Source organism: Amycolatopsis solani, from assembly GCF_033441515.1.
GTDB classification, from domain to species: Bacteria; Actinomycetota; Actinomycetes; order Mycobacteriales; family Pseudonocardiaceae; genus Amycolatopsis; species Amycolatopsis solani.
Genome location: NZ_JAWQJT010000004.1, coordinates 112834 through 167536, shown reverse-complemented (window position 1 = coordinate 167536; position 54703 = coordinate 112834). Strand labels below are relative to the sequence as shown.

Below are 54703 nucleotides of genomic sequence, written 5' to 3'. Positions count from 1 at the left end.
ACAGCCCGCGTCGACGTCACTCGGCGGGCGCTGTGGCTGATGCGGCGGTTCCGGGTCACGAACCTCGCGTGGCTCTACCGGTGGCGGATCGCGGAAGGCGTGCGACGCTACCAGGAGCAGGAGAAGGCGGCGTCGGAACGATCGGCCCGGCTGACGGCCGCGGTGGGAGGACTGGGCGATGACGGCTGAGAAGTGGGTCCTGCTGATCGACCCGGCGTGGCGGCCGGAGCCGTCGGCCCCCGACCGCACCCACGTGGTCGGCGGCTGGCTCACCTCGGCGGACGGCTCGATCGGCGCGTTCGAGCCGAATCCCGCGTACGAGCCGTCGGGCCCGGACAGCCCGGCGGACCCCCTGGACGCGGTCTTGCGCCTGCTCGCGGCCGGTGACGCGGAGTTCGCCCAAGTGGCGTCGGTGTTCCGCCGGGCTCGCCCGGCGCTGGCCCTGGACGCGGCGGGCGCGCCCCTGACAGCGCCGTCACCGGACGGGGTGCCCTGCCTGCTGGCGGCGACGGCCCCCACCCACCGCGGCCGCGTCCGGACAGCGGGCTGGCGAGCGGTGGACGCGGCGGAGCTGGCGGAGCTGCTGGCCGAGCGGCCGGGCACGGACCTGCTGCTCAACCCGGGAGCCCCCGGCTGCACCCGGCTGCCCGCGCAGACCGTCCGGGATCTCACGCGCACCTGACCGCGGCACCTCGACGAGAAAGGCACTGCTTCGCACCTGGGCGGTAGGCGGTGTGGCGGCGGCGCAGGCCGCCGCCGGCGTCAAACAGCCGGATCGTGCTGCTGGGACTACGGTGATTCGGTGCGCGGTAGAACGGCGAAAATCGCGGTGTGGGGAGGACTTGCCGCGGTCGTGCTCGCCGCGGTTGTCGTCCCGTCCGTTCTGCCTGCTTCGTCCGACGACTACCGGGATTTCGCCCTGTCGGCGGCCGAAAAAGCGCTGTCGCAGGTCCGGACCGCCGAGCTGGTGGTGACGGCCGACGCCGAGGGAAACGTGCTCCCGCCGTACCGGTCGGCGGTGCTGTGGCAAGCCCGCGACACCCTGGCCACGGCGACCAGCGACTTCACCAGCGAAGAGGTGCCGGATGCCGCTGCCCTCGCTGTGCACGACGAGTGCCTGCCGGTGCTGAGCGCCGCGGCGGCCGAAGTAGCGGCCGTGAGCACGGCGGCTGATGCGGGGCCGGACGCCGAACGCGCGTTGGCAGCGAAGCTGCGCGGTACCGGTGACCTCCTGGCCGGCTTCCTGGAGCGCCACCGATGAAGAAGATCCTGGCCGTCACCTTGGGGATCCTCACGGCGATCGGTGGTTTCGTCGACATCGGGGACCTCGTCGCGAACTCCCAGACCGGCGCCCGGTTCGGCATGCGGCTCGCGTGGGTCGTGATCGTCGGCATCGTCGGGATCTGCGTGTACGCGGACATGGCCGGCCGGATCGCCGCGGTCAGCGGCCGTCCGGTGTTCGACCTGATCCGGGAACGCCTGGGCCCGCGGATCGCCTTGGTGAACCTCGTCGGGTCCTATCTGGTCACGATGCTGACGCTGGGCGCGGAGATCGGCGGGGTGGCGCTCGCGCTGCACCTGGCGACCAGCGTGCACTACCTGCTGTGGGTGCCGGTCGTGGCGGTCGTGCTCTGGGTGGTGTTGTGGCGCACCAAGTTCGAGACCCTCGAGCGGGTGTTCGGTCTGCTGGGCCTGGCGTTGGTCGTGTTCGTCGTCGCGCTGGTGACGCTGCCGGTGCCGTGGGCCGACCTGCTCGGTGAGGTCGGTGGGGGACCGCCACCGACGGAGAACTGGGCCACCTACGGGTATTTCGCGGTCGCCTTGTTCGCGGCCGCGATGACGCCGTACGAGGTGTTCTTCTTCTCCTCCGGTGGAGTGGAGGAGAACTGGACGCGCAAGGACCTCGGCACCGAGCGCGTCAACGTGTTCGTCGGGTTCCCACTCGGCGGCCTGCTGTCGCTGGCGATCATGGCGTGCGCCGCGGTCGTGTTCGAGCCGGCCTCGGTGAAGGTAGACGCGATCACTCAAACGACGCTGCCGGTCGGGCTGGCGCTGGGCAAGCTCGGCTTGGCGGTGGTCATCCTTGGCGTGTTCGCCGCGACGTTCGGGGCGGCGCTGGAGACCGGGCTGTCCGCCGGCTACACCGTCGCCCAGTACTTCGGCTGGGAGTGGGGCAAACGCGTCGCCCCGCGCCGCGCGGCCCGGTTCCACACCGTCGTGCTGGTCAGCGTCGTGCTGGGCGCCGCGCTCTTGCTGACCACCATCGACCCGGTGCAGCTGACCGAGTACACGCTGCTGCTGTCCGCGGTGGTCCTGCCCCTGACGTACCTGCCGATCCTCGTTGTGGCGAATGACCGCGACTACCTCGGCGACCAGGTCAACGGCCGGATCCGCAACGTCCTGGGCGTCACCTACCTGGGCGTCATCCTGGTCGCGGCGGTCGCCGCGATCCCGCTGATGATCATCACCGGAGCCGGCCAATGACCACGCTGAGGATCGACTTCCACCTCCTCGACCGGCAGATCGTCGATCTGGCGGGCCGGAAGGTCGGCAAGGTCGACGACGTCGAGCTGGCCGTGGGGGAGGACGGGCGGGTGCGGGTGGTCGCGCTGCTCGTCGGCCAGGTCGCCCTCGGACGGCGGATCGGCGGCCGGTTCGGCCGCTGGCTCGCCGCGGTCGCTGCGCGGCTGCGTGCGGAGAAAACGCCGGCACCGCTGCGGATCCCGTTCGAGCACGTCGGTGCTGTCGGGAGTCACCTGACCCTTTCGTTGCGTGCCGAGGTCTTGACCGAGCCGCCGCTGGAGAAGTGGCTGCGGGAACACGTGATCGGCCGGATTCCGGGAGCTCGTGATGCGCGCAAGTGAGGTGCTGGGTGCGACCGCCTACGACGCACGGGGGCGGCGGCTCGGGCGGATCGCCGACCTGATCACCGACGTGGACAGCGCCGGTACGCCGGTGATCCGGGCGGCGCTGATCGCTCCTGGCCGGCGTGTCCGCTTGCTCGGCTACGGGCGGGAGGAGATGAGCCGGCCGTGGCTGATCGACCGGATCGCCCGGTGGGTGCACGGGGACCTGCGAGAGGTCCCGTGGACCGACCTGAGCTTGGACGCCGGAGCGGCCGGTGGGGGCGCGTGAGTTCGACAGGTGCCCCGACCGCGGCGCACGACCAGCAGCGGCGGAAGCCCGGCGGCTCCGAACACCTTCGGGTCCCTGCCCCGGCCGGTGAATCGCGGCAGGATGCCGACGCCCGGCAGGTGATCATGAGAGGCCTGAAGCTGCTGGAGGCAGTCCGTTGAGCGAGGTGTTCGCCGCCGACGACGAAGTCGGGGGCGACCTGGCGCGGGTGGATTGGACGTCGACACCGCTGGGCGTACCGGCGGGCTGGCCGCAGAGCCTGCGGACCGCGGTGAGCATCCTGTTGTCGTCACGGTTCTCGATGTGGATGGCCTGGGGCCCGGAGCTGACGTTCTTCTGCAACGCCGCCTATCGCCGGGACACCCTGGGCCGGAAGTACCCGTGGGCGCTGGGCCGGCCGGCGAGCGAGGTGTGGGCGGAGATCTGGGACGACATCGGTCCCCGGATCCAGACGGTGCTCTCCACCGGCAAGGCGACCTGGGACGAGGCGTTGCTGCTGTTCCTGGAGCGCTCGGGCTACCCGGAGGAGACCTACCACACGTTCTCCTACAGTCCCTTGCGCGACGACACCGGCCAGGTGGTCGGCATGCTCTGCGTCGTCACCGAAGAGACCGAGCGGGTCATCGGCGAGCGCCGGATGGCGATGCTGCGGGACCTCGGCTCGGACCCGAGCGTCGTGCAGACCGAACAGCAGGTGCTCGCCTTCGCCGGCCGGCAACTCGGCCAGGACCTGCGTGACCTCCCGTTCACCCTGACCTACCTCTTCGATCGCGCGGGCGCCGTGCTCGTCGCGACGACCGGCGTCGAGGTCGAGCCCGCGGCCACCGCCTGGCCGGTGGATGCCGTGGCCGGGGGAGAGGCGGTGGTGGTCGAGCTGGACAGCGCGGTCTTGCCGGAGCTGCCGACGGGCTCGTGGCCGGAGCCGCCCGACCGCGCCCTGGTCGTGCCCCTGCGGCAGCAGGGCAGCACCCCGTACGGATTCCTGGTGGCGGCGTTGAACCGCTACCGCGAACTGGACGACGGCTACCGCGGCTTCATCGACCTGGTGGCCGGGCACATCGCCGCGGGCATCGCCAGCGCCCGCAGCTACCAGGCCCAGCAGCGCCGGGCGGAAGAACTGGCGGAGCTGGACCGGGCGAAGACGACGTTCTTCTCCAACATCAGCCACGAATTCCGGACGCCGTTGACGCTGATCCTGGGGCCGGTCCAGGAGCTGCGTGGCCGCTGGGCCGAGGCGGACGCGCGGGACCGCGAAGAGCTCGAGGTCGTGCACCGCAACAGCCTGCGGCTGAGCAAGCTGGTCAACACCCTGCTGGACTTCTCCCGGATCGAAGCCGGCCGCATGCGAGCCAGGTACGAACCGGTCGACCTGGCCGCGGTCACCGCCGAGCTGGCCAGCGTGTTCCGGTCGGCCGTCGAGAGAGCCGGGCTGACGTTCACCGTCGATTGCCCGCCTCTGCGTGAGCCGGTGCACCTGGACCGCGGCATGTGGGAGCAGGTGGTCTTCAACCTGCTCAGCAACGCCCTCAAGTTCACCTTCGACGGCGCCATCACCGTCACCGTCGGGCGTGACGACGAACGCGCGGTCGTCACCGTCACCGACACCGGCGTCGGCGTGCCCGCCGCGGAGATGCCGCGCCTGTTCGAGCGGTTCCACCGCATCGAGAACACCCGCGCCCGTTCCGGTGAGGGCAGCGGTATCGGGCTGGCGCTGGTCCGGGAGCTGGTCGAGTTGCACGGGGGCACCATCGCCGCCGAGAGCACCGAAGGCGCAGGCACCGCGTTCGTCGTCCGCCTCCCCTTCGGCGCCGCCCACTTGCCCGCCGAGGCGCTCGCGCCGGCCGCGACCCACGCCGCCCCCTCTCCCGTCGCCGAGCAGTACGTCCAGGAAGCCCTGCGCTGGCTCCCGGACGAAGCCCACGCGGACAACGCGCCGCGCCCGGCGGAAATCAGCGCCGCCGTTCCCGCGCGGGTCCTCGTCGCCGACGACAACGCCGACATGCGTGAGTACCTGACCCGCCTGTTGCGGGACGCCGATTACGTCGTCACCACCGCTGTCGACGGCAGGAAGGCGCTCGAGGCGGCCCGCACGGATCCGCCGGATCTGGTGATCAGCGACGTGATGATGCCGGGCCTGGACGGCCTCGCCCTGGTGGCCGAGCTGCGCGGGGACGCGCGCACGGCGGCGGTGCCCGTTCTGCTGCTGTCGGCTCGTGCCGGGCAGGAAGCCGCCATCGAAGGACTGCAGGCCGGGGCCGACGACTACCTGGTCAAGCCGTTCGCCGCCGCCGAACTGCTGGCCCGGGTGCGGGCGAACGTCGAACTCGCGCGCCTGCGCAATCACCACGCCCGCTGGCGCACCGCGTTGGTGGATTCGCTGCAAGAGGCGTTCTTCGTCTGCGACGAGCACGGCTCGGTCGTCGAGATCAACGCGACGTTCACCGACATCCTCGGGTTCGGTCCGGAGGGTCTGCCCTACGAGCCGCTCCACCCCTGGTGGCCGGACGCCGCCACCGACCCCGATGCCCACGAGCAGACCGCTGAGGCGTTCGCCGTGCTGCTGGGCGATCCGCAGGGCAGCTACACCGTTCCGGTCACCCATCGCGACGGGCACCGGGTGTGGGTCACGGCCAGCTTCAACCACGTCGACGACCCGGAAACCGGCCGCCAGGTCACGGTGGGCACCTTCCGCGACGTCACCGGCGAGCACTACACCGTGCAGCGCCAGGCCGCGCTGGCCACGCTCAGCCAGCAGCTCGCCCAAGCCGACACCGTGGCCGAGGCGGTGACGGCGTCGGTCGAGGAGTTGCGCCGCGTGTGGAAGGCGCGACGGGTCCTCGCCGTGACCTTCCCCGCGCTGGCTGAGCCACAGCTGGTGTGCGCCGGTGAGCCGCGGCAGTGGACACAGCTGCCGCCCGAGGTGCGGCAGACGATCGAAGCGTTGCGCACCGGTGACCCGCTCATCCCCGCCACCGGTGATCCCGGGGCCGTCGGCGTCGCGCTGCAGCATCCCGCCGGGGTGCTGGTCCTGTGGCTGGAGCTGGCCGAGCGGCGGCGGTTCACCTCGGAAGACGAGACGTTGCTGACGGTGCTCGCCGGACGGCTCGGCCAGGGCCTCTCGCGTGTTCACCAGCACGACCAGCAGCGGGAAACCGCACTGGCGCTGCAGCACGCCATCCTGGGCCCGCAGAACCTACCGGGTGCTTTCGCCGTGCGGTACCAGCCGGCCACCCGTCCCCTGCAGGTCGGCGGCGACTGGTACGACGTGGTCGACCTCGATGACGGACGCATCGCCCTGGTCGTCGGTGACTGCGTGGGGCACGGCCTGGCCGCCGCCACCGTCATGGGACAGCTGCGCAGCGCCTGCCGCGCCCTGCTGCTCGAGCACTCGACCCCGGCCGCGGCCTTGGCCGCGCTGGACCGGTTCGCCGCGAGGCTGCCCGGCGCCACGTGCACCACGGCCCTGTGCGCGGTGCTCACCCCGGAAACCGGCGAGCTGGCCTACTCCAGCGCTGGCCACCCGCCACCGGTCCTGGTCCACGCCGACCGCACCACCCAGCTGCTGGAGGACGGCCACTCCGTCCCGCTGGGCGTGCGCGCCGACGTGGCTCGGCCCGAGGCCCGGATCGTGATCCCGCCGCGCGGCACCCTGTTGCTCTACACCGATGGCCTGGTGGAACGTCGGCGCCGCCCGCTCGACGAGGGCATCTCCCGTGCCGCCGAGCTTCTGGAGAACAGCTCCACCACGACGCCCGACGAACTCGCCGACAAGCTCATGACCGGGCTGGCGCCCGCGGCGGGCTACGAGGACGACGTCGCCGTGCTCCTCTACCGCCAGCCCGGCCCGCTGGACATCGGCTTCCCGGCCGACGCCGGCCAGCTGGCCCCCACCCGCCGGGCCCTGCGCGGCTGGCTCGACCGGTGCGGCCTGGACGCGGAACAGATCCAGAACGTCCTGGTCGCCGTCGGCGAGGCGGTGGCGAACGCCATCGAACACGGCCATCGGGACACCCCCGGAGATCCCATCCGGCTGAGCGCGATCGCCCTGGCCGACCAGGTGCACGTGACCGTCACCGACTCCGGCACCTGGAAGGCCCCGCAGCCGAGCGAGAACTCCCGGCGCGGTCGTGGCATGACCTTGATGCGGGAACTGGTGAGCGAGGTCAGCGTTCACCCGACCACCGGCGGCACGGCCGTCCACTTGCACGCGAGGATCCCGGTATGACACCGCTCGCCCTGGAAACCTCCCGCCGCGACGACGGCAACCGCGTGCTGACCGCGACCGGCGAGATCGACCTCAGCAACATCGCCGACTTCAGCCGCGCACTCGACGATGCCACGGCCGACGGCCCCCTCGTCGTCGACCTGCGAGCGGTGGACTACCTCGACAGCAGTGGGATCAACGCCCTCTTCGCCCACGTCGACCAGGTGAGCCTCCTCATCAACCCGGTGCTCGAACCGGTGCTCACCGTCAGCGGCCTGATCCCGCTGGTCCACGTCGAATAGCCGGCCGATCGTGCTGGACCGGCCGTAGCGAGTGTCGGCGGGCGGACGTCGGAAATTTCGCGAACGGCGACGCAACGCTGCCCGCTATATATCGTCTTCTGATATATATAGACCCATGGCAGAGCGGAGCATGTCCGAACAGACCTTCCTGGTGCTGATCGCGCTGGCGGACGAGCCGCGGCACGGGTACGGAGTCGTCCAGCGGGTGCAGGAGCTGTCCGAGGGGCGGGTGCGACTGCGGGTCGGCACCCTCTACGGCGTGCTGGACCGGCTGGTCGCCGACGGCTGGGCCGAGCACGACCGGGAGGAGATCCACCAGGGCAGGCTGCGGCGCTACTACCGGCTGACCGGGGCGGGCAGCACGGCCCTGGCCGATCAGACCCGGCGGCTGGCCGCGAACGTCGACACCGCCAGCCGGGTGCTGCGGGCCCGTGGCCAGTGGCCCCAGGTGGGGGAGCTGCGGGCATGATCGACGCCGAGACCCAGTACCGCAAGCTGGTGCGGGTGCTCCCGGCCTGGTATCGCGCCGAACGCGGCGACGAGATGGTCGGCACCCTGCTCGACCTGCACGGCGAGCGGGCCCGCGCGGCACTCTGGTCCGAGCTGTGGGCCCTGCTGGCACTGGGTGTGCGGACGCGGCTCGCGGGCCGGGCGGCACCTGCCCGGACGGTCGCACTGGGTGACCTGGTGCGGGCGGGTGTGCTCCTCGGCCTGCTCTGGGGTGCGCTCAAGTCCGCGGCCTACGTCGGCAACGAGCTCCGGCTCGTGCTCGAGCACCCTGGCGACGAGCTGTCGCCGCTCATGCACTCCGCGCTGAGGTCCTACCTGATCAGGCACCTTGTCCTGCTGGCGGCCGGCCTGGTCCCGCTTGCTCTGCTGGTGGACGGGTGGCGTCGCGCGGCGCGGATCGCCGCCGGGGCGATTCTGGCCGCCGGGGCGCTCTGGGGCTTGACCAGGTACTCGCTCAGTCTCGGCCCGGATCTGGTCGTGAACTACGCCCCGCAGTGGCTTCCGCTGGTGCTGTTGCTGCTGGCCTTCCACGCCGACGCCCCGCTGCCGCCGGCGCGCCCGTGGTGGTGGGCGATCGGCGGAAGCCTGGTCGCCGCCGTGACAGCCGAGTACGCCTTCGCGCACGGCGTCGGCAGGCTTGCCGGGCTGTCCCCGCTCCTCTGGCTGTGCACGGTGGCCGGTGCCGGATACCTGCTGCTCCGGCGCCGCACCGAACAGCGCGCGGCGGCGTCGACACTGGCGCTGGCCGTGTGCCTCGCGCTGGTGGTGGCGCAGACCCTGGTGGAGAAGCGCGCGTTCCATTTCCCTTTCGACGTGCTTGTGATCGCCCAAGTCAGTCTGGCCGGGCTGGTGGTGGTGGCCCTGACCGTCATCGGAATCCGTGACTACCGCCGGACCGTCGTGAATCACTGAGACTTCTCGATACCTTCTGTTCCCGGACAAGGATTTCTTGTGGACACCATTCCTGTCGCGCCCTCGCGCGCCCTTTTGCCGTCGCTCGACGTACCACGGTCGCGGGCGAGAATTCGCTGGAACGGCCTGCTTGCGCAGGTCACCGCGCTGATCATCGCGGTACTGGGCTACCTGACTCGCTGGATCTGCGACGACGCGCTGATCTTCACCCGGATCGTCGCGCAGATCCTGTCCGGGAACGGCCCGGTCCATTCCGTGGGAGAACGCGCGGAAGCATCCACGAGCGCGCTCTGGCAATGGCTGCTCGCGCTCGCCGGATTCGTTTCGGGGAACACCGATACCTCGGCGATCTCCTGGGTGCTCGGCCTGGCGCTCACCGCGGGCGGATTCGCCGTCGCGGTGGCCGCGACCCGGCGCCTGCACGGCCGGCCCGGTACCTGGCTGCTGCCTGCCGGCGTCCTCGTCCTGCTCGCGCTGCACCCGGTCTGGCAGTACGCGACGTCGGGCCTGGAGACCGGGCTCAACACGTTCTGGATGGCGGCGTGCTGGTGGCTTCTGGTGCGGCTGCGGGAAAACACGTCGGGCAAGGCGATCGCCGGCGCGGCACTGGTCATCGGGCTCGGCCCGCTCGTCCGGCCGGAACAGGCGCTGGTCGCCGCGGTGTTCCTCGTCGCGCTGTGGCTGCTGGTGCGGCCGGGCCCACGGGTGACGCTCGCGGCGGCCGGGGCGGCGGCCGCGCTGCCGCTGGGTTACGAGATCTTCCGCATGGGCTACTACGGCATCCTCGTCCCGATGCCCGCGATCACGAAGAACGCCGACGCGTCGAGGTGGGCCCGCGGGTTCACCTACCTCGCCGACTTCGCGGACCCCTACCTGCTGTGGATCCCGCTGGTGCCGGTCACGGTCTTGCTCGCGTGGCTCCTGCGGCGGACGCGTGCGGACCGGACCGGCCTGCTGGTGACGCTGACCCCGGTGGTGGCGGGCCTGCTGCTCCTGGGGTACGTGCTGAAGGTCGGTGGCGACTACATGCACGCGCGCATGGTGCTGCCGTCGCTGTTCCTCGTGCTGCTGCCGGTCCTGGTGATCCCGCGTTCGCGGACCACGGGGGTGCTCACGCTGGTTGTCGTGGTGTGGGCGCCGCTGTGCGCCGGGCTGGCCCGCTACCGGGAGGCGCCCGACGCGGTGCGCTCGATCGACGACGAACGCGCCTACTACCGCGCGTGGACCGGCAGCGAGTACCCGACGACTTCCGCGGACTTCACGCCGAGACAGCGGAACCTCCAAGACGCGGTGGCCGACGCGGTGAACTCCGGCAGGCGGCTGCTCATCTACCAGGGACCGCACGACGAGATCATCACCGCCCCGTTGCGCGCGGACCTGCCGGGGAGGGCGGCGGTGCTCGGCGTGTACCTCGGCACGGTCGGCATGCTGGCACCCGTCGACGTCGGGATCGTCGACTTCTGGGGGCTGAGCAACCCGATCGGTGCCCGGCTCGCCTTCCCGGAGGGCAAACCCGGCCATGCGAAGCCGTTGAGCAACACCTGGCTCGTCGCCGACTACGCGGCCCCGGAGGCACCGGTCTCGCCCGCGGGCAACTTCGCCTTCCGCGACGAGGTCACGCCCGCACAGGTGGCCGCCGCCCGGCACGCACTCGGCTGCGGCGACCTCGCGGAAATCCGACGTTCGACCCGGGAACCGCTGACGTTCAAGCGTTTCTGGGACAACCTGACCGGCGCGTGGCACCGGACCCAGGTCACCATTCCCCCGGATCCCTTCGAAGCCGAGCGCAAATTCTGCGGACGACCCTGAGTCGAAGAAGGACCGCCCGGCAACCACCCTGAGGCAGCGTCACCGCCTGGTGAGGTGGGCGGTCAAGCCGTCCAGCATGCGGTCCAGTCCGTAGTGGAAACTGTCACCACGGGTCTCTTCGACGTCGCCGCGATCGGTGGTGGCGAGTGCGTGCAACCGCGGGTACGGCTTCGTCGCCTCCGTCAACGCCGGCTGCAGCCGGTCGACCCATTCCTGTTCCGGGCGGCCGCTGCGAGCCACTGTGGTGAGCCATGCGGCTTCCGTGGTCGCCGTGCCGATCACGTAGGCCATCACCGCGCTCAAGGCGTCGTCCGCCTCGGCCAGTGTGCACCCGGTTTCCTCGAACAGGGCCAGCATCCGCTCGTTCAGCCGCATCACGTTCGGCCCCAGGTGTGCCAGGCCGGCCTGGCCGAGCACCGATGCGATCCACGGGTGCCGCAGCAGGACCGCCCGTGCGCTTGCTGCGCACGTCGTCACCGCGTGCCGCCAGTCTCCCTGGTGGATGTCCGGGACTTCGATCTGGCCGTAGACCTCGTCGACGACCAGCTCCAGCAGCTCGTCCTTGTTGGCCACGTGGCGGTACAGCGACGTGGCGGCGGCGCCCAGTCGCGCGCCCAGCGTCCGCATGCTCAGCGCCTCGGGCCCCTGGGCGTCCAGGAGTGAGCATGTTCTTCGACCACGACCACTGGCAGCGCCGCTTCGACGAGCTGCGCAGTGCCCACCACGTCCCCGGCGCGACCCTCGCGGTGCTCGCCGGCGGTGAGGTGCACGAACTCGCGACCGGGGTGTTGCACCGGGGGACCGGCGTGGCGGCGACGACCGACTCGGTGTTCCAGGTCGGCTCCATCACCAAGATCCACACCGCGACGCTCGTCATGCAGCTGGCCGAAGAAGGCAAGCTCGATCTCGACGCCCCGGTCCGCGACGTCCTGCCGGACTTCACCGTCGCCGACCCGGCCGCGTCGAAGACGATCACCGCGCGTCAGCTGCTGTCCCACACCAGCGGGCTCACCTGTGACTTCACCCGCGACACCGGGCGCGGCGACGACTGCCTCGCCGCCTACGTCGAGGCCGCCGGCGATGTCCCGCTCGACTGCCCACCGGGGACGGCGATCTCCTACAGCAGCGTCGGCTACAACGTGCTCGGCCGGATCGTCGAGGTGCTCACCGGCCGGACCTGGGACGACGCGCTGCAGGAAAGGCTCTGCGCACCTCTCGGCCTGACCCGCACGGTGACACTGCCCGAGGACGTCCTGCGATTCCGCGCCGCGATGGGACACCTCGGCGAAGGGGGCGCCGACCCCGACCCGGCGCCGGTGTGGAACCCGCTGCCGCGCTCGGCCGGTCCGTACGGCGGTGTCCTGTGCGCCACCGCGGCCGATGTCCTGAGCCTGGCCCGCCTGCATCTCGACGGCGGCGTCGCTCCGGACGGAACCCGGTTGCTGCGCGGGGAAACCGCCGCCGCGATGCGGCACCGCGAGACCGACTGCCCCGACAAGTGGACGGTCGATTCCGACGGCTGGGGATTGGGCTGGACGCTTTACGACTGGGACGGTACGCCCGGTTTCGGTCACGACGGTGCGACCATCGGCCAGTACGGCTTCCTCCGCGTGGCACCGGAGGCCGGCGTCGCCGTCGTGCTGCTGACCAACGGCGGAGGCGCTCGCCGGCTGTACTCCGATCTGTTCCGCGAACTGCTGCGCGAACTCGCCGGCATCCGGATGCCGGCACCGTTCGGGCCGCCGGCGCAGCCGCGGCCGGTCGCGCTCGGCGACCGCGCCGGTGTCTACCGCCGGGAAGGTGTGGAGATCACCGTTTCCGAACGCGACGGCCTTCCCCATCTGCGGTACGCGTTCGTCGACGGCATGGCCGAGCTCGCGCCACCCATCGAGACCGACCTCGTCGCCGTATCGGACACGGTGTTCGCCGGCCGCGCGGACGGCGCGTTCAGCGACGACTGGATGCCGGTCGTGTTCGCCACCCTCGTCGACGGCACCGCCTGCGTCTACATCGGCATGCGCGCCGCACCGAAGATCGCCTGAGCGCGGCATGTGAAACCGCTCGTCTCATCGAAATCCACGGCGCCGGGGTAACTGTGCGTCCACTTCGGACAGTGGGTTCGTCACCGCCGGTTCGCGCAGGTGATGCAGATCCGGGTGGCCGGCAGGGCGAGCAGCCGGTCGTCCGCGATCGGACCGCCACAGCGTTCACAAACTTCGTAGACACCGGCTTCCACCCGTTCGGTGGCCTTCCCGAGTGCCGCGAGGTCGTCCTGCGCCTGCCGCAGCAGGGCCTGGACCTGTGCTCGCTCGAAGGCGATGGTCGCGCCTTCGGGGTCGTGTTCGTCGTCGCCGCTGTCGAACTGCGACGCCGCCACGATGTCGTCGCGTTGCCGCGCCAGGGCCGTGACCAGCCGCTCGGTCTCGGCGCGGGCCCCTTCGATCAACTCCGTCGCGACGCGTTTTTCCACGCTTCAGACGATACGCTCGGTGCGCAGGGGCCTCCGCCGTCGAGCAACCAAGTCGACGACGTCGAAGTAGTCGTTCTGGAAAGTCGCGAGCCCGTCCCAGTACTTCTTGCCGTTCGTGAAGCCGGGCTGGTCGAGCAGGACGTGGAACTGGTCGAAGCTGGACCACGTCCCGAAGTTGATCAGGCGTTGCCCGTCGTGGCTGCGGTGGAAGTTGACGGTGCGCAGTCCCGGCGTGACCAGTGAGGCCGGCGCGCTGGCCGCTACCCGGTCGAGCAGGGTGTCGGCCTGGTCGTCGAGCACGGTGAACAGGCCGAAGTGCACCACCGGTGTGCTCTGTGGAGAGACCACGGTCGGGACTTCGTTGCCGTCGCGCCACATCAGGTCGTACGTCCGCCAGTCCAAGGTGCGCGCTGGGACTTCGAGAGCGTTGTCGGTGGTCAGCACTCGCGGTGCTGGTCGCGTGGCGGTGCCGATGCCGGAATCGAACCGGCTGTAGACGGTGATGCGGTTGTGGTCGCGGCTGGCGAGCACGACCGCTCCGCGGAATCCCTCGTTCCGGTGCCACTGGCGCACCCGTTCCACGACGGTGGGCAGAACGCGGGACTGTTCGTCGGTCCGCCGCGGGATCCGGTTGGGCGGCTGGGCGGTCGCGGGTTCGGTCTTCACCGGTTCGCCCAGTTCCAGTCGTTCGACGACGGCGACGACGTTCGAGTCGGTGGTGGTCTGCAGGGTGAGGCCGGTGGTGTTCACGTGTCCTCCGAAGCGATGGCTATTACGGGACTGGTCAGTACCGTAACTATTACGGTACTACGCAGTCCCGTAAGATGGCCAGCGTGATGACTGAACATTCCGGCGCATCTTCAGCGGTGGGGCGTCCGCGTGACCCCGTCCTCGAGCAGGCGATCCTGGATGCCGCGGTCGACGTGGTCGTGGAGCGCGGCTTCGCGGCGGCGAAGCTGGACGAGATCGCGAGACGAGCCGGGACGGGGAAGGCGGCGATCTACCGGCGGTGGGCCGGCAAGACCGCGTTGGTCATCGCCGCCGCGCAGCACCTGCAGGCCGATCTGTCGATTCCGGACGAGGGGACACTGCGCGAAGACCTGCTCGGCTGCGTCCGGCACTACGTTTCGCCGAACGCGAAGGCCGTGCTGGTGCTGGCCAAGGTGATCGCCGAGATGCCGCGCGACGGCGAACTGCGTGACGCCGCGGGCGCGTCGATCGGCCGCCCGGCGGCGGACGCGCTGCGCGCGGTCATCGAGCGGTGGGTCGAGCGCGGCGCTGTCGATCCGGCTGTGCCGGTCGATCTCGTGGCGTCGCTCGTTCCCGCGGTGGCGTTCCACCGGGTGGCGTTGCGGCACGAGGGACTCGATGAGGCCACGGCCGTCGCGATGGTCGACAACGTGCTTCTGCCGGCGTTGGGTGTCCGTCGAGGAGAAAGCTCGGCACCGGCGTCGTAGGCGCGGCCACCGATCCCACCAAAAGGGCACCGCATGGGCCATCTGACCGACGGGTGCGAGCCCGCCCTTGGCTGCGTCGTCAGACACGCCGCAGCTGACGACGCAGCCATGCCACTCGGGCAGCGATGGCGTCCCGCGAGAGCACGGCGTGAGGAACCACGACGTCGAACCCGTGGAACCCGCCGGGCCAGACGTGCAGCTCGACGTGGCCGCCCGCCTGCCACATGCGGGTTGCGTAGGCGATGTCCTCGTCCCGGAACGTTTCGGCCGACCCGACGTCGACGAACGTGGACGGCAGACCGGAGAGGTCCGCGGCACGGGAAGGCGCAGCGTACGGAGACACGTCCGGTCCGCCGCGAACGCCGTCGCCGAGGAGTGCGTTCCAGCCGGTCTCGTTCGAGGAGCTGTCCCAGATGCCGAGGCCGCGCATCTGTTGCGCAGAAGGCGAGTCGTTGCGGTCGTCAAGCATCGGCGACAGGAGCAGCTGGGCGAGGACGGCCGGGCCGGTGCGGTCGCGTGCCAGCAAGGTGACACCGGCCGCGAGGCCGCCGCCGGCGCTCGCACCGCCGAGGACGATGCGCTCGGGGTCGATGTCGAGCTCGTGGGCGTGATCCGCCACCCACACCAGGCCCGCGTAGCAGTCCTCGACGGGACCCGGGTGGGGTGTCTCGGGTGCGAGCCGGTACTCGACCGAGACCACGGCCATGCCCATCGGTTCGGCCAGGTCCAGCATCTCGGCCAGGCCGAACCGGTTGTCTCCGACGATCATGCCGCCGCCGTGGATGTGGTAGATCGCCGGGGCCGGGGTCGCCGCGTGCTTCGGGAGACAGATCAGCAGCGAGATGTCCGGTTCCCCGGCCGGCCCGGGCACCGTCCGCTCCTCCACGCTGTAGGCGCCGCCGCGCGCGAGGATCTCGTCGGTCGGGGTCTCCACCCCGGGGACGGGCTGACGCATCTCGACGATGTTGTCCGGACGGTACGCGTCGGGTGGGCGCAGGCCGGCCAGCATCTCGACGACGGGAGCGAGCTGGGGGTCGAAGGGTGGTGGCGGTCCGGCCGCCTGGGCGGAGGACCGGTCCGTGACTTGCGTGGTCATGTGTTCTCCTTGCTGTGCTCAGACGGTCGGAACAGTCCCGCCGTCGATCACGTACTCGGCGCCCACGATCGCCGAGGCGCGGTCCGAGACCAGAAACCCGACCAGGTCCGCGATTTCGCCGGTGTTCGCGAACCGTCCCAGGGGTACTCCGCCGAGGGAGTCGTAGATGGTCTGCTTGGCTGCTTCACGGGTGAGTCCGTTGCCCTCGGCGATCCGGTCCACGAACCTTTCGTAGGCTTCGGTCTCGATCCCGCCGGGGCTGATCGCGTTGACCCGTACGCCGCGCGGCGCCAGCTCGTTGGCAAGTCCCTTGCTGTACGTGCGCAGAGCGGCCTTCGCGGCCGCGTACGCCAGGGACGCGTCGTACTGGGGCAGTTCACGCTGGATCGAGGTGAAGTGCAGTACGACGCCCGCCCCGGACTCGATCATCGCCGGGAGAAGAGCCCGATCGAGCCGCACCGCGCCCAGGAAGTTGAGGTTCAGCTCGGTGAGCCACTGGTCATCGGTGATGACCGCGAATCCACCGGCCGGCGTCGACGCGCCTCCGACGACGTGCACCAGGATGTCGAGCGCGCCGCCGGTCTCGGCGATGCGGGCGGCCACCGCGTCGGTGCCTTCGATCGTCGTCACGTCCGCTTCGATGAATCGATCGGGGTGCTCGTACCCGGCGGGCATCGTTCGCGCCGTCACGTACACGTCGGCACCCAGCTCCCGCAGCCTCTCGGCGACGGCCTTGCCCGAGCCTTTCGAACCGCCGGTGACCAGAGCCCGGCGACCGTCGAGACGATCACGATCTGAACTGGACATTTTTCTCCCTTGAAGAATGGCTCGGTCAGGCGGTGTGGTTGGCGATGACGAGTTCGGCGATGCGGTCGTCCCGCACCGTGAACCGGTAGTCGAGTTCGGCGACGCCACCCGGGAAGGTGCCCTCGAGCCGCACGGTGACCACCCAGTGGGTGTCGTCGACGCGGTGGGCGCCGATCTGTTCGGTCGTGTACTCGAACTCGGACCCGGCGTCTCGCAGGAACGCGTGGGTCTGCTCCCGGCCGCGGAAGGTTTCGTCCTGGTCGACGATGACCGCGTCCTCGGTGAGCAACGACGAGGCGGTGCCGGCGTCGCGGGCTACGTGGGCGGCGAGGAATTCGCGGACGGGGGCCGGGAGCAGATCGGTGTGCTGTGTCATGAGCTCATCGTGTGCTCTCGCGGCGTGGGAGGGTCAAGCCGTGGACTCTCTCCCGGGGGGAGAGTCCAGAATGGAGGGATGCTGAGCATCGGGGAGTTTTCGCGGCTGACCCACTTGAGCGTGCGGACCCTGCGCCGGTACCACGAGGCGGCCCTGCTGGAGCCCGCCGTGGTGGACCAGGCCACCGGTTACCGCTACTACGGCGTCGACCAGATCCCGGTCGCGCAGGTCATCCACCGGCTGCGCGAACTCGACGTCCCGTTGAGCGATGTGCAGCGCATCCTGCGGACCCCCGATCCCGGTGTCCGGGCGGCCCTGGTCGCGGACCACTTGCAACGCCTGGAGGACGTGCTCGACCGCACCCGGGCCGCGGTCGTGTCGCTGCGACGCTTGCTGCGGCCCGACCCCGCGCCGATCGAGGTCGAGCTGCGTGCGGAGCCCGCCCGGACGGTCGCGGCGGTGGAGGCCGTGGTCGGGCACGGCGACGTCGAGGCCTGGTTCGCCGGCGCGATGGCCGAGTTGGCGGCGGCCGTCGGCGCCGCCGTGACCGGACCGCCGGGAGGGTGCTACGACAACGCCCTTTTCGAACAGGAACGCGGTCACGCGCTCGTCTACCTGCCGACCGCTGCGCCACCTCGCACCGGACGCGTGCACCCCGTAGTTCTGCCGGCCGTGGAACTGGCCGTTACCACCCACGTCGGCGAGCACGACGGCATCGAGGTCACCTACGGCGAACTCGGGACCTGGGTGGTGGAGAACGCGATGTCGGTGGCCGGGCCGGTGCGGGAGGTCTACGTTGTCGGCCCTGGTGACGCGAGCGATCCCGCTGCGTGGCGGACCGAGATCGGCTGGCCGGTCTTCCGCGTGACCTGAAGCGCCGCAGCCGGAGCTCAGCTCTGAGCGACCTCGGCGGTGTGCGCGCGGGTGTAGCGCTCGCCGATCACCTGGTCGCTCAGCGGGTCCAGCGCGGCGAGCGCTTCGGCGTCCAGGGTGAGTTCCAGCGCGGCCGCGTTCTGCTCCAGCCGGGCCGGGCTGCGGGTGCCCGGAATGGCCGCCACCGCCACCCCGAGCCGCTCGGTCTGCGCGTACACCCAGGCCAGCGCCACCTGAGCCGGGGTCGCACCCAGCCGGTCGGCCACTTCGCGCACGGTCTGCGCGATCTTCTCGTTGGCCTCGCCCGCCTCGCCGGCGAAGCGGGGGTTGGTACGCCGGAAGTCCTTCTCGCCCAGCGTGGCGCGGTCCAGGGTGCCGGTCAGGAATCCCCGCCCCAGCGGTGAGTACGGCACCAGCCCGACGCCGAGCTCGGCCAGCACCGGGGTGACCGCCTCGACGTCTCGGGTCCAGAGCGAGTACTCGCTCTGCACCGCGGTGATCGGGTGCACCGCGTGCGCCCGGCGCAGCAGCTCGCTGTCGACCTCGGACAGGCCCAGGTGGCGGACCTTGCCGGCCTCGACGAGCTCGGCCATCGCCCCGACGGTCTCCTCGATCTCCACGTCCTGGGGCGGGCGGTGGGCGTAGTACAGGTCGATCACGTCCACGCCCAGCCGCAGCAGCGAGGCGTCGCAGGCGCGCAGCACGTAGTCCCGGGCACCGCGGATGCGGCGGGCCCGGTCGCCGCCGCTGCGGTCGATGCCGAACTTGGTGGCCAGCTGCACCTGGTCCCGGCGGCCGTGGATGGCCCGGCCCACCAGCACCTCGTTGTGCCCGCTGCCGTAGGCGTCGGCGGTGTCGAGGAACGTGATGCCCAGTTCGAGGGCCCGGTCGATGGTGGCCAGGCCGCCGTCCCAGTCGGCGGCGCCGTAGCTTTCGCTCATTCCCATGCACCCCAGGCCCATCGCGCTGACGGTGAGACCGGGTGAGCCGAGGGTGGTTCGGGTGATCATGCGCGGGCACTCCTCCTGCCCGGTGGACCGGGCGGTACTTCGGGGGCTGACGAACGCCTGCGACGCTAGGACCTGGAGCGCGCTCCAAGTCAAGCCGTCGGGCCGGCCTCACCGACGGGTCGGACGCGGCAGGGGGAGAAGGTGGCGGCGTCAGCTGACATCGTGAGATAACGACCGGATATGCGCTTACGAGGTGGGGTGGTCGGCCCATCGGCCTTTCTTGGGCCCGGCGAACCACTCCGCGCGGCGGGCCAGGTCCTCGACCGTCGTCCCGGCCGCCGGGACGACGAGACCGTCGGGCCCCACCACGTCGATCAACGCCTCCTCGGCCCGCGCTCCGTCGTCCCAGTTGAGGCAGGACGGGCTCCAGCCGCCGCGGACGCCCCGGTCGTCGAAGTCGAGGCGGAGCGTGGCGATGACGGTGCGTTTTTCGATGCAATCCCGGGACACCAAGAGCCAGGGAGTGCCGTCGTCATCGGCGTGCAGCCAGTAGTCCGGTTCCGGAGCCAGCGAAGTCGCGAAGGCGAGTTCCCCGTCGGCCCGCCTTCGCGCCGTCCGCCCCCACTTCGAACGCTTCTGCCAGCCGGTGGCGCCCACGCCGTCCCGGGCCGCGGCGCGGAGTCGCCGTCACGGGTGTGGTCGCTGTTTGATGTGTGCGGCAAGGAGGTCGACGACTTCGGCGATCCGTGCCGCACGGAGATCCGGGCGGCGGGTGGTCGCATCGATCCAGCGGAGGTAGGCCTTGCGGTAGAACTGCGCCAGCGTGTCGAAGAAGGCAGCGGGCGGACCGGCGGCGATGACGGCGCGGAACTGCTGCGGGTGCACGGCCGTGATCGTCGCATGGTCGTCGCAACGCTCGGTGAGCGGCAAGAGCGTGCGTCGTGCTGATCAACTCATGGGCGGAAGCCAATCGCCTGTCTCGCGGTGGCGACCAAGTCCGACGGCATCGAACTCGTCGAAGTGCTCGCCCTTGACCACGCCATGCCACCGAAGCGCCCGGGAGATGGGGCTGCCCTCGGCCGGTATCGGCTTTCCTGTGGCCAGGTGCAGGGGGCCGAGCACTACCTGACCGCCGTCCCATACCTGTGCGGACTGGGTTCCGCTCCCACCGAAGTAGTCGGCCTCGACGTAGGTGACGGGACCGCCTGTCGAACAAGCGGCCAAGGCGCGGCCGAACCCGGCCGGTGCCTTCCAGAACACATCGAGCTTGGCCGCTCCGGCGACGGTGACCGCATCGAACAAGGCGTCGGTGATCGGTAGCAAGCAGAGGTGCTGGGTGAGCGGAACGAGGCATGCGTCCTCCGCCGTGCCCGCCAACTTCCGGAGGACGGGCTCGGTGGCGATGGCTCCCTGCAGCTGATATCCCACGCCCTTATTCTCGTTCCCAGCTGATCACGCGGGCCGGCGGGCGTCGGGATCTGCGACGGGGATCCAGCATGCCGGTCGGTCACCCGGCGATGTGTGGTTTGGCGGGTGCGGGGAAGGTGGCCAGTCCCGCTTCGGCCAGGCGGGCGGCACGGCGGACCTCCCGGCTCACGGCCTTGATCGCGTCCGGCAGGGGGTGGCCGGGGCGCACGTGGGTCCGGAGGGCGCGGAACTGGACCCGCCACAGGCCGAGGAGCGTCGCCGCGGCGATCTGGGGTTCCGGGTCGTCGGGATGCAGACCGGTCCGGGTGGCGAGTGCTTCGGCGGCGATGTCGACGAACCGGTCGGCGATGTCGCTCTGATATGCCCGCAGTGACGGGGTGTTCCGGATCAGGTCGCCGAACTTCCGGTACTGCGCCAGTGCGCGATCGCTGTCGGCGGCGAGACCCGTGGCGAGGCCGTCCAATTCGTCGTCGAGGATGCTCAGCATCGCCTCGACCGGGGTCAGCGCCGGGTCCGGCAGGTGGGTGCGCAACGCGTCGGCGGTGGCCTCGAGCCGGTCCAGGAGCAGCGCCTCCTTGCTCGGGAAGTAGTTGAAGACGGTCTTTTCGGACACCCCGCACGCTTCGCCGACGTCGGCCACCCGGACGGCGTCGAAGCCGCGTTCGAGGAACATCCGCGCGGCGGTGTCGGACAGCTGCCGGCGCATCGCGCGCTTCTTGCGCTCGCGCAACCCTTCCACGGCCGGCCGGCCAGTTCCCGTTGTCGTCACGCGACCATGCTACTTCAGTCACCGGAAAAGTTCTGCTACAGTAATTTTATAGCCACTGAAGTAAAGGAGTCGGCTGTGTCTGAGATCCACATCGTCCGCGACTACCCGCACTCGCCCGTGAAGGTCTGGCGCGCCATGACCGACCCGGACCTGATCCCGTACTGGACGTCGACCGGGAAAGGCGCCCGCGCCGAGGGGTTCGAGCCGGTGGTCGGCACCAAGTTCCGGTTCGTCGCCAAGCCGATGCCCGGCTGGCGGGGCATCGTCGACTGCGAGGTGCTGGAGGTCCGCGAGCGGGAACTGCTGCACTACACCTGGATCGGCGCCGAGGGGGAGACACCCAGCCACGTCCGTTACCGGCTCGAACCCACCGGCGGAGGAACCCGTTTCACCTACCACCACACCGGGTTCACCGGCATCGGCGGATTCGCCATGGCCAAGCTGCTCGGCTCGGTCCGGACCAGGATGCTCACCGTCGGCGTGCCTGCTCTGCTGGCCGAGCTGGACGAGACCGGCGCACTGCTCCCGGACGCGGCCCTGCGGCTGACGCGACCCCGATGAACGTCCCCGCCCAGGTACTCGCGCTCGTCGCGGCGCTGATGCACCTGTGGATCTTCACGATGGAAAGCGTCCGCTTCAGGCGGCCGGAGGTGCACGCGATGTTCGAGGTGCGCGCGGCGGATCTCGACGTCGTCCGCCCCTGGGCGTTCCACCAGGGTTGCTACAACGCACTCCTGGCCCTGCAGGTGCTCGCGGGGCTGACCGCGGTGCACTCGGGCGCGACCGCGGCCGGCCAGGCTCTGGTGCTGGCCGCGGGTGTTTCCATGCTCGCGGCGAGCGTGGCGCTGTTCGCCTTCGACCCCCGCCGGGCGCGGATCAAGGGCTTGCTCGGCCAGGGCGCACCCGCCCTGGCCACGCTCATCGCCCTGATGGCCTGAGTCGCCTTCAGCGAAGCGTGCCGACGGCTTCCGGCACGTCCTGGTGGACCACGGAAGCGGTCTGACCGCGTACCCCGCGATTCGCGCTGGTGAGCCGGTCGCCCGTCAGTTCGTCGCCGGGTAGTCCAGGCCGTCGCCCAGCAGATCGAACACCTGCCCGTACAGCTCCGAGGCCCGGCGTGACGGATCCAGCGCGCGCCGGGCCTCCACGGCCGCGGGGGCGGCGCAGAGCGCGACGGCGGCGACGAGGCCAGGGCGCGGATCCGTCGACGGCTCGACTCCCATCCGTTGCCCGAGCAGTCCCCGCACTTCGGCCAGCCGGGCCGTGCTGTGGTCGGCCGCCGCGGCGCGCACCGTCGGGTTGCTCGCGACCAGCGACTGGAGCTGGTGGAACCGGAGGGCGTCGCAGTCCTCGTCCTTCTCGTACCGCCGCAGCGTGTCGACCACGGCGGTGCGCAGCGCGGTCAGCACCGACTCCTCGGCCGGGCGGGTGCGCAGCGCCTCGACGATCGCGTCGTGCTGCTCGGTGAGCACCGAGAGCGCGGCGTCCTCCTTCGAGCTGAAGTAGCGGTGGAAGGTCCGCGCCGACACGCCGACCACCTCCGCGATCTGCTCGACCGTCGTGTCGGCGAAGCCCTGTCGCGCGAACAGCTCGTACGCCGCGTCGATCAGCGACCTGCGGGTACGGACCTTCTTCCGCTCGCGCAGACCCGGGGTGCTCATGGCCGCGAGCTTACCCAACCCCCGCCAGATCGAGTCGTCGCCAGACAATTGTCTTATTGCGACAACTGTCAGAGTGCGACATTATCGGTCGCATGAGCCTCTCGATCCGCAACTCCGGCCCGTTCTGGCGGCTCCAGCGCCGGGCCGCCCGCCTCAACACCGCCCTGTTCCAGGCCACGAAAGGCCGGGTGGGGGCGACGTTCCGCGGCGCACCGGTGCTGCTGCTCGACCATGCGGGGCGACGCAGCGGCACCGTCCGCACAACTCCGTTGATCTACCTCGATGACCGGCCCGACCTGGTCGTCGTCGCCTCCAAGGGCGGCTCCGACACGCATCCGGCCTGGTACCTCAACCTGCTAGCCATGCCGGTCACCGAGGTCGAGCTGCCCGGCGGGGTCCGCCGCGAGGTCCGGCCACGGCCGGCCTCGTCCGCCGAGCGCGCCGCCCTGTGGCCCCGGCTCGTCGCCGTCTACCCGCCCTACGCGGACTACGCCGGTCGCACCGAGCGGGAGATCCCGGTCGTCATCCTCGAACCAGCCGCCTGCACGACCCAGCGGGCGATCGTGCAGCACGGCTACGGCGCGGCCGACACGGTGCTGTCGGTTTCTGCCGCGCATCCCGTCGAGCCGCCGTCGCCGACCCAGGTCCGCATCCGCGTGCACGCGGCCTCGGTCAACCCCATCGACTGGCAGATGATCGAGGGCCACCGGCGGCTGCTGGTGAAGCGCCGGTTCCCGTACGTTCCGCTCTTCGACCTCGCCGGCGTCGTGACGGCCGCCGGGACCGAGGTCACCAGACTCCAGGTGGGCGACCGGGTGCACGCCGACAACAAGATCCACGGTGGCGGGGCCGGCGAGTACGTGAACGTGGAGCAGGAGCTGGTCAGCACCATCCCGCCGGGCCTCGGCTTCGCCGAAGCCGCCGCGCTGCCGCTGGCCGCCCAGACCGCGCTGCTCGCCATCGACAAGGCCGGGATCGGCGGGGGCAGCCGGGTGGTCGTGATCGGTGCCTCGGGTGGCGTCGGCACCTACGCCGTCCAGATGGCCAAGGCCCTCGGTGCTCACATCACCGCGGTCAGCAGCGCCCGCAACGCCGGCTTCGTCCGCTCCCTCGGCGCCGACGACGTCGTCGACTACACCACCGGCCGCTTCGACGCCGCCCTGCCCGCCGGCTCCGTCGACGCCGTCCTGGACTTCGTCGGCGGTCGTGCCCAGTGGCTGGCCGCCCGCACCGTCCTGGCCCGCGGCGGCCGCTTCGTCACCATCTCCCGTGACGAGGACGACCGCATCACCCTCGGCTCCGGCCTGCGCGTCGGGGCCGCCATCCTCGTGCGCCAGGCCCGCTCCCGCTTCGGCCGCCGGATCGCCTACATCCCGGTGTTCCTCGACGCTTCCCGCACCCTGCTCGACCGCGTCGACCGCATGGTCTCCGCCGGCGAGCTCAAGGTCCACATCGACCGCACCTACGGGCCTGCTCTCCCCGACGTCCTCGCCGCCCTCCACCACAGCAAGACCGGCCGGACCGTCGGCAAGATCGTCGTGGCGGTCGCCCCCGCCGACACCGCCTGAGCCGGTGGGGCGATCAATCGGCCCGGCGGGCCGCCTGCACCAGCGGGACGATGGTGGTGAGCGTGTGGTGGCGGTTCTCCGGGCTGGTCGCAGCGACGAGGTCCACCCTTGGGTCCCACGGGTGCTCGAGCATGCCGGCCACCGCCCGGGCCGTGTCGGTGTTCTCCAGCCGGTCGATCAGGTGCAGTGCCATGTCGATGCCGGCGGTGATGCCCGCGCCGGTCACCACCGGGCCGGTGTCGACCCAGCGCCGGTCGCGGACGACGTCGACCTTCGGGTGCTGACCGGCCAGCTCGTCCAGCACGAGCCAGTGGGAGGTGGCGGCCCGGCCGTCGAGCAGCCCGGCCGCGGCGTAGACCATCGCGCCGTTGCAGACCGAAGTCATGATCGTGCCGTGCTCGGCGAGGGCCCGCATCCGGGCCAGATGGGCCTGGTCGGCGTAGAGCGTGTCGATGCCCGCGCCGCCGGGGTGGACGACGAGGTCGGGCCGGGGCTCGTCGTCGATCCCGCCGTCCGGGGTGACCGTCAACCCCAGCGCGCAGCGCACGGGCGCCCCGTCGAGGCTGGCCGTGCGCACGCTCACCGGACGGGTCGCCACCCTCTGCCAGATGCGGAGCGTCTCCCACGGGCCGGTGAAGTCCAGCTCCTCGACGCCGTCGAAGAGGAGCACGGTGATGCGGTAGGGCCGCGTGTCTGTCATGCCCTCATCCTTCGCGCGCCGCCCCGCCGCGGCGAGTAGCAGGAATGCCCCTGGTCGATAGGATTCCGCCATGACCGGTTCGTCCCGGCGGCGGCATCGCGTCGCGGTACTCGCCCTCGACGGTGTGCAACCGATGGAGGTCGGCATGCCGTTCCAGACCTTCGGCCTCCACGACAGCCACTACGACGTCATCCTGTGCGGGCGGTCCGCCGGGCCGGTCGAGACCCTCAACGGCTGGTCGCTCACCGCGCCACACGGCCTCGACGAGGTGGTCACGGCGGACACGGTGATCGTGCCCGCCTACCGGGGCTCGGAGCGGGACACCCCACCGGATGCCACCCCGGACGTGCGGGACGCGCTCCGCGAGGCGCACTCCCGGGGCGCGCGGATCGCCACCATCTGCACGGGCGCGTTCGCCCTGGCCTCCACCGGCCTGCTCGACGGCCGGCGCGCGACCACCCACTGGCTGCTCACCGACGAGCTGGCCCGCCGGCACCCGCGCATCGAGGTGGACCCCGGCGTGCTCTACGTCGACAACGGCTCCCTGCTGACCTCGGCCGGGGTGGCCAGCGGCATCGACCTCTGCCTGCACCTGCTGCGCCGGGACTGCGGCGCGGCCACGGCTACGTCGATCGCCCGCGGGATCGTGGCCGCGCCACACCGCGAGGGCGGCCAGGCACAGTACGTGACCCGCCCGCCCGCGCCACCGAACCGCACCGAGCTGAGCGCGACCCTGGAGTGGGCCCTGCGCCGCCTCGACACCCCGCTGACGGTCGCCGCGCTGGCCGAGCACGCCGCGGTCGCCGAGCGCACGTTCGCGCGGATCTTCACCGCGAAGCTCGGGGTCAGCCCGATCAAGTGGCTCACGGCCGCTCGCGTCAGCCGCGCCCGCGAACTGCTCGAGACGACGGACGCCGGGGTGGACCACATCGGCCGGGCCTGCGGTCTGGGAAGCCCGGCGAATTTCCGCCACCACTTCCGGCTCGCGACAGGAACCACCCCGACCGACTACCGCCGCACCTTCTCGTCCCGCACCCCACCCGGTGTCCATGCGGACAGGTCGGGGTAGCAGCCGACGTTGCCCGCGGCCGCGAAGGTCAGTCGAACAGGTCGGGGGATTCCGCGACGACCTGGTCCCAGAGCGGCCGGAACTGGAACCAGCCGGCGACCGGGTTCCCGGTCTGGTCGCGTACGCCCACCGCGGTGTCGTGGTCGATGAGGGTCGGCTCGCCGGCCGCCATCGCCAGCAGCTGGGCCTGGCACGAGCGCTCCATCGTGATGAACCACCAGGCGGCGGCCGAGACCATCGTGGCGTCGTTCGTCCACCGCGCCATGCGAGCACAGGGAGCACCGGGAAAATTCACCGGTGAAGACTGGATCCGCTATGCCGACCAGCTGACGGCCATGGTCTTGGCCTATTTGCGGACGCCCGACGACCTCGGCAGTGCCCAGTGACCTGCTGAACTCCGCTTCGCAGGGCAACCGCCACCGCCGGCGAGCGCCGGCGGCGAGCTGAATTTGTCCTTTGTGGACCCCGCCACCATGGGTGCCTCACGTCACGCTGTGTGCGTATTGGAACGCAATAAATAGTCGGGTGGCCGGATCCGCGACCGACGCCGACACGGACGCCGACGCTTTCCGCCGCTACTGGACCTCTGACGCCCGCTTCCACAGCCTGATCGCGGCACAGGCCGACAACCCGTTCCTCGAGAGCGCTTTCCGCGCACTCAGCGGGCCGGTGCAGCGATTCCGGTTGTTCATGAAGGCCGGGCACGCGCACGCCGGCCAAGCCGCGGCCGAGCACCAGCGCATCCTGGACGCCCTCGCTTCGGGCGATCCGGCCGCGGCTGCGGAGGAGATGCTCGCGCACGTCAAGGCGGCGTCCGAACGCGCGCTGCCGGAGCACGGCGAAACGGCCTCCTGAGCGACGGTACCGACCACGGCGACGGCCTCTTCGCCCCGGTAGCCGATGCCTGTTGGTCGACCGGGCGAAGGAGGCGGGTGCGCTGCGCACGGCGGGCTCGTGAGCGCGCCGCCCGCTTACTGCGCCGCGCCCAGGCGCTTGGTCGCCTACCTGCTCCGGGCCTTCCGCGCCGACGCCGCGGACGAGCCGCTGCCCGTACCGTCCTCAACGGACTTCCTGTCCGCGGGCCGGGCCATGGCTCGCGACGAACGTGTAGCGCCCCGGGGAAAGGACGCGACGGTTGTCGATTCCGGGCGGCCCCGCGCGGCGATAGGTTCGCCGGTGTGGCACCACCAAGTGATCCGGCTCACCCGCTGGCTGACCGGTCCCGGCCGAGGAGGCCTGCTTTGCGCTCCACGATGGACGAACGCTATCGCGCCGCACTGGCCCTGGTGCCGGAACGGTTGCCCGGACTGGTCCGCAACCGGGCGATCGATCCGCAGTGGACCGGTGACGGCGACGAGTTCTGGTACCGCCGTGACGGAGCCGACGGCCACGAATACGTCCTGGTCGACCCGGAGACCTTCACCAGGCGGCCGCTGTTCGACCGCGACGCGCTGGCCGAGCGGCTGAGCGCGGTGTTCGGCGCCGAGGTCGATCTCCGCACGATCCCGGTCACCGCTTACGAGCCGCACCTGGTGCGGCTCGGCGACGGCCGCGCCGCGGCGTTCGGGCCCGACGGCGACTCGGCCGTCCCCGCCGCGGAGCCCGCGCTGCGCAGCCCGGACGGCAAGACAGAGGTGTTCCGGCGCGAGCACGACCTGTGGCTGCGCGACGAGAACGGCGAGGAACGCCAGGTGACCCGAGCCGGCGAAGCGCACTTCGCCTGGGGTGCGACCCCGGACTACCTGCGTTCGAACCTGCCGCTGGCCGCGCGGGGCCGTCCGCTTCCGCCGATGGCCACGGCGTTCTCGCCCTCCGGCCGGCTTCTGCTCACCGGGCGGCTGGACGAGCGTTCGATGCCCGAGCACCCGTTCGTCGACCAGCTTCCGGCCGACCGGGCGAAGCCGCGGCTGGATCCCTTCCGCTACCACCACGTCGACGAACAGCCCGATGGCGTACCCCAGCTCGCGATCATCGACCTGGTGACCGGGGACCAGGCCGTCTTCGACGACGAGGACGGCTTGACCGACGGCCTCGCCATGACGCACCTCGACACCGTCGCGTGGTCGGCCGACGAGCGCTTCGTCCACCTGCTCGCCCACGAAACCGGCGGCAGAACCGCGGCGCTGCTGCGGATCGACACCCGTACCGGTGCGCGGACCGTGGCGCTCAGCGAGACGGCGGAGCCGATCTACGAACCCAACACCCACGAGTACAGCCTGCCGCTGATCCGCGTGCTGCCCGCGACGAACGAGGCGATCTGGTTCTCCCAGCGCGACGGCTGGGGCCACCTCTACCTCTACGACCTCGGCACCGGAGCCTGCCGGCACCGCATCACCAGCGGCGACCTCGTCGTCCGCGACATCCTGCGCGTCGACGAGCGGCGCCGCGAGGTGCTGTTCCTGGCCGGCACCGGCGAGGACGGCGGCAACCCGTACTGGCGCCGGCTCTACAAGGCGTCGCTGGACGGCGGTGCCCAGATGCTGCTCACACCGGAACCGGCCGACCACGAACTCAAGGCACCCGCCATCGCGTTCTTCACCGCGATCTTCGGCGGTGCGGCCGGCAGCTCGATCAGCCCCAGCGGCCGCTGCTTCGTGGACCACGTCTCGACCGTCGAGAAGCCGACCGAGATCGTCCTGCGCGACACCGCGACCGGCGCGGTCATCGGCGAACTGGAACGCGCGGACGTCTCCGCATTGACCGACGCGGGTTATGTGTTCCCCCAGCAGTTCCAGGTCACCGCCGACGACGGGAAGACGCCGCTGTGGGGGCTGCTCACGCTGCCCCCGGACCCCGTCGACCCGGAGCGGATCCCGGTCATCGACCTGATGTACGCGGGCTACCAGGTCGTCACCCAGCCGAGCGGGTTCCTCAGCGGCGGCGGCAACCCGTCCTGGGGCCGGCTCGGCGCGGCGTATGCTGCCCTCGGCTTCGCCACCGTTGTGCTCGACGGCCGCGGCACACCCGGCCGCGATCGCGTGTTCCGGCAGTGGACGCGGGAAGAACTCGACACCCCGCGCGGCATCGAGGACCACGTCACGGCCATCCGGGCACTGGCCGATCGGCATCCCGGACTGGACTTGTCCCGCGTCGGCGTGACCGGCCACTCCTACGGCGGGTACAACTCGGTGCGCGCGATGCTGTCCTTCCCCGAGTTCTTCACCGTCGGGGTCAGCTCCGCCGGGGTGCACGACGCGCGCAAGCTCCCGCGCGGCGCCTGGAACTGGCACCTGGGCAACGAAGACGCGAACGACCCCGGCAAGCTGGCCGCCCTCGGCAACCTCCGGCCGGCCGACCGGTTGCGCGGCAAGCTCTTGCTGGTGTCCGGCGACCGGGACGCCAACGTCAGCCTGGACCACACCTTCGCCCTGATCGACGCGCTCAGCCACGCGCGCAAGCGGTTCGACCTCAAGATCTGGCCCGGAGTCGACCACTACGGCGGCACCACTCCCTACGTCCGCGCGCTCATGTGGGACTACTTCGTCGAGCACCTGCTCGGCGAGGAGCCGCCCGCCGAGCTGCCCTGCTGATCCGCGCCGACGACGGCGGGGGCTTCACCGAACCAGTTTCCGGATCCGGTCGGCGATCTCGGCCGCGGCCAGGACGTCCGGGAAGTGCGCGAGGTACGCCGCGCCCGGGTCGAGCAGGTAGGTCAGGGCGGTGTGCGGCACCGCGTACCCCTCCGGGTCCTCGGGATCCGCTCCGCGGCCGGCGAAGATGCGGAAGGCGGCGCGGGCCGCCTCCGCTGCTTCCGGGCTCCCGGTGAGCCCCAGGAACCGCGGGTAGGTCCGTTCGAGGAACGCGCGCAGGACGTCCGGGGTGTCGCGTTCCGGGTCGACCGAGATGTACAGCGGCTGAATCCGGTCGGCCAGCGGCCCGAGGTCGTCGAGCACCGTGCTCAGCAGGCCGAGCACGCGGGGGCAGACGGCACGGCAGTGGGTGAAGCCGAAGAAGACCAGCTGGTGGCGACCCGGGAAGTCCTGCTCGGTGACCTCGCGACCGTGGTGGTCGACCAGGGTGTAGCGCGGCCGGACGGGGTGGTGGGTGACGCTCATGCCTTGCTCCAGACCAGCTCGAGGTCGACGCGGCCACGCAGTTCGAGCGAGATCCGCACCCCGTCGTCGACACGCCTCGGCTCAAGCCGCTGCCCTTCCGCCGTCGGCTCGACCCCGGCTTCGCCGCCTCGGGCGACCGTGCGGCCGTCGACCGTCAACGCCCAGGCACCCCGGTCCCAGACCCGCGAGATCGTCAGGTCCGTCGCCGCCGCCGGCCGGCCGTGCATCGGGCTCACGCTCAGCTGCAGGCAGCGGGTGTCTTCGTGGTACCAGGCGCGCCGGACGTCGACCTCCCTGCCCACCTCGGTGAGCGCGGGACGGGAACGCTCGCGGTCGGTCCAGGGGCGTTCGAACAGCGTCCGCAAGCCGTCGGCGACGTTGAGGCGGGCATAGGGGAAGGTGGCGTTGCTGACCGTGGGGATGACGGAGACGAAGTGCCCGGCCTCGTCATAGGTCTCGTCCCGGCGCGGGTAGTAGAGCCCGCCGTTCTCCCACTGCGGGTTCAGGTACGTGTCCGCGTGGCCGAGGATCCCGTCGGCGACTTCGCGGTCGCCCATCTCCGAGGCCCAGGCCGCGAGCCAGCCGATCTCCCCGAGCGTGCCGGGCGCGACCAGGTCCTCACTGCCGGGGATGCGCGAGAAGCCGCGGACGGCGATGCGCCCGCCGCTGCCCCGATCGAGCCAGTGCTCGATCTTGTCCCGGTAAGTGCGCCGCACGAGCTCGGGCCGCCACATGTTCAGCAGCATGCCGAGCCACCCGTCGGTCCACGCGGTGTCGTGGTCGACCAGGACGTCTTGCGGCAGCAGCTCGTTCTGCTGGACCACGTAACTCGCGAAGTGGCCGTTCTCGTTGAGCCCGCCGCCGAACTGTTCCCACGCCCGGAGATAGCCCTGGGTCACCTCGGCCGCGAGGTCGCCGCCGTAGAGGTGGTCGTGGAGCCGGAAACCCAGAATGGGGACCTGGTTGCAGACCTGGAACACGCAGAAGGGTTCGCAGGCCACCCCGAGGTACCCGTTTTCCACCATGTTCCAGTAGATCCGCTCGTTCAGGCTCCGCTGGTCGTACTCGAAGCGCTCGTGGCGGTCCTTGCCCCACAGGACCGGCCGCAGGGCGAACGACAGCGAACCGGGCTGCTCGTAGGTCCGATCGTCGAACAGCATGGTGTACATCAGGGTCATGACCTGCAGGTAAGCGCTGTACATGATGTTGTCCACCGCGACCGGATCGGCGCGGCTCGGCAGGCGGGGCAGCGCGAACGGTCCGTAGCCCCCCTGGGTGCTGGTGTCCCGCCAGTACGACCAGACGTCGGGTTCGAGCATCTTGCGGATGAGCCGGTCGAGCTGCCCCCGGAAAACCCCGGGGGCGGCGGGCAGCTGGTGGTAGTGCGCGAGCGCCATCGCGAGGCTCATGTAGCCGAGCTGGTAACGGTAGGCGCTGAAGTCCTCCTGGAAGGGCAGCGGCCCCGCCATGTGCCGCCAGTCCCCGCGCGGAAGCCGCGACAGGTTGTCGATGTGCCGGATGTGCCCCACTTGTGCGTCCGACAGCAGCGGAGCCGGCCCGGCGTTGCGCTGCTGCCGGGTCCTGGGGCCGCTCTCGATCGTGTTCGTCATTGCAGGCTCCTGCCAGATCGGCGCCCCGGGAAGCAAAAAAGAGAATGTGATTGCACATTCGACTTTAAGGCGAGTGGCGTTCGGTTTGCAACCGCTCATGGCGAGGTCATGGAATTCGAATTGTGTCAACCGCCGCGGGGCGTTCTTTTGAAGCCCCCGAACTTCGTCGACATCTGTCGCGTCCACCAGGCGGGTGGTGCCGTCATTTGTCGATCGCGTTCCGGGCACGGCCAGGGCAGAGTGGTTCCACCCCGACCGTCCGAACCGGACCAGCCCCACGGAGGACGCGATGACCGACGCGCAGCTGCCTTATCCCGCGGCGCGAATCGTCGACACCCGAGACACCGTCGCGGGTATCAGTTTTCCGGATCCCTACCGCTGGCTCGAAGACGATTCGGCCGAGACGGCGGCGTGGCAGGAGGCGCAGAACTCCCTCACCGACGCTTTTCTCGGGCAGTGGCCGCACCTGGACGCCCTCCGGTCCTCGGTCGACGAGCACGTCGCGGACGGCACCGGCTCACCCAACTGGCTGGTCGACCCGACACCGAAGTTCGCCGGCGGCCGCTGGTTCCGGCTCGCCCGCACCCCCGGCCCCGGCTATCCGGACAGCGCCGTCCTCGTGGTCTCGGACGGTCCGGACGGCCCAGGGCGGGTCCTGTACGACCCGGTCCGGGACGGCGGCAGGCCGATCTCCTGGTTCGTCCCCTCGCCGGACGGGCGGATCGCGCTGTTCGCGGTCAACCAGGGTGGTTCCGACCTCGGGCAGATCCGGCTGCTGGACGTGGAAACCGGCGACGAGCTGCCGGAGCGGCTTCCGCAGCTGACGATGGGCCCGATGATCACCCCGCAGTGGCTGCCGGACAGCTCCGGTTTCTTCTACACCGCGGGTGACCTGTCGGCGGAGTCGTTCGCCTTCCGGGTCTACTTCCACACGATCGGCGCGGAACCGCCGGCCGAGCCGGAGCCGGTCACCGGCGCCGAAGGCCCGACGGTCCAGGTCGCCGCCGACGGCAAGCACGCCGTGCTGACGAGCGTCTGGCCGCTCCCGCGGTACGTGTGCGACCTGCCGGAGCGGAACTGGCGCCCGTTCGTGCCGGACCTCGACGCGTCCGTGGCCGGTGTCATCGACGGGGACCGCTACGTCGCGGTCACCAACCACCGGGCGCCCCGCGGGCGGATCGTGGCGATCGGGTTCGACGACCCGGACCCGGCCGCGTGGCGGGAACTCGTCGGGGAGTCACAGCGGGTGCTGAGCCACGTCCGGCTGGTCGGCGGCCGCCTGGTCGTCACGGGATCGGTCGACACCGAGGCCCGCGCCTGGGTGTTCGACCGGGACGGACGGGAGCTCGAGGAGGTGCCGCTGCCCGGCCGGGGAGCCCTGCCGGTCGACGTCATGCCGAACGCCGCACTGGTGGCCGAGAGCCACCCCGACGAGTTCGTGTTCCCGTTCTCGACCCCGGTTTCCTCGCCGGGCCTCTACCGCTACCGGTGGGGTTCCGGGCAGGTCGACACCCTGCGCGAGCCGCGGGTGCGCCTGGCCGGTGCGACGTCGACCCTGCGCTGGGCCCGTTCCGCGGACGGGACCGAGGTGCCGTACCACCTCGTCCTGCCCGAGGGTGCCGACGGAACGCGTCCACTGCCCACGCTCGTCACCGCGTACGGCGGCGGCCGGGTCTCCTGGCCGGCGCAGTACCCCGGCCCCGTCGCGGCGTTCGTCGCGGCCGGCGGCGCACTGGCCATCTCCCACCAGCGCGGCGGAAGCGACCTCGGCACCGGCTGGGCCGACGCCGGACGCCTCCGCGGCAAGCAGAACAGCCTTGACGACCTCTACGCGATCGCCGAACACCTCGTCGCCACCGGTGCCACGACGACCGGCCGGCTCGCCATGACCGGCTGGAGCAACGGCGGCTTCCTGGCGGGCAACGCCTTCACCCAACGCCCGGACCTCTGGGCGGCGGTCGTGCCGCAATGCCCGCCGCTGGACGTCATCGGCGCCCACCGCCTGCCCTACGGCAAGTTCGCCCTCAGCGCGGAGTACGGCGACCTCGATGATCCCGGCGAGGTCGCCCGCCTCGCCAAGATGTCGCCGTACCACCTCGTCGACGAGACAGTCGCTTACCCGGCGCTCTACATCCACGCGGGCGGCGCGGACGTCGCCTGCCCGCCCGGCCCGACCCGCAAGTTCGTCGCGCGCGTGCAAGCCGCCGAAGCCACCACCGCGCCGGTGCTGCTGCGCGTCTGGGACGACGTCGGACACGGCACGGCCAGCAACCGGTCGGAAGCCGTCACCCACGCGACGCATTGGCTCGCCTTCCTCATGCAGCGCCTGGGGATGACCCCAGCCGGCCTGCGCCACCCCGGCGCCGCACACCCAGGAGACCCCGCATGACCGAACCCCTCGCGACCATCGACTTCCTGACCCACAGCAAAGTGCACGTCGCGGCCGGTGCGGCGGCGATCTGGCCGCACATCGTCGACCTCGACGGCTGGCGCCGGGGCCAGCTCCTGGTGCGCCTCGGCGGTGCGGAAGGCTCTGTGGGACAACGGTTCTACGCGGCCTCGCCCGAGGCACCCGACGTCGCGCTCTACCACGTCGAGAACGCCGAGCTGATCCTGGAGCAGCGCCGCACGATCCGTCTCGACGCGCTGGACGGCACGTTCATGGGTTTCGCGACGTGGGAGCTGACCCCGGCCGGCGACGGGACGGTGGTCGCCTACGACGTCTACACCCGCGGTCCGATGCTGCCGCCCGGGCAATCGGCGGAAGACGTGCTCGCCTGGGCCCAGCAGGTGATGGCCGAGGGGCTGGCGCGGCTCAAGGCGTTCGTCGAGGGGAAAGACCTGGAACCCGAAGTCGCCTGACGCCGGCCTTCACCCCTTGGCCCCTACTGCGGTTCGGACGCACCTGCTTCGAGCCTCGCGAGGTCGCGCACCGCGTAACGGTGGTGCTCCGCTTCTTCCTTCAGCACGACTTTGAGGCAGCGGCGCACGACGTACTCCTGCTCGGGATACATGTCCGCCGGCTTGCGGCCGCACACCCGGTCGAGCTCGGCCGCGGTGAGCCCGCCGACCACACGCCGCATCGCGGCCATGCGGGCGCGCCGCGGTTCCAGGACTTCGTCGAGCGTCGGGGTGGCTTCGAGGGTGAGGCCGAGCTTCGCCGCCTCCTCGGCCGGCGTCCCTCCGGCGGGGAAACCCAATGGGTGGTAGGGCGCTTCCTCCTCGAGCACGGCGTTGCCGAGCCAGGCATCGCAGGCGAACAGCAGATGCCGTTGCGTCTCGACGAACGACCACTCGCCGTCGACCTGCTCGTGCAGTGTGGCCTCGGGCAGCAGTTTCGCCCGGTCGAGCGTCGCGCCCCACAGGGTCTCGATCGCGTCCCAAGCAGCCCGGTAGTCCTCGGGCGAAGCCGCTTCCCGCGCCAGCGCCCGTGCGGGGTGCCGACGGTCGAGCTCGGCCTCGACGTAGGCGGTGACGTCGACGTCGTTGACGACGAGGCGCTCGAAATAGCCACCGAGGTAGACGTCGCTGCCGTAGCAGTCGACGATCTTCAGACCGTTCACCTCGCAATCGCGGATCTCGAGACCCGCGAGGTCGCACAGGTGGATACGAGCACCGCGGAATCGGTCGCTCTGGACGTATTCGGAAACCATCGAAGCAGTCTCGCGCACCCGTCCCGCCCGCGCCACGTTCGCCCTAGGACGGACGGAGCAGGTTGGTGGTGAGGAAACCGTTGATGAGGCGCTCGGTCTCCGGCCCGTTCTCGGGTAGTTCGGCTCCGTGGGCCTGGGGCAAGCGCCGCACCGTCACGGTGACGCCCTCGTCGACCAGGCGCCGGGCGTACGCGCTGCCCTCGTCGCGCAAGAGGTCGTAGTCGCCGAGGATGACCAGCGTGGGCGGCAGGCCGCGGAGGCTGGGTGCGTGCATGGGGGAGGCGTAGGGGTTGTGGGCGTCGGCCGGTGAGGCGAGGTACATGTCCCACATCTCCAGCGCGTTCTGCCGGGTCATCACGTAGCCCTCGGCGAAGCGATGCATCGAGCCGGTGTTGCAGCCGCTGTCGGTCGCCGGGATGGTGAGCACCTGTGCGGAAAGCGGGGGGCCGCCGCGGTCGCGGCTCATCAGGGCCACCGCCGCGGTCAGGGCGCCGCCGGCGCTGCCGCCGCCCACCGCCAGGCGGGCCGGGTCGACGCCGAGGTGCTCGGCGTTGGCCGCCACCCAGTTCAGGGCCGCGTAGCAGTCCTCGACCGGGAGCGGGAACTTGTGGTCCGGCGCCATCCGGTAGTCGACGTCGATGACGACGACGCCCAGCTCGCGGGCGCGTGCGCCGTGCACCGCGGCGTTGCCCCGCAACACGTCGAGCCCGCCGCCGACCCAGAAGCCTCCGCCGTGGAAGTGGAGGTACGCCGGTGCCGCGCGCACGCCGATGGGCCGGTGGACGATCGCGTTGATCGCGCCGGCCGAGCAGTCGCCGCAGCCGGCCCAGCCGCATTCGCCGGTGACCGGGATGCGGACCTCGGTCACGTCGACGCCCGCGCCGGCGGACGGTCTTCCCGCGGCCTCGCTCATCCGCGCCTGCTGCCGCGCGCGCTCCCGTGTGACGTCGGCGAACCACGCGTCCCGGGCGGCGGGGTCGGCGGGCGGGTGGCGGACGGTGGGGGCCGGCATGTCGGCCAGGTGCGGGGTGATCTGCTCGATGATCTCGCGAAGTCGTGGCTCCACAACGAAAGTCATGGACGCGAACGTTAGGCGCCGCGCCCTCGAATGTCTACACCGGACTGGAATTCGGGGCTAGGGAACACTGATGCCCCGCAAGACGATCCGAAGGGCCCGGTCCGCCTGTCCGCGTCGCTCGTCGGGGGTGGTGTCGGCCCGGGACCCCACGGTCACGACCACGCCGCTGACGAGGGAGATGACGTCCTCGGCGTCGACGTCCTCCCGGACGGCCGCGGCCTCCTTCGCCCGGTCGAGCAACTCGCTCAGCGCCTCGGCGACGAGCTTGCGCCCGCGCTCCGCGTTGCCCGCGGCGTCGCTTTGCTGCAGGCCTTGGGACATCAGCTGGATGAGCACGCCTTGGGATTCCAGGCCCAGCGCCACGAACGAACCGAGCCACTGGGTCAGGGTCTCCCACGGCTCGCCGGTGCCGGCGAGCGCGTGGGCCTGCTCGGCGATCCTGGCGGTGCGGTCGCCGTACACCCGCTCGAACAGGTGCATGCGGCTGGGGAAGTGGCGGTAGAGCGTGGCCGGTCCGACGCCGGCCTCCTTCGCCACCTCTTCCAGCGCGACCCCCGGTCCCACGCTCTCGATGAGGCGCTCGGCGGCGGCCACGATCTGCTCGATGCTCCGCTGCGCGTCCGCCCGCATCCGGCGGCGCGGTGCGGGCGACGCCGCTTCCTCGGTTGCCAAAGGAACTTCCTCCCTCTTGCGGATGTCAGTGAGGCTAGCTTACGATGTCGACTAGCTGAGAGTTGACTCTCAGTTAAGCGCCTTCAAGGAGGAAGGAGCCACGTCCCTGCGTAGTCCGAAGTGGACACTTCGGCCGCGGGGTTTCGCCGAGACCACGAGTCCGGCACGTGACGGGCCGCAGCGCGGTGCCCGAGCGTCGTTTCTGTTGCCGCCTTCCACGCGGCTCTCCTTTCTGCACGCCGAAAACCCTTCCGGATGAGGAGAAGACTGTGTCCTACGTCAGTGCTCTCGGCTACATCGGGGTCGGTGCCCGGGACCTCGACGCGTGGCAGGAGTTCGCCACCGAGATCCTGGGCCTGCACGTCACGCGGGCCGAGGACGCCGAGAACGTCGATACGCTGTTCCTGCGCATGGACGCCCGCCACCACCGCATCGCCGTGCGCGCCGGCGAAGACGAGCTGAGCTACGCCGGGTGGGAAGTCGCCGACGAGGCGGACTTCGAAGCCCAGGTCCGCGCGCTGGAGTCGGCCGGGGTGGCCGTCAAGGAGAACCCCGGGCTCGCCGAGGTCCGCGGGGTCCGCCGGCTCGTCCAGTTCGAGGACCCGGCGGGCTTCCGGCTGGAACTCTTCTTCGGCGCCGCGACCGTCGCCGATCCGTTCGTCTCGCCCACGGGCGTCCGCTTCGTCACCCAGGATCCCCACGGCAGGGACCTGGGCCTGGGCCACATCGTGCTCGCGGCGCCGGACACGGACAAGATGATCGACTTCTACCTGAACACCCTGGGGTTCAAGGTCAGCGACTTCATCACCTTCAAGCCGCTGGTCCTCACCTTCACGCACGTCAACCCGCGCCACCACTCGCTCGCCTTCGGCCCGGCGCCCGAGGGAACCAAGCCGTTCATGGACCACTTCATGCTCGAGGTCGACGACATCGACGGCGTCGGCCGTGCCCTCGACCGGGTGCTGGCCCGCGAAATCTCCCTGACCGCCAGCCTGGGCCGGCACACCAACGACGGAATGCTGTCGTTCTACATGAAATCCCCTTCGGGCATCGGCGTCGAGTACGGCACCGACGGGAAGCTGATCGACGACGACGTCTGGACCATCACCAACTGGGACGCGGCCCAGTTCTGGGGACACGACCGCGGCCACACGCACTGAAGGACGGCGAGCATGGCAGAGACGAAAGTGGCGGACCAGCTCGATTCCCTGGTCTCGCTGGAGCGCGGCGAAATCGACCGCCGCATCTTCAGCGACCCGGAGATCTTCGACCTGGAGATGAAGCACATCTTCGGCCGGGCCTGGCTGTTCCTGTGCCACGAGAGCCAGATCCCCCGGCGGGGCGACTTCTTCGAAGCGCCCATGGGGACCGACAACGTCCTCGTCGTCCGGCAGAAGGACGGCGGCATCAAGGCGTTCCTCAACACCTGCTCCCACCGGGGCAACGCCGTCTGCCGCGCGGAAGAGGGCAACGTCCGCAACTTCATGTGCACCTACCACGGCTGGACTTTCGGCCTCGACGGCGAACTCGTGGGTGTCCCTGGCTCTTCCCTGTTCTATAAGGACAAGCTGGACCGCTCGAAACACCCGCTGCGGAAGGTGGCCCAGCTGGAGAGCTACCGGGGATTCGTCTTCGCGACGTTCGACGAGACGGCCCCGCCGCTGCCGGAGTATCTGGGCGCCACGGGCCGGCTCGGCCTCGACCTGCTCGCCGAGCGCGGCGACATGGAGGTCATCCCGGGCATCCAGAAGTTCACGGTCAAGACGAACTGGAAGTTCACGGTCGACAACGTCTTCGACTACTACCACCCGCAGATCACCCACATGTCCGCCTTCGCGCTGGGCCTCATCCCCGCCCCGCCCGACAACTACATGGAGGGCGGCGCGAAGAGCGAGACCGGCGCGAACCTGGAGGTTCCCTTCCTGCCCACGGACCTGCACAACGTGGTGATGGTGGGCGAGTACGGCCACGCGATCTCCGGCCCGGACCAGGACGCACTCGAAGTCAGCACCGGCGTGGAGCCCTTCGCCTGGCGTCACAACGACGAAACGCAGGCGAGGCTGGGCCGGCACGGCAGCCGGGTGGCCGGGCACCCGCACATCTTCCCGACGACCTGGGTGACCGCCGGCGGGCAGCTGAGCCTGCGCGTCCCGCGCGAACCGGGCGTCACCGAGATCTGGTGGTTTTCCTTCCGCGACAAGAACGCCTCCCCCGAGGAGAACGCCGCGCTGCTCAGCTCCCACATCCACTTCTTCGGCCCGGCCGGGTTGCTGGAACAGGAGGACGGCGAGAACTGGGCGCAGTCGACCCTGCAGACCAAGGGGCTGCACAGCCGCGAGGTCCCGCAGCTGCTGAAGATGGGGCTCGGCACCTCCGAGGTCGTCAAGGACGACGGGCTGGCGATCATCGACGCGCCGATCAACGAACACGCCCAGCTGTGGACCTACCACTCGTGGCGTGAATGGCTGCGCAACCCGACGTGGGAGGAACTGCGCGAGCGGACCGTCCCGCACGACCGTTTCTGACCGACACCTCGCGAGGGAATTCCGGATGACCACCGAAACCGCGGAGCAGGCGCGACTGACTGCCGTGCTTCTGCAGCACGAAGTCGAGCAGTTCTACTACCACGAGTCGGCACTGCTCGACGCGCACCGGTACGAGGACTGGGTTTTCCTGTTCACCGAGGACACCCACTACTTCATGCCGCTGCGGCGCACCGTCACCCGGCGGCAGCTGCACCTCGAGTTCACCAAACCCGGAGAAATGGCGTTCTTCGACGAGGACAAGAACTACCTCGAGATCAGGGCCCGGAAGTTCGCCACCGGCACGTCGTGGGCGGAAGACCCGCCTTCGCGGACCCGGCACCTGATCACGAACGTGCGCATCGGGGAGAAGTCCGGCGACGAGCTGCAGGTGCACAGCAATTTCCTGCTCTACCGGACCCGCCTGAAGAACGACCTCGACCAGTGGGTCGGGCGGCGTGAGGACACCCTGAGGCGCACCGAGGCGGGCCTGGCCATCGCCAAGCGCCACATCTTCCTCGACCAGACGGTCCTCCAGTCGGCGAACCTCAGCAGCTTCTTCTGACCGCCGGCCGATCCCGGAACCCCGAACACAGAAGGAAAGTCAGCCGAACCATGCCCTGGATACGCGCTTGTTCCGCCGGCGAGCTGGACGACGGCGACGCCGTTCAACTCCCCACCACCCCTCCGATCGCGGTCTTCCACGTCGACGGCGCGTTCTACGCGCTGGACGACACCTGCACGCACGGGCAGTCCTCGCTGTCCGACGGCTACGTGGACGGCACGCAGGTCGAATGCGCCTGGCACTTCGCGAAGTTCGACCTGAAGAGCGGAGCCGCGCTGACGCCGCCGGCGAACGTGCCGCTGTGCACGTACCAGGTGCGGGTCGAGAGCGACGAGGTCCTGGTCGAGCTCCCGGACCGCGGGTGAGGACCCCGAGGTGACCAGGTCGAGCTGCGTCATCGTCGGTGCGAGCGCGGCCGGGGTGTCCGCCGCCGTCCGGATGCGGCGGCTGGACTACCCCGGAACCATCACGCTCGTCGACGCCGATCCGCGCCTGCCGTACGAACGGCCGCCGCTGTCCAAGGCGCTCCTGGACGCGGAGACCGCCGGACTGGTGCCCATCCAGCCGGCGGAAACCTACCGGGACCTCGACATCGACCTGCGTCTCGGCGCGCGTGCCGTCGAGGTCGACCCGGCACGGCTGACCGTCCGGCTCGGCGACGGGGACGTCCTGAAGTCCGGGCGCCTCGTCCTGGCGACCGGTGTCCGCCCGCGGAAGCTCACGGTGAAGGGCGCCGACGCGGCCAACGTGCTGTCGCTGCGCGATGCCGCCGACGCCGGACGCATCGGCGCCCACCTGGGCCGCGGCGGCCCGCTGGTCATCGTGGGCGGTGGCTTCATCGGGCTCGAACTCGCGGCGGTCGCCGTGGACCGTGGCATCGAGGTCACCGTGGTCGAAGCGCAACCCCACCCGCTCGCGCACGTCCTCGGACCGGACGTGGCCGCGCTCGTGACCGGCCTGCACCGCGAACACGGTGTCCGGCTGCTGTCCGGCGTCACCGTCGCCGAGTTCCTCGGCCCGGCGGGCCGGGTGGACGAGATCCGGCTCTCCGACGGGCGACGTCTGCCGGCCGCGGCGGTCGTGGTCGGCGTCGGTGTGGAACCGCGCCACGAGCTGGCCCGATCGGCCCGCATCGACACCGATGACCACGGCATCCCCGTCAACGAGTTCGGGCAGACCAGCCGCGCCTGGATCTACGCCACGGGCGACGTCGCCAGCCAGTTCCACCCGGACCTGCCGCGGCGCGGGCGGATCGAGCACTGGGACGCCGCGCTGCGGCACGGCGCGGCGGTGGGCTCGACCCTGGCCGGCGAACCGGTCCGCTACACCGACCCGCCCTACGCGTGGTCGGACCAGTACGGCGCGACGCTGCAGCTCGTCGGGCGGGCGCGGCCCACCGACGAACTGGTGCTGCGCGAGGGCGCGGCCCCGGGCCGGTTCCTCGCGTTCTGGCTGCGGCACGGCCGCATCGGCGCGGTCGCCGGGATGGGCGCCTCCCGGGAGATCGGCGTCGTCAAGCGGCTGATGGCCGCGGGAGTCCCGATCGGCAGCGAGCAGCTGGCCCGCTCCGGCACGAACCTGCGCACGCTCCTGAAAGCGCGTCCCACCTTGCCCGGCTCGCGCCGGGCCAACCAGCAGATTGGCGAGTTGTGACTGCACCGTCTCCGGAACTGACCCACGAATCGACCTACCGGCTCGTCGACACCGCCGACTACCGGATCCAGGTCAACGAGGCAGGCGAGGGGCATCCGCTCCTGTTGATCCACGGCACCGGCCCGGGCGCCACCGGGTGGTCGAACTTCGAGCCGAACATCCGTGAACTCGCCGCGTCCTTCCACTGCGTCGCCGTGACGATGCCCGGCTGGGGGGACTCCAGCCCCCAGGACCTGAAGACCGGGCGCGACCAGGGCCGGGCCGTGCTCCAGCTGATGGACGCGATGGGCATCGACCGCGCCGCCGTCGTCGGCAACTCCATGGGCGGCGCGATCGGGATGGTCTTGGCGACCGAGCACCCGGAGCGGGTCTCGAAGCTGATCATGATGGGGTCCGGGATCTGGGGCGTGAACGTCATGGCTCCCAGCGGGCTGTCCGAGGGGATGCAGTGCATCTTCAACGCCTACGAAGACCCTTCGCCGGAGAACTTCCAGAAGCTCGTCCGGACGATGTGCTTCGACCCCTCGTTCGCGACCCGTGAACTCGCCGAGGAGCGGTCGCGCACCGCGCTGAGCAAGCCCGAACACCTGCGGAACTGGCTCGACCTCATGCGCAGCGGTGCGGGCGGGACCGGGTTCCTGCAAGCGGGGCAGAAGATGGCCGAGTCCGAGGTGCCCACCCTGCTGGTGCACGGGCGGGACGACCGCACCGCGCACTACGAGATGTCGCTGCGCGCCCACGCCATGATCCCGGACTCCCGCCTGCTGATGTTCAACCGGTGCGGCCACTGGGCGCAGCTCGAGCACGCGGCGGAGTTCAACGCCGCGGTGAAGCACTTCCTGGAGCGTGTCTAGTGCCCGGCCGGCTCGCGGGGCTCTCCGCCCTCGTGACCGGTGGCGGTTCCGGCCTCGGCCGCGCCGTCGTCGACCGGTACCTCGCCGAGGGCGCCCGCGTGACCGTGCTCGAGCGGTCCGAAGAGAAACTGCACGACCTCGCGGCCGCGCACGGTGACCGCGTCCGGGGTGTGCACGGCGACGTCACCTCCGGCCGCGACAACGAAACCGCGGTCGAGGCCGCCGTCTCCGCCTTCGGCGGCCTCGACACCTTCGTGGGCAACGCGGGGCTGTGGGACTTCAACCGGCCGCTGCTCGACCTGCCGATGGCCGAGCTCGAAAGCGGGTTCCGCGAGCTCTTCGACGTCAACGTCAAGGGGTACGTCGTCGGCGCCCGCGCCGCGGCCGGAGCCCTGGCGGACCGGGGCGGATCCATGATCTTCACCCTGTCGAACGCGGCGCTGTACCCCGGTGGCGGGGGAGTCCTGTACACCGCTTCGAAGCACGCGGGGGTGGGGGTCGTTTCCCAGCTGGCCTACGAGCTGGCCCCGCGGGTCCGGGTCAACGCGGTCGCGCCGGGCGGCATGGCGACGGACCTGCGGGGACCGGCCGCACTGGGGCTGGGGGACCGGGCCATCAGCGACGTGCTGCCCGCGGCGGAGCAGTTGCGCCGGTACTCCGCGCTCGACGTGTCGGCGACCGCGGAGGACTACGTCGGCCCCTACGTGCTGTTGGCCGCCCGCGGCGAATCCCGGACGGTGACCGGGACGGTCTTCGACGCCAGTCACGTCGGGACCCCACGCCGTCCCGGCGCGGGTCGTTGACCGCAGTGGCGTCCTTGCGCCGCTCTTCGCGGGTTTCCACCTGGGCGCCGTTCGCGCACGCGGCGTTCCGGATCCTGTTCGTGGCCCAGCTGGTCGCCAACGTGGGACGGCTCATGCAGGCGGCCGGCTCGGCCTGGGCGATCCAGGAGAACGACGGCTCGCCCTTGCAGGTCTCGCTGATCCAGACGGCAACCTACGTCCCCTTGGTGGCGCTGGGGTTCCTCGCCGGCACCCTCGCCGACCGGCTCGACCGGCGGCGGTTGCTCGTGGCCTGCCAGGCGTGGATGGCGCTCAGCGCGGCCGCGCTGTTCGTGGCCACCTGGCTGGGCTGGACCGACCCGCTGGTCGTGCTGGCGCTGACCTTCGCCATCGGGCTCGGCACGGCGATCGCCGCGCCGACGTGGGCGGCCGTGCAGCCGTCGCTGGTCCCTCGGCACCTCGTGGGCCGGGCGGTCGCGCTGAACGGGTTGACGTTCAACGTCGCCCAGGCCGCCGGCCCGGCCATCGCCGGCTTGGTGATCGCCGCCCTCGGCACGCAGTGGGTGTTCCTCGTCAACGCCGTCACCCTCGCCTGCACGGTGCCGGCCGTCCTGGCCTGGCAGGCTCCCGCTCCGCCGGCGCGGCCCGCGGAGTCCTTCGGGCAGTCGTTGCGCGCCGGTCTGCGCAGCGTCGTCGTCGCGCCGCAGCGCCGGATCCTGGCGCGCTACGCGACCTTCGTCGTGCCGGCGACCGCGGTGATGGCGCTGACACCGGTCCTCGCCGGGGAACGGCTCGGCCTCACCGGTGGCGGTTTCGGCGTGCTGCTGGCCGCGTTCGGTGCCGGAGCGGCGCTGGCGGTGACGATCTGGCCGCGCGTGGAAAGCCGCGGGGAGGAGTGGGGGCTGGTCGCCTCGGCCGTCGTGCTGGCCCTCGCGCTGGTGACGGCGGCCCTCGGCACCCAGCCGGTCGTCGCCGGCGCGGCCCTGCTGGCCGCGGGCGCCGCCTTCACGCTGGGCAGCACGTCCGCGTTCGTCGCGGCGCAGCGAGTGGCCGACGACGCGATGCGTGCCCGGATCATGGCGGCCTACACGGTGACCTCGGGCGCGGTGGTCGCCGCGGGGAGCGCGGGGTGGGGCCTGGTCGCCCGCACCGGCCTCGTCGGCGCCTTCGCGATCGCCGCCGTGCTGGCCGTGATCACCGTGGCCGCGCACTTCAGGTGGCCACTGCCCGCGAAGCCGGAGGACGCGACCTGAGCGGTTGATCGCGACTCTGCTGAACCCCAGTGAAGGTGTAGCCAGCTACACCCCTGATCCGGGTGCACGGGCCCGTGTGCCGCGCCCGTCGCGCTCATAGCGTCTGAACCAGTCGCATTCGCCGTGATCACCGCGGCCCTCACCCACAGCACCCGAACCGCAAGGAGCAGTCCGTCATGACCAGCATCGGCATCCTGGGCGCCGGCCGCGTCGGCACCAACCTCGCCCGCGCCCTCGCCGGGGCGGGCCACCGCGTCACGCTCGGCGTTCGCGAGAACGACGAGGTGACGAACACGGCACCCGCCGGGGGAACGTCGATCAGCCACGCCGACCACGCCACCACCGCCCGCACCGCGGACGTCGTGATCAACGCGACCCCCGGCGACAGCGCACTGGAGCGGCTCACCGCCCTGCGGGCCGAACTGGCGGACAAGATCCTCGTCGACGTCTCCAACGCCACCGTCGACGGGGCCGACGGCCTGCCCGGCGACCTGTGCTACCCCGGCAGCAGTCTCGCCGAACAGCTGCAGGCCGCTTTGCCCGGCACCCAGGTCGTCAAGACCCTCAACACCATGCTGTTCATGGTCATGACCGCCCCCGCGGCGCTGAGCACCCCGCCCACCGCCTATCTGTCCGGAGACGACGAACGGGCCAAGAAGACCGTCGCCGGTCTTCTCGGTGACCTGGGCTGGGAGCCCGCCTGGATCGAGGACCTCGGTGACATCACCACCGCGCGCGCCACCGAAGCGATGATCCTCGTCGTTCCGCACATCGTGCGCCGCAACGGGTTCACTCCCTTCGCGGTGTCCCTCGCCCGCTGATTCCACCACCTCAGGAGATACACATGTCTCAGGACCTGGTTCGTGCCGTGACCGCCGCCGTCCGCCAGGCGGGCGCCCGGCTGCTGAAGCGCTACTCCACCGCCGCCCGCCAGCCGGGGCTGCCCGAACTGCTCGCCGATCTCCGCGCCAACGACCTGACCGTCGTCGACGTGCTGGAACCCGCGCTGGCCGAGATCCTGCCCGAAGCGCGCTGGCTCAACGACGAGCACGGTTCCGGTCCGTTGCCCGACGGTGCGTGGTGGCTGATCGACCCGGTGGGCGGCAACCTCAACGCCGTGCACGGGATGACCGACTGGAACATCGGGGTCAGCCTGGTCCGCGACGGCCGTCCGGTGCTCGCGGTGCTCTACTTCCCGCTGCTGGACGAAATGTTCACCGCCACCGACGGCGGTGGTGCCTTCGTCGACGGCGTGCCCCTGCGGGTTTCCGGCAAGCAGTCGCTCGACGGCGCGGTGACCGGCACCGGCCAGGCACAGCCCGGCACGACGGTCGCCTTGGCCGATCGCACGGCCGCCTCGTTCGCAGCGATGTCGAAGGCCGCGCTCTACGTCCGGATCTCGGTGCCGGTGAGCCACCAGCTCGCCCAGGTCGCGGCGGGGCGGATGGATCTGCACTGGCAGTTCGACAACGTCCGGGCCCACGCCGGCGGTGTGCTGCTGGTGCGGGAGGCGGGTGGGGTGGTCACCGACCTCGACGGGAAGCCGTGGTCGGTCACGTCGGAGAGCTACCTGGCCGCCGCGCCGGGGGTGCACGCCGCCGCGCTCGAGGTCCTCACCGCCTGAACCCGGCCTTGAGATTGCCCGCCGTGGAAGTCACTTGGCGGGGTCGAGGTGGGAGTGCTGACCCTCGCGGTCGAGGATGCACAGGATTTCCGCCGGTCCGCCGTGGGCCTTGATGGCGTGCGGTGTCATCGTCGAGAACTCGGCCGCGTCGCCGGTCTCGACGCGGATGGCGCGTGCGCCCAGCAGCAGCGTGACCGTGCCGGACAGGACCGTGAACCAATCCCGGCCGGGATGGACGCCGAGATGGGTCGAAGCGGGCTCGAGGCTTTCGTCGGTGATCCGCATCTTGGCGACGGTGTGGCCGGGACTGTCCGCGCGGGTCAGCAGCCAGGTGGTCAGTCCGCGGTGCTTGTCCTGCTGGGGCCGGATGACGACGTCGGCGTCATCCTCGCTCTCGGTCAGCTGGTCGAGCGAGATGTTCAACGCCCGGGCGAGGGCGGTCAGCTGGTGCAGACTGAGGGTCCGGGCGCCGGTTTCGATGCGGCTCAGGTTCGACGGGCTCATGAAGGCCCGTTCGGCGAGGGTGTCCAGGGACCAGCCGCGGGCCTTTCGCAGGCTCCGGATCCGCATGCGCACCGTGGTGTCCAAGTCCGCTTCTTGCTTCATCTGCAAGATGGTACCCGCTCTAGGCAAGTTGATCGTACTGTCGGAGCCATGACCACCGACCCCGCTCGCCATCCGATCGCCCTCGCGCAGTTGCTGGACTTGGACGGCGAGGTCCTGCAGACGTACCTGGCGGACCTCACCGCCTGGCTGGCGAGCTTGTTCGGGCGCCGGCCCGCGCACATCATCGATCTGGCGAGTGGAACCGGAACGGGCGCGCTCGCGCTGGCCCGGCAGTTCCCCGCGGCGTCGGTGACGGCGCTGGAGCTGTCCCCGCAGCTGCTGCACCGGCTGCGGGAGCAGGCGAGCTCGCAGGGGGTCGGCGACCGGGTCCGCGGCATCCAAGCCGATCTGGACCAACCCTGGCCGCCGATGGACGGTGCCGACCTGGTCTGGGCCGCGTCCGCGCTGCACCACCTGGCCGACCCCGGTAAGGCGTTCGCCCGGGCTTTCCAGGCGCTGCGCCCCGGCGGCTGGACGGCAGTGACCGAAATGGACTTCTTCCCCCGGCTGCTCCCCGAAGACGTCGGCGTCGGCCGCCCCGGCCTGGAATCCCGCCTGCACGCGGCGCTGAACACCCGGCCGCCGTGGGACTGGAGCGGTCACCTGGCCGCCGCGGGCTTCGTGGCGGTGGCCACGCGGCCGTTCGTCGTCGATCTGGAACCACCCCTGCCGCCGGCCACCGGGCAGTACGCGCACGCGAGCTTGAGCCGGCTTCGAACGCCCGCGAGCGGTCTGCTGGCCGCCGACGACCTGGCCGCACTCGACGTCCTCCTCGACCCGGACCATCCCCTCGGCGTCCTGCGGCGTCCGGACCTGACCGTGCGGACGACCCGGACGACCTGGGTCGGCCGTCGTCCCTGACGCCGCCGATCCCGCCCAGCCGAACGAAACGGACTTCGTCATGAGCAACTCCACCGAGCCGGGCACCGTCCCGGCTACCCGGTGGTGGGTTCTCGCCACCATCGGAATCGCCCAGCTGATGGTGGTGCTGGATACGTCCATCGTGAACATCGCACTGCCTTCCGCGCAGGCCGACCTCGGGTTTTCCGACAGTGCCCGGCAATGGGTCGTCACCGCCTACGCGCTGGCCTTCGCCGCCTTGCTCCTGCTCGGCGGCCGGCTTTCGGACCTCTTCGGCCGCAAGCGGGCCTTCCTCGTCGGCATCGTCGGATTCGCCGCGGCGTCCGCGTTGGGGGGAGCCGCCGGGAGCTTCGGCATCCTGGTCACCGCACGAACCTTGCAGGGTGCCTTCGCGGCGCTGCTCGCACCGGCGGCGTTGTCGCTGCTGAACACCACGTTCACCGACCCGCACGAGCGGACGAAGGCGTTCGGCGTCTTCGGCGCGATCGGGGCGTCGGGAACCGTGGTGGGCTTGCTGGTCGGCGGTGCGCTCACCCAGGTTCTCGATTGGCGGGCCACGATGTACGTCAACGTCGTCTTCTCCGCGATCGCGTTGGCCGGCGGGGCGCTGCTGCTCAGCAACCGGCGCGACGCCGCCGGCGCCGCACTGGACCTGCCGGGGACGATCCTCGTTTCGGCGGGGTTGTTCAGCCTCGTCTTCGGTTTCTCGAACGTCGGGACGTACGCCTGGAGCTCACCTCTGACGTGGGGGTTCCTGCTCGCGGGTGTCGTGCTGGTGACGGCGTTCGCGGGGTGGCAGACGCGAGCGCGGCACCCACTGCTGCCGCTGCGCGTGCTGACCGACCGCGACCGCGCCGCTTCCTTCGCCACTTTGCTGATCACCGGTGCGGCGCTGTTCGGCGTGCTGCTCTTCCTGACCTACTACCTTCAGCACGACCTCGGCTTCGGCCCGATCGAGACCGGCCTGGCGTTCCTGCCGATGATCGCCGTCATGATGGTCGTGGCCCAGGTCGCGACGGGGAAGATCGTTCCTCGTACCGGCCCGAAGATCGTGCTGCCCATCGGTTACCTCCTGGGCGCCGTCGGTCTGGTCTGGCTGGCCCGGATCACGGTCGAATCGCGGTATCCCACGGATGTTCTCCCGCCGCTGCTGCTGATCGGTGCCGCGTTGGGCAGTGTGATCCCGCCGGCGATTTCCCTGGCCACCGCCGGCGTCGCCGCCGCCGACGCGGGCGTGACCTCCGCGACGGTCAATGCCATGCAGCAGGTCGGCGGCTCGATCGGCACCGCTGTGCTCAACACCCTCGCCACGAGCGCTGCCGCGAGCTACCTCGTCGGCAAGGACGCCACCGATCCGGCGGTCGTCACGCAATCCGACCTCGCCGGGTACAGCACGGCCTTCGCTTGGGCGGCCGGGCTTTTTCTCACCGGCGGTGTCGTCACCGCAGTGGTGTACCGCCGCAAGTCTTCCGGACGGGACGAATCATGACCGAGATCCACGGTTTCGCCGACGAGGGCTACGGCCTGGTCGCCGACGCCTTCCAGGCCAACTTCGACCGCGGTACCGAGACCGGCGCCGCGGTGGCCGTCTACGATCGCGGCAGGCTCGTCGTCGACCTCCACGCCGGCGTCGCCGACGCAACTACCGGGCACGCCTGGACAGCTGACACCGTCGCCGTCGGGTTTTCCGTCACCAAGGGCCTCATGGCGTTGACCGGATACCTTGCCCAGCAGCGCGGGCTCCTCCGCTTCGACGACCCGGTCGTGTCCGTCTGGCCCGAGTACGGCCGGCAGGGCAAGGAGCACACGACGGTCCGTGACGTCTTCGCCCACCGTGCCGGGGTGATCGCGCTCGATGCCGACCTCACCTTCGATGACATCGTCGGCTGGGAGCCGGTCGTCCGCGCCATCGAGAACCAGCGCCCGCAGTTCAAGCCCGGCCGCGAGTTCGGCTACCACGCACTGACCTACGGCTGGCTCACCGGTGAGATCCTGCGGCGCGCCACCGGATTGCGGCCCGGGGGTCTGATCGCGGAGTACCTCGCCAAGCCCCTGGCCGCGGAGGCGTGGATCGGGATCCCGCCCGAGGTCGAGTCCCGCGTCGCACGGATCCATCCCGCACCGGAGCTCACCGGTCCGGAAACGGCCGCGCTCATGGCGCGGATCATGAGTATGCCGTCCTTCATCCGGTCGGTGACCTTGGGTGGCGTGTTCCCGCCCCGGTTCCTCGACGGCGGCGACCACGACTTCAACTCATCAGCCCTGCACGCGGCCGAGGTCCCCGCGGCCAACGGCATCACGTCACCCACCGCCCTGGCGCGGATCTACGCCGCCGCTGTGTCCGCTGTGGACGGCCGGCCGCGCTTGCTCAGCGACGAGAGCATCGAGGACGCGCTGACCCCCCGCTCCACCGGGCCCGGTTGGTCCGGTGTGCTCACGCCGCCCGGCATCCGGTACTCCACCGGATTCCTCATCAACGGAACGCCCCGGCTGCTCTCCGAGCACTCTTTCGGCCATGACGGCGCCAATGGCGGTCTTGCTTTCGCCGACGCCCAGGCGGAAATCGGTTTCGCCTACCTCAACAACCAGCTGGCCAACCCCATCGACGAGCGGGCGGATCGCCTTACGGCCGCGCTCGGAACCGCACTGCACCTCGACGCCCGCCAAGGCGTCGCCCGGTAGCAGGGCGGTGATCACGACAGGGGCTGCTTGACTCCCGCTGTGGACGAGGTACCGGATACCACGGCGAGCCGGAAGTTCGTTTCGTCCGCGGTGCCGGGAGCCGCGGTGAGGACGACGATCTTGTGCTCCGCGTCGCCGTCGGTCAGGACATCGCAGTCCACGGCGATCGGGCCGGTCGTGGGGTGGTGGACGATCTTGTGCTCTTCGCGGTGGGCGCTGACCGCTCCGGACGCCCACAGTTCGGCGAAGCGCGGGTTTCCCATCAGGTCCCGGATCAGGCCCTCGAGGCGGCCGCTTCCGGGGAACCGCCCCGTGGCACGGCGCAGGTCGGACACGATGGAAGCCTCGACCTCCGGCTGGCTGAGCGAGAGCACCGGCCAGCGCGACAGGCACGGGGTCGCTCCGTCAACGGGAAAGGTGTCCCGAGCGAAATTGCGCAGCGGCGCCGGTGTCGTCGACGGGTCACCCAGCAACGCCGCCCAGGAACGGTTCCACCAGATGAGCTGCCAGTCCGCGGCGAAGACGGCCGCGGCCGCGGCGTCGCCGAGCCGGTTCACTATGCGGTGCAGGCCAGGCGGGATGTGGTCGGAAACCTCTGCACTGGAGGGAGGGGCAAGCCCGGCCAGCCGGTAGAGGTGGTCCCGCTCGGCTTCGGTGAGCTGCAGGGCACGGGCCAGTGCCGCGGTCACCTGCGCCGAGGGGGAGACGTGGCGGCCCTGCTCGAGGCGGACCACGTAGTCGACCGAGATGCCCGCGAGCTGGGCAAGATCTTCCCGGCGCAGACCGGCAACCCGGCGCCGGTGACCGCCGGGCAGTCCCACCGAATCCGGTGAAACGCGGCCGCGCCAGGTTCGCAGCATCGAGCCCAGCTTCGTGATGTCGTCGGTCATGGCGTCGATTGTCGCACCTGGTGCCACCTCGAAGGTGGTAATGGTTTTCCTACGAAGTCCGCTCTCTGGTCACCGGTTCCACGGCCGACGATTCTTGCTGACATGACCTTCGAATTCTCCCACGACCACGTGGGCATCACCGTCACGCAAGAGGACCTCGAGGCCACGATCGCGTGGTATTCCCGCAATCTGGGCTTCGCCGTCGAACGGCGGTTCGAGTCGCACGGCACGGCGTTCGTCTTCCTCACCGCCGGCGACGTCAAGATCGAGCTTCTCGCGGGCGCTTCCGGCCGGGAACGAGCGTTGACCGACAACGTCCTCACGAGCATGGACCCCGCACGCCTGCACCACTTCTGCCTCACGGTGGCGGATCTCGACGCGGCGATGGCGCGGCTGCTCGAACTCGACGTGCCCCTGATCGGCGGCCCCATGGAAGTACCGGACACGGGCCAGCGCATCGCCTTCATCACCGACAACGTCGGCACCATCATCGAACTCAGCGCCTCCGGCACCGGGGTGTCCGGTCGGCGGACGCAGCCATGACGCCGATCCGCTGGCAGCTCGCCGAGGTCGTGAGCCCGAACCTCGACCGTCCGGTGCCGGTGATCGCGGCCAAGGACATTCCTTACGTGCCGCACGCCAACCGGCTGCAGAACCTGCACATCTACCTGCCGCGCACGCCGCGGACCGCCGCGCTCATCGACACCCCCGTCACTTCTCTCCCCGGCGCCGGATCACCGTCACAGAGCCCACGATTCCTCGTGCACATCCACGGCGGCGCCTGACGGTCTGTACGACCTGCCCGCGCTCGTCACCACCGACGGGCTCGGCGCCACCCACTCCCACCTCCGCGACGACTACGAGAACCTCTTGTCGACGGCGTTCGGGAAGGACGAGAACGCCTGGCGCTGCAGGCGGTCGTCCAGCCTCCGCGCCACTACGGTCTGGGCGGCCTTCCCGAGCCGCCGGAGGCGAGCCCCGCGAGCTTCGACCCGGCGGCCATCGCCGCGCGGGTCCGCGGTGGCGCGGCGCCGAGTCTGGTCGTGCTGGAGCAGAGCGCCGAAGACCACCTCGTCCCGATGAGTCAGCGCGAGCGGCTCACCGCCACCCTGGCCGGAGTGGCCGGGCTCCGGGTCGTCCGAGGGCAGCGGCTCACCGGTGAGCACGCGGCCCCGTGGGAAAACGGCATCATGATCCACCGGAGTCTCGTTGACACTCTCCGGTTCCTGCGCGAAGACCGCTGACGCCGGTGGTGCGGCCTCAAGCGTTGACGTACGCCAGCACCGCCAGCACCCGGCGGTGTCCGCTGTCGCTCGTCGGCAGGCCCAGCTTGCGGAAGATGTTGCCGATGTGCTTGGTCACAGCGCGTTCGGTCACCACCAGTTCGCCGGCGATCGTCAGGTTGTCCAGGCCCTGGGCCATCAAGTGCAGCACTTCCTGTTCGCGCGCTGTGAGGCTCTGCAGCGGGTCGCGCCGGTTCATCAGCTGCGACACCACCTCCGGGTCGAGCGCCGTGCCGCCGGCCGCTACGCGCTCCACTGCGTCCAGGAACTCCTCGACCCGGCCGACGCGGTCCTTCAACAGGTAACCCGTGGCCGCCGCGCCGGTCTCCAGCAGTTCCCTGGCATACGCCTGCTCGACGTACTGGGACAGCACCAGCACCGGCAGCCCGGGCAAGTGCCGGCGCGCTTCGATCGCCGCGCGCAGGCCCTCGTCGCGGAAGCTCGGCGGCAGGCGGACGTCGAGCACCGCGATGTCCGGGCGGTGCCGCAGCAGCGTCGGCAGGATCTCCGGGCCGCTGGTCGCGATGCCGACTATTTCGTGGCCCGCGCTCTTGACCAGCAGCGAGATCCCCTCGCGCAGGAGGGCGTTGTCCTCGGCGAGCACTATCCGCATGGCAGCAGTACCTCGATCGTCGTTCCTGTGTTCACCGGGCTGTCGATCCGGGCCGTGCCGTCGAGCGCCGCCACCCGGCGCTGGATGCCGGACAGGCCGCTCCCGCTTTCGGCGTCGGCGCCGCCCTTGCCGTCGTCGCGGACGGTGACGCGCAGGGTGTGCCCATCATCTTCGACGATGACCTCGGCGTGCTCGGCGGTGCTGTGCTTGGTGACGTTGGTCAGCGATTCGGCGACGACGAAGTAGGCCGCCGCCTCGATCGCCGCGGGCGGGCGCGGCAGGTCGTCGGGGACCCGTACTGTCACCGGGATGCGCTGGCCGCCCGCCAGCGCGTGGACGGCACCGGCGAGCCCGCGGTCGGCGAGGATCGGCGGGTAGATGCCGCGGATGATGCTCCGGAGGTTGCCCAGGGAGTCCTCGATGCCGCTCTGGGCATCCTGCACCAACCGAGCCGCGGGGTGGTCCGGCTCGGCCGACAGCGTGCGGGCGGCGAGTCCGAGCCGCACCGAGACGGCGACCAGCTGGGCCTGGATGCCGTCGTGGAGGTCACGCTCGATGCGGCGCAGCTCCGCGCCGTGCGACTCCAGTGCCTCGGCCCGGGTTTCGGTGAGCCGCTCGACCTGCTGGGCCAGCAGCTCGGCCTCGTTCGGCCCGAGCAGCGTCCGCGCGAGCCGCAGCTGGCCGCGCGCGATCAGCGGCACCAGCCAGACCACCATGGCCGCGTAGCACGCGGCCTGCAGCAGCGGCAGGGTCAGCGCCTGCGGCCACGTCCGGATGATGACCAGCATGCCGGTGAAGCTCTCCGGCGGGAACAGCCACCAGTACACGGGGACGGTCGCGCTCGCCACGATCGCGGGCCACAGCGCGATGCCGAGCAGGCCGAGGAACGTGCCTCCCAGCCCGTGCCCGGCCAGCCACAGCAGATCGCGCCAGGTCGCCGGGTCCCGCACCGCGCGCAGCCGGCCACCACCTTCGGCGTGGGCGGCTTCCGGCAGCGGGAACCCGAGGTGGCGCCCGACGCGCTCGCGCTCGAGCCGGGCCAGCGCCCGCACGGGCATCGTCACCGACGGCGCGAACGGCAGCAGCACCACCAGGAACGGCAGGACGAGCACCCCGGCCAGCGCGGGCAGCGCGGTTTGCAGCCCGGAGGCGAGCACCGCGGTGGCGCGCGTGCTGCGGCTGATCACTGTCCTCATCGGGCTCCCCGGGGCCTGCGGCGTCGATGGCGACTCTACTGAACCCCCACCGGGGGTGTAGCCAGCTACACCCCCGATCCGGGTGCACGGGCCAGTGTGCCGCGCCCGTCCCGCTCATAGCGTCTGAACCACGGGAAAGCGGGAAGGACAACGGC

General features: G+C 70.9%; 61 protein-coding genes (1 of these 61 cut by a window edge). 38 read left to right on the top strand and 23 right to left on the bottom strand.

What is annotated here, in order from left to right; all coding sequences use genetic code 11:
- The 11 genes from SD460_RS44960 to SD460_RS44910 all read left to right on the top strand — a co-directional run.
- Positions 1 to 189: the 3' portion of a hypothetical protein gene (locus SD460_RS44960; protein WP_318307728.1), read on the top strand. 13383 nt of this gene lie to the left of the window's left edge; the window shows 189 of its 13572 coding nt (coding positions 13384-13572); the start codon falls outside the window, past its left edge; it ends in the stop codon at positions 187 to 189.
- Entirely contained in the window at positions 179 to 682 is a 504-nt protein-coding gene (locus SD460_RS44955; protein ID WP_290051871.1) for a type VII secretion system-associated protein, read from the top strand. The genes SD460_RS44960 and SD460_RS44955 overlap by 11 nt, the downstream gene beginning before the upstream one ends.
- A gap of 120 nt (positions 683 to 802) precedes the next feature.
- The gene (locus SD460_RS44950; protein WP_290051872.1) at positions 803 to 1261 is read left to right on the top strand and encodes a hypothetical protein; all 459 of its coding nucleotides are present in this window, start codon (positions 803 to 805) and stop codon (positions 1259 to 1261) included.
- Positions 1258 to 2484, top strand: coding sequence for an NRAMP family divalent metal transporter (locus SD460_RS44945; protein ID WP_318307727.1), 1227 nt, complete (start codon positions 1258 to 1260; stop codon positions 2482 to 2484). The genes SD460_RS44950 and SD460_RS44945 overlap by 4 nt, the downstream gene beginning before the upstream one ends.
- The gene (locus SD460_RS44940; RefSeq protein ID WP_318307726.1) at positions 2481 to 2864 is read left to right on the top strand and encodes a hypothetical protein; all 384 of its coding nucleotides are present in this window, start codon (positions 2481 to 2483) and stop codon (positions 2862 to 2864) included. Before SD460_RS44945 ends, SD460_RS44940 begins: the two co-directional genes overlap by 4 nt.
- Complete coding sequence (locus tag SD460_RS44935; protein WP_290051875.1) at positions 2851 to 3135, top strand: PRC-barrel domain-containing protein; 285 nt, start codon at positions 2851 to 2853, stop codon at positions 3133 to 3135. The genes SD460_RS44940 and SD460_RS44935 overlap by 14 nt, the downstream gene beginning before the upstream one ends.
- A gap of 166 nt (positions 3136 to 3301) precedes the next feature.
- Positions 3302 to 7360: a SpoIIE family protein phosphatase gene (locus tag SD460_RS44930; RefSeq protein ID WP_290051957.1), complete on the top strand. Its 4059-nt coding sequence runs from the start codon at positions 3302 to 3304 to the stop codon at positions 7358 to 7360.
- Entirely contained in the window at positions 7357 to 7641 is a 285-nt protein-coding gene (locus tag SD460_RS44925; protein ID WP_290051876.1) for an STAS domain-containing protein, read from the top strand. Before SD460_RS44930 ends, SD460_RS44925 begins: the two co-directional genes overlap by 4 nt.
- A 130-nt stretch (positions 7642 to 7771) precedes the next feature.
- A complete protein-coding gene (locus SD460_RS44920; protein ID WP_290051877.1) occupies positions 7772 to 8110 on the top strand; it encodes a PadR family transcriptional regulator in 339 nt (112 codons plus the stop codon).
- Positions 8107 to 9063 carry a hypothetical protein gene (locus SD460_RS44915; protein ID WP_290051878.1) on the top strand — a complete coding sequence of 319 codons (957 nt, stop codon included), beginning with the start codon at positions 8107 to 8109 and terminating at the stop codon, positions 9061 to 9063. The genes SD460_RS44920 and SD460_RS44915 overlap by 4 nt, the downstream gene beginning before the upstream one ends.
- Before the next feature lie 39 nt (positions 9064 to 9102).
- The gene (locus tag SD460_RS44910) at positions 9103 to 10872 is read left to right on the top strand and encodes an arabinofuranosyltransferase AftB family protein (protein ID WP_318307725.1); all 1770 of its coding nucleotides are present in this window, start codon (positions 9103 to 9105) and stop codon (positions 10870 to 10872) included.
- A 39-nt stretch (positions 10873 to 10911) separates the two neighbouring features.
- On the opposite strand, the gene SD460_RS44905 is transcribed toward SD460_RS44910, so the two are convergent.
- Entirely contained in the window at positions 10912 to 11499 is a 588-nt protein-coding gene (locus SD460_RS44905) for a TetR/AcrR family transcriptional regulator C-terminal domain-containing protein (protein ID WP_318307724.1), read from the bottom strand.
- Between the two features lie 38 nt (positions 11500 to 11537).
- Here SD460_RS44905 and SD460_RS44900 point away from each other — a divergent pair, with 38 nt between their 5' ends.
- Positions 11538 to 12914 (top strand): serine hydrolase domain-containing protein, encoded by a 1377-nt coding sequence (locus tag SD460_RS44900; RefSeq protein WP_318307723.1) that lies wholly within the window; start codon positions 11538 to 11540, stop codon positions 12912 to 12914.
- 80 nt (positions 12915 to 12994) lie between these two features.
- On the opposite strand, the gene SD460_RS44895 is transcribed toward SD460_RS44900, so the two are convergent.
- Positions 12995 to 13342, bottom strand: coding sequence for a TraR/DksA family transcriptional regulator (locus SD460_RS44895; protein ID WP_290051883.1), 348 nt, complete (start codon positions 13340 to 13342; stop codon positions 12995 to 12997).
- A gap of 3 nt (positions 13343 to 13345) precedes the next feature.
- Entirely contained in the window at positions 13346 to 14092 is a 747-nt protein-coding gene (locus SD460_RS44890; RefSeq protein ID WP_290051884.1) for a hypothetical protein, read from the bottom strand.
- Between the two features lie 116 nt (positions 14093 to 14208).
- On the opposite strand from SD460_RS44890, the gene SD460_RS44885 reads away from it, so the two are divergent.
- Positions 14209 to 14799, top strand: a complete 591-nt coding sequence (locus SD460_RS44885) for a TetR/AcrR family transcriptional regulator (RefSeq protein ID WP_318307722.1) — start codon at positions 14209 to 14211, stop codon at positions 14797 to 14799.
- 79 nt (positions 14800 to 14878) lie between these two features.
- Here the strand turns inward: SD460_RS44885 and SD460_RS44880 are convergent, their stop codons facing one another.
- Genes SD460_RS44880 through SD460_RS44870 form a run of 3 tightly spaced genes read right to left on the bottom strand, consistent with a single transcriptional unit; the run spans position 14879 to position 17078 of the window.
- Positions 14879 to 15895: an alpha/beta hydrolase gene (locus tag SD460_RS44880; protein WP_290051887.1), complete on the bottom strand. Its 1017-nt coding sequence runs from the start codon at positions 15893 to 15895 to the stop codon at positions 14879 to 14881.
- Positions 15896 to 15913: 18 nt separating this feature from the next.
- Entirely contained in the window at positions 15914 to 16702 is a 789-nt protein-coding gene (locus SD460_RS44875; protein ID WP_290051889.1) for an SDR family oxidoreductase, read from the bottom strand.
- Positions 16703 to 16727: 25 nt separating this feature from the next.
- On the bottom strand, positions 16728 to 17078 hold the full coding sequence (locus SD460_RS44870; RefSeq protein ID WP_290051891.1) for a nuclear transport factor 2 family protein: 351 nt from the start codon (positions 17076 to 17078) through the stop codon (positions 16728 to 16730).
- 78 nt (positions 17079 to 17156) lie between these two features.
- Between SD460_RS44870 and SD460_RS44865 the strand changes: the two genes are divergently transcribed.
- Positions 17157 to 17951, top strand: a complete 795-nt coding sequence (locus tag SD460_RS44865; protein ID WP_290051892.1) for a MerR family transcriptional regulator — start codon at positions 17157 to 17159, stop codon at positions 17949 to 17951.
- Positions 17952 to 17968: 17 nt separating this feature from the next.
- On the opposite strand, the gene SD460_RS44860 is transcribed toward SD460_RS44865, so the two are convergent.
- The 5 genes from SD460_RS44860 to SD460_RS44840 form a co-directional block, all read right to left on the bottom strand.
- Entirely contained in the window at positions 17969 to 18961 is a 993-nt protein-coding gene (locus SD460_RS44860; protein WP_290051894.1) for an aldo/keto reductase, read from the bottom strand.
- Between the two features lie 186 nt (positions 18962 to 19147).
- Positions 19148 to 19558, bottom strand: a complete 411-nt coding sequence (locus tag SD460_RS44855; protein WP_318307721.1) for a hypothetical protein — start codon at positions 19556 to 19558, stop codon at positions 19148 to 19150.
- A gap of 30 nt (positions 19559 to 19588) precedes the next feature.
- A complete protein-coding gene (locus SD460_RS44850) occupies positions 19589 to 19831 on the bottom strand; it encodes a YdeI/OmpD-associated family protein (RefSeq protein ID WP_290051898.1) in 243 nt (80 codons plus the stop codon).
- Between the two features lie 18 nt (positions 19832 to 19849).
- Positions 19850 to 20329 (bottom strand): hypothetical protein, encoded by a 480-nt coding sequence (locus tag SD460_RS44845; RefSeq protein WP_290051899.1) that lies wholly within the window; start codon positions 20327 to 20329, stop codon positions 19850 to 19852.
- Between the two features lie 79 nt (positions 20330 to 20408).
- Positions 20409 to 21098, bottom strand: coding sequence for a TetR family transcriptional regulator (locus SD460_RS44840; protein WP_290051900.1), 690 nt, complete (start codon positions 21096 to 21098; stop codon positions 20409 to 20411).
- Between the two features lie 75 nt (positions 21099 to 21173).
- Between SD460_RS44840 and SD460_RS44835 the strand changes: the two genes are divergently transcribed.
- Entirely contained in the window at positions 21174 to 21659 is a 486-nt protein-coding gene (locus SD460_RS44835) for an SRPBCC family protein (protein ID WP_290051902.1), read from the top strand.
- Positions 21656 to 22036, top strand: a complete 381-nt coding sequence (locus SD460_RS44830) for a DUF1304 domain-containing protein (RefSeq protein WP_290051903.1) — start codon at positions 21656 to 21658, stop codon at positions 22034 to 22036. The genes SD460_RS44835 and SD460_RS44830 overlap by 4 nt, the downstream gene beginning before the upstream one ends.
- Before the next feature lie 105 nt (positions 22037 to 22141).
- Here the strand turns inward: SD460_RS44830 and SD460_RS44825 are convergent, their stop codons facing one another.
- On the bottom strand, positions 22142 to 22759 hold the full coding sequence (locus tag SD460_RS44825) for a TetR/AcrR family transcriptional regulator (RefSeq protein WP_318307720.1): 618 nt from the start codon (positions 22757 to 22759) through the stop codon (positions 22142 to 22144).
- Between the two features lie 92 nt (positions 22760 to 22851).
- Here SD460_RS44825 and SD460_RS44820 point away from each other — a divergent pair, with 92 nt between their 5' ends.
- Positions 22852 to 24327, top strand: coding sequence for a nitroreductase/quinone reductase family protein (locus SD460_RS44820; protein ID WP_290051906.1), 1476 nt, complete (start codon positions 22852 to 22854; stop codon positions 24325 to 24327).
- A gap of 13 nt (positions 24328 to 24340) precedes the next feature.
- Here SD460_RS44820 and SD460_RS44815 read toward each other — a convergent pair whose 3' ends face one another.
- Positions 24341 to 25027 carry a DJ-1/PfpI family protein gene (locus tag SD460_RS44815; protein WP_290051908.1) on the bottom strand — a complete coding sequence of 229 codons (687 nt, stop codon included), beginning with the start codon at positions 25025 to 25027 and terminating at the stop codon, positions 24341 to 24343.
- A 70-nt stretch (positions 25028 to 25097) separates the two neighbouring features.
- On the opposite strand from SD460_RS44815, the gene SD460_RS44810 reads away from it, so the two are divergent.
- Positions 25098 to 26096, top strand: a complete 999-nt coding sequence (locus SD460_RS44810) for a GlxA family transcriptional regulator (RefSeq protein WP_290051910.1) — start codon at positions 25098 to 25100, stop codon at positions 26094 to 26096.
- A 28-nt stretch (positions 26097 to 26124) separates the two neighbouring features.
- Here the strand turns inward: SD460_RS44810 and SD460_RS44805 are convergent, their stop codons facing one another.
- The gene (locus SD460_RS44805; protein WP_290051911.1) at positions 26125 to 26361 is read right to left on the bottom strand and encodes a class II aldolase/adducin head domain-containing protein; all 237 of its coding nucleotides are present in this window, start codon (positions 26359 to 26361) and stop codon (positions 26125 to 26127) included.
- Positions 26362 to 26621: 260 nt separating this feature from the next.
- On the opposite strand from SD460_RS44805, the gene SD460_RS44800 reads away from it, so the two are divergent.
- Together SD460_RS44800 and SD460_RS44795 are read left to right on the top strand one after the other, a co-directional pair.
- Positions 26622 to 26951, top strand: coding sequence for an FCD domain-containing protein (locus SD460_RS44800; RefSeq protein ID WP_290051912.1), 330 nt, complete (start codon positions 26622 to 26624; stop codon positions 26949 to 26951).
- Positions 26952 to 27349: 398 nt separating this feature from the next.
- A complete protein-coding gene (locus tag SD460_RS44795; RefSeq protein WP_318307719.1) occupies positions 27350 to 29626 on the top strand; it encodes a S9 family peptidase in 2277 nt (758 codons plus the stop codon).
- Between the two features lie 24 nt (positions 29627 to 29650).
- Here SD460_RS44795 and SD460_RS44790 read toward each other — a convergent pair whose 3' ends face one another.
- Together SD460_RS44790 and SD460_RS44785 are read right to left on the bottom strand one after the other, a co-directional pair.
- Entirely contained in the window at positions 29651 to 30151 is a 501-nt protein-coding gene (locus tag SD460_RS44790) for an SCO family protein (protein WP_290051914.1), read from the bottom strand.
- Complete coding sequence (locus SD460_RS44785) at positions 30148 to 31761, bottom strand: linalool dehydratase/isomerase domain-containing protein (RefSeq protein WP_290051916.1); 1614 nt, start codon at positions 31759 to 31761, stop codon at positions 30148 to 30150. The genes SD460_RS44790 and SD460_RS44785 overlap by 4 nt, the downstream gene beginning before the upstream one ends.
- 289 nt (positions 31762 to 32050) lie before the next feature.
- On the opposite strand from SD460_RS44785, the gene SD460_RS44780 reads away from it, so the two are divergent.
- Entirely contained in the window at positions 32051 to 34150 is a 2100-nt protein-coding gene (locus SD460_RS44780; protein ID WP_318307718.1) for a prolyl oligopeptidase family serine peptidase, read from the top strand.
- Positions 34147 to 34623, top strand: a complete 477-nt coding sequence (locus tag SD460_RS44775; RefSeq protein ID WP_290051920.1) for an SRPBCC family protein — start codon at positions 34147 to 34149, stop codon at positions 34621 to 34623. Before SD460_RS44780 ends, SD460_RS44775 begins: the two co-directional genes overlap by 4 nt.
- Positions 34624 to 34646: 23 nt before the next feature.
- Here SD460_RS44775 and SD460_RS44770 read toward each other — a convergent pair whose 3' ends face one another.
- Genes SD460_RS44770 through SD460_RS44760 form a run of 3 tightly spaced genes read right to left on the bottom strand, consistent with a single transcriptional unit; the run spans position 34647 to position 37164 of the window.
- On the bottom strand, positions 34647 to 35414 hold the full coding sequence (locus SD460_RS44770) for a DinB family protein (RefSeq protein ID WP_290051921.1): 768 nt from the start codon (positions 35412 to 35414) through the stop codon (positions 34647 to 34649).
- Positions 35415 to 35457: 43 nt separating this feature from the next.
- Entirely contained in the window at positions 35458 to 36492 is a 1035-nt protein-coding gene (locus tag SD460_RS44765) for an alpha/beta hydrolase (RefSeq protein WP_290051922.1), read from the bottom strand.
- Positions 36493 to 36549: 57 nt separating this feature from the next.
- Positions 36550 to 37164 (bottom strand): TetR/AcrR family transcriptional regulator, encoded by a 615-nt coding sequence (locus SD460_RS44760; RefSeq protein ID WP_290051923.1) that lies wholly within the window; start codon positions 37162 to 37164, stop codon positions 36550 to 36552.
- 269 nt (positions 37165 to 37433) lie between these two features.
- Here SD460_RS44760 and SD460_RS44755 point away from each other — a divergent pair, with 269 nt between their 5' ends.
- The 10 genes from SD460_RS44755 (at position 37434) to SD460_RS44710 (ending at position 46417) form a co-directional block, all read left to right on the top strand.
- Positions 37434 to 38324 (top strand): VOC family protein, encoded by an 891-nt coding sequence (locus tag SD460_RS44755; protein ID WP_290051925.1) that lies wholly within the window; start codon positions 37434 to 37436, stop codon positions 38322 to 38324.
- A 12-nt stretch (positions 38325 to 38336) separates the two neighbouring features.
- Positions 38337 to 39689 (top strand): aromatic ring-hydroxylating oxygenase subunit alpha, encoded by a 1353-nt coding sequence (locus SD460_RS44750; protein ID WP_290051927.1) that lies wholly within the window; start codon positions 38337 to 38339, stop codon positions 39687 to 39689.
- A 25-nt stretch (positions 39690 to 39714) separates the two neighbouring features.
- The gene (locus SD460_RS44745) at positions 39715 to 40251 is read left to right on the top strand and encodes an aromatic-ring-hydroxylating dioxygenase subunit beta (protein WP_290051928.1); all 537 of its coding nucleotides are present in this window, start codon (positions 39715 to 39717) and stop codon (positions 40249 to 40251) included.
- Positions 40252 to 40301: 50 nt separating this feature from the next.
- Positions 40302 to 40616 carry a bifunctional 3-phenylpropionate/cinnamic acid dioxygenase ferredoxin subunit gene (locus SD460_RS44740; protein WP_290051930.1) on the top strand — a complete coding sequence of 105 codons (315 nt, stop codon included), beginning with the start codon at positions 40302 to 40304 and terminating at the stop codon, positions 40614 to 40616.
- Positions 40617 to 40626: 10 nt separating this feature from the next.
- On the top strand, positions 40627 to 41904 hold the full coding sequence (locus SD460_RS44735) for an NAD(P)/FAD-dependent oxidoreductase (protein WP_290051932.1): 1278 nt from the start codon (positions 40627 to 40629) through the stop codon (positions 41902 to 41904).
- The gene (locus SD460_RS44730; RefSeq protein ID WP_290051933.1) at positions 41901 to 42758 is read left to right on the top strand and encodes an alpha/beta fold hydrolase; all 858 of its coding nucleotides are present in this window, start codon (positions 41901 to 41903) and stop codon (positions 42756 to 42758) included. Before SD460_RS44735 ends, SD460_RS44730 begins: the two co-directional genes overlap by 4 nt.
- Entirely contained in the window at positions 42758 to 43561 is an 804-nt protein-coding gene (gene hcaB / locus SD460_RS44725; RefSeq protein WP_290051934.1) for a 3-(cis-5,6-dihydroxycyclohexa-1,3-dien-1-yl)propanoate dehydrogenase, read from the top strand. The genes SD460_RS44730 and hcaB overlap by 1 nt, the downstream gene beginning before the upstream one ends.
- 14 nt (positions 43562 to 43575) lie before the next feature.
- Positions 43576 to 44793, top strand: coding sequence for an MFS transporter (locus tag SD460_RS44720; RefSeq protein WP_290051936.1), 1218 nt, complete (start codon positions 43576 to 43578; stop codon positions 44791 to 44793).
- 176 nt (positions 44794 to 44969) lie between these two features.
- Positions 44970 to 45614: an NADPH-dependent F420 reductase gene (locus tag SD460_RS44715; protein WP_290051938.1), complete on the top strand. Its 645-nt coding sequence runs from the start codon at positions 44970 to 44972 to the stop codon at positions 45612 to 45614.
- A 23-nt stretch (positions 45615 to 45637) separates the two neighbouring features.
- Entirely contained in the window at positions 45638 to 46417 is a 780-nt protein-coding gene (locus SD460_RS44710) for an inositol monophosphatase family protein (protein ID WP_290051940.1), read from the top strand.
- A gap of 30 nt (positions 46418 to 46447) precedes the next feature.
- On the opposite strand, the gene SD460_RS44705 is transcribed toward SD460_RS44710, so the two are convergent.
- The gene (locus SD460_RS44705) at positions 46448 to 47023 is read right to left on the bottom strand and encodes a helix-turn-helix domain-containing protein (RefSeq protein ID WP_290051941.1); all 576 of its coding nucleotides are present in this window, start codon (positions 47021 to 47023) and stop codon (positions 46448 to 46450) included.
- Positions 47024 to 47071: 48 nt separating this feature from the next.
- Between SD460_RS44705 and SD460_RS44700 the strand changes: the two genes are divergently transcribed.
- The 3 genes from SD460_RS44700 to SD460_RS44690 are packed head-to-tail and all read left to right on the top strand — an operon-like array spanning position 47072 to position 50566.
- The gene (locus SD460_RS44700) at positions 47072 to 47884 is read left to right on the top strand and encodes a class I SAM-dependent methyltransferase (RefSeq protein ID WP_290051943.1); all 813 of its coding nucleotides are present in this window, start codon (positions 47072 to 47074) and stop codon (positions 47882 to 47884) included.
- A gap of 40 nt (positions 47885 to 47924) precedes the next feature.
- Positions 47925 to 49373 (top strand): MFS transporter, encoded by a 1449-nt coding sequence (locus SD460_RS44695; protein ID WP_290051944.1) that lies wholly within the window; start codon positions 47925 to 47927, stop codon positions 49371 to 49373.
- Complete coding sequence (locus tag SD460_RS44690) at positions 49370 to 50566, top strand: serine hydrolase domain-containing protein (RefSeq protein WP_290051946.1); 1197 nt, start codon at positions 49370 to 49372, stop codon at positions 50564 to 50566. The genes SD460_RS44695 and SD460_RS44690 overlap by 4 nt, the downstream gene beginning before the upstream one ends.
- 11 nt (positions 50567 to 50577) lie before the next feature.
- On the opposite strand, the gene SD460_RS44685 is transcribed toward SD460_RS44690, so the two are convergent.
- Positions 50578 to 51456, bottom strand: coding sequence for a helix-turn-helix transcriptional regulator (locus tag SD460_RS44685; protein ID WP_290051948.1), 879 nt, complete (start codon positions 51454 to 51456; stop codon positions 50578 to 50580).
- 102 nt (positions 51457 to 51558) lie between these two features.
- On the opposite strand from SD460_RS44685, the gene SD460_RS44680 reads away from it, so the two are divergent.
- From SD460_RS44680 to SD460_RS44670, 3 genes are all read left to right on the top strand, one after another.
- Positions 51559 to 51999, top strand: a complete 441-nt coding sequence (locus tag SD460_RS44680; protein ID WP_318307717.1) for a VOC family protein — start codon at positions 51559 to 51561, stop codon at positions 51997 to 51999.
- Positions 51996 to 52241, top strand: coding sequence for a hypothetical protein (locus SD460_RS44675; protein ID WP_290051951.1), 246 nt, complete (start codon positions 51996 to 51998; stop codon positions 52239 to 52241). Before SD460_RS44680 ends, SD460_RS44675 begins: the two co-directional genes overlap by 4 nt.
- Before the next feature lie 258 nt (positions 52242 to 52499).
- A complete protein-coding gene (locus SD460_RS44670) occupies positions 52500 to 52700 on the top strand; it encodes a hypothetical protein (RefSeq protein WP_318307716.1) in 201 nt (66 codons plus the stop codon).
- Positions 52701 to 52716: 16 nt separating this feature from the next.
- On the opposite strand, the gene SD460_RS44665 is transcribed toward SD460_RS44670, so the two are convergent.
- Together SD460_RS44665 and SD460_RS44660 are read right to left on the bottom strand one after the other, a co-directional pair.
- Positions 52717 to 53352, bottom strand: coding sequence for a LuxR C-terminal-related transcriptional regulator (locus SD460_RS44665; RefSeq protein WP_318307715.1), 636 nt, complete (start codon positions 53350 to 53352; stop codon positions 52717 to 52719).
- Positions 53343 to 54548 (bottom strand): sensor histidine kinase, encoded by a 1206-nt coding sequence (locus SD460_RS44660; protein ID WP_290051955.1) that lies wholly within the window; start codon positions 54546 to 54548, stop codon positions 53343 to 53345. Before SD460_RS44660 ends, SD460_RS44665 begins: the two co-directional genes overlap by 10 nt.
- Positions 54549 to 54703 lie beyond the last annotated feature (155 nt).

Bases quoted from the DNA above. Each gene is read 5' to 3' on its own strand.
- SD460_RS44860 (WP_290051894.1), bottom strand. From the start codon at position 18,961: ATGATCACCCGAACCACCCTCGGCTCACCCGGTCTCACCGTCAGCGCG.
- SD460_RS44665 (WP_318307715.1), bottom strand. From the start codon at position 53,352: ATGCGGATAGTGCTCGCCGAGGACAACGCCCTCCTGCGCGAGGGGATC.
- SD460_RS44765 (WP_290051922.1), bottom strand. From the start codon at position 36,492: ATGACTTTCGTTGTGGAGCCACGACTTCGCGAGATCATCGAGCAGATC.
- SD460_RS44780 (WP_318307718.1), top strand. From the start codon at position 32,051: ATGACCGACGCGCAGCTGCCTTATCCCGCGGCGCGAATCGTCGACACC.
- SD460_RS44905 (WP_318307724.1), bottom strand. From the start codon at position 11,499: ATGCGGACGCTGGGCGCGCGACTGGGCGCCGCCGCCACGTCGCTGTAC.
- SD460_RS44875 (WP_290051889.1), bottom strand. From the start codon at position 16,702: ATGTCCAGTTCAGATCGTGATCGTCTCGACGGTCGCCGGGCTCTGGTC.
- SD460_RS44815 (WP_290051908.1), bottom strand. From the start codon at position 25,027: ATGACAGACACGCGGCCCTACCGCATCACCGTGCTCCTCTTCGACGGC.
- SD460_RS44880 (WP_290051887.1), bottom strand. From the start codon at position 15,895: ATGACCACGCAAGTCACGGACCGGTCCTCCGCCCAGGCGGCCGGACCG.
- SD460_RS44940 (WP_318307726.1), top strand. From the start codon at position 2,481: ATGACCACGCTGAGGATCGACTTCCACCTCCTCGACCGGCAGATCGTC.
- SD460_RS44660 (WP_290051955.1), bottom strand. From the start codon at position 54,548: ATGAGGACAGTGATCAGCCGCAGCACGCGCGCCACCGCGGTGCTCGCC.
- SD460_RS44945 (WP_318307727.1), top strand. From the start codon at position 1,258: ATGAAGAAGATCCTGGCCGTCACCTTGGGGATCCTCACGGCGATCGGT.
- SD460_RS44820 (WP_290051906.1), top strand. From the start codon at position 22,852: ATGAGCCTCTCGATCCGCAACTCCGGCCCGTTCTGGCGGCTCCAGCGC.
- SD460_RS44675 (WP_290051951.1), top strand. From the start codon at position 51,996: ATGACGCCGATCCGCTGGCAGCTCGCCGAGGTCGTGAGCCCGAACCTC.
- SD460_RS44935 (WP_290051875.1), top strand. From the start codon at position 2,851: ATGCGCGCAAGTGAGGTGCTGGGTGCGACCGCCTACGACGCACGGGGG.
- SD460_RS44705 (WP_290051941.1), bottom strand. From the start codon at position 47,023: ATGAAGCAAGAAGCGGACTTGGACACCACGGTGCGCATGCGGATCCGG.
- SD460_RS44920 (WP_290051877.1), top strand. From the start codon at position 7,772: ATGTCCGAACAGACCTTCCTGGTGCTGATCGCGCTGGCGGACGAGCCG.
- SD460_RS44795 (WP_318307719.1), top strand. From the start codon at position 27,350: ATGGACGAACGCTATCGCGCCGCACTGGCCCTGGTGCCGGAACGGTTG.
- SD460_RS44810 (WP_290051910.1), top strand. From the start codon at position 25,098: ATGACCGGTTCGTCCCGGCGGCGGCATCGCGTCGCGGTACTCGCCCTC.
- SD460_RS44900 (WP_318307723.1), top strand. From the start codon at position 11,538: ATGTTCTTCGACCACGACCACTGGCAGCGCCGCTTCGACGAGCTGCGC.
- SD460_RS44925 (WP_290051876.1), top strand. From the start codon at position 7,357: ATGACACCGCTCGCCCTGGAAACCTCCCGCCGCGACGACGGCAACCGC.
- SD460_RS44805 (WP_290051911.1), bottom strand. From the start codon at position 26,361: ATGGCGCGGTGGACGAACGACGCCACGATGGTCTCGGCCGCCGCCTGG.
- SD460_RS44770 (WP_290051921.1), bottom strand. From the start codon at position 35,414: ATGGTTTCCGAATACGTCCAGAGCGACCGATTCCGCGGTGCTCGTATC.
- SD460_RS44750 (WP_290051927.1), top strand. From the start codon at position 38,337: ATGGCAGAGACGAAAGTGGCGGACCAGCTCGATTCCCTGGTCTCGCTG.
- SD460_RS44710 (WP_290051940.1), top strand. From the start codon at position 45,638: ATGTCTCAGGACCTGGTTCGTGCCGTGACCGCCGCCGTCCGCCAGGCG.
- SD460_RS44790 (WP_290051914.1), bottom strand. From the start codon at position 30,151: ATGAGCGTCACCCACCACCCCGTCCGGCCGCGCTACACCCTGGTCGAC.
- SD460_RS44745 (WP_290051928.1), top strand. From the start codon at position 39,715: ATGACCACCGAAACCGCGGAGCAGGCGCGACTGACTGCCGTGCTTCTG.
- SD460_RS44680 (WP_318307717.1), top strand. From the start codon at position 51,559: ATGACCTTCGAATTCTCCCACGACCACGTGGGCATCACCGTCACGCAA.
- SD460_RS44695 (WP_290051944.1), top strand. From the start codon at position 47,925: ATGAGCAACTCCACCGAGCCGGGCACCGTCCCGGCTACCCGGTGGTGG.
- SD460_RS44825 (WP_318307720.1), bottom strand. From the start codon at position 22,759: ATGAGCACCCCGGGTCTGCGCGAGCGGAAGAAGGTCCGTACCCGCAGG.
- SD460_RS44715 (WP_290051938.1), top strand. From the start codon at position 44,970: ATGACCAGCATCGGCATCCTGGGCGCCGGCCGCGTCGGCACCAACCTC.
- SD460_RS44955 (WP_290051871.1), top strand. From the start codon at position 179: ATGACGGCTGAGAAGTGGGTCCTGCTGATCGACCCGGCGTGGCGGCCG.
- SD460_RS44870 (WP_290051891.1), bottom strand. From the start codon at position 17,078: ATGACACAGCACACCGATCTGCTCCCGGCCCCCGTCCGCGAATTCCTC.
- SD460_RS44775 (WP_290051920.1), top strand. From the start codon at position 34,147: ATGACCGAACCCCTCGCGACCATCGACTTCCTGACCCACAGCAAAGTG.
- SD460_RS44740 (WP_290051930.1), top strand. From the start codon at position 40,302: ATGCCCTGGATACGCGCTTGTTCCGCCGGCGAGCTGGACGACGGCGAC.
- SD460_RS44685 (WP_290051948.1), bottom strand. From the start codon at position 51,456: ATGACCGACGACATCACGAAGCTGGGCTCGATGCTGCGAACCTGGCGC.
- SD460_RS44915 (WP_290051878.1), top strand. From the start codon at position 8,107: ATGATCGACGCCGAGACCCAGTACCGCAAGCTGGTGCGGGTGCTCCCG.
- SD460_RS44830 (WP_290051903.1), top strand. From the start codon at position 21,656: ATGAACGTCCCCGCCCAGGTACTCGCGCTCGTCGCGGCGCTGATGCAC.
- SD460_RS44785 (WP_290051916.1), bottom strand. From the start codon at position 31,761: ATGACGAACACGATCGAGAGCGGCCCCAGGACCCGGCAGCAGCGCAAC.
- SD460_RS44690 (WP_290051946.1), top strand. From the start codon at position 49,370: ATGACCGAGATCCACGGTTTCGCCGACGAGGGCTACGGCCTGGTCGCC.
- SD460_RS44865 (WP_290051892.1), top strand. From the start codon at position 17,157: ATGCTGAGCATCGGGGAGTTTTCGCGGCTGACCCACTTGAGCGTGCGG.
- SD460_RS44700 (WP_290051943.1), top strand. From the start codon at position 47,072: ATGACCACCGACCCCGCTCGCCATCCGATCGCCCTCGCGCAGTTGCTG.